Below are 55,168 nucleotides of genomic sequence, written 5' to 3' on the forward strand. Positions count from 1 at the left end.
GATGAAACGGTTCTCGAGCGCATTGCTGGAGGAACTGCATGCGGCTGTCCGGCGAGCTTTGGCGCGCGATGGGGTCGTCAATGTCCCGGCAATCGCGTGGGAGATGAAGGCGCGGTTCCCGGAAGAACGGGCGAGCGTCACAGATCTGGAAGCCGAGGTGATGGCGGCCGGCATGGCGCATAGCGCTGCCATGTTTTTCCACAGGCCGGTCCCGCTCGCCCAGCAGAAACCGCACCACTACACCGGCAGCGGCGCGACGCTGCACTGACATAAGCCGCGAGAACGTTCCGCCTCGTCAGAGCGGGATGTTCTCGTGCTTCTTCCAGGGATTCGACAAGTCCTTATTACGGAGCATGCGCAGCGCGCGCGCGACGCGCCGGCGGGTCGAATGCGGCATGATGACTTCGTCGATATAGCCACGCTCGGCGGCCACGAAGGGCGAGAGGAACCGCTCCTCGTACCTGCGTGTGTGCTCTGCGATCTTCTGCGCGTCCGCTATATCCTTGCGGAAGATGATCTCCACTGCGCCCTTGGCACCCATGACGGCGATCTGTGCCGTCGGCCAGGCGTAGTTGATGTCGCCGCGCAGATGTTTTGAAGCCATCACGTCATAGGCGCCGCCGAACGCCTTGCGCGTGATGACGGTGACCTTCGGCACCGTCGCCTCCGCATAGGCGAAGAGCAGCTTCGCCCCGTGCTTGATGAGCCCGCCATATTCCTGCGCGGTGCCGGGCAGGAAGCCGGGCACGTCGACAAAGGTGACGATCGGGATGTTGAAGCAGTCGCAGAAGCGGACGAAGCGGGCCGCCTTGCGCGAGGCGTCGGAATCCAGCACGCCAGCCAGTACCATCGGCTGGTTGGCGACGAAGCCCACCGTCCTGCCTTCCACACGGCCGAAACCGGTCACGATGTTCTTGGCGAAACCCTCCTGGATCTCGAAGAAATCCCCTTCATCCGCCACCTTCAGGATCAATTCCTTGATGTCGTAGGGCTTGTTGGCATTGCCCGGGATGAGCCGGTCCAATGAATAGTCCGGCTCGGCTGCGCCCTCGTGAAAGTCGATCGCCGGAATTTCCGCCGTGTTGGAGGAGGGGAGGAAATCGATCAGGCGACGCATTTGCAAGAGCGCTTCGATATCGTTGTCGTAGGCGCCGTCGGCGATGGAGGATTTCGTCGTGTGGATGTGGGCGCCGCCGAGTTGTTCTGCGGTGACCGTCTCGTTCGTCACCGTCTTCACCACATCGGGCCCGGTGACGAACATGTAGGAGGTCTCGCGCACCATGAAGATGAAGTCGGTCATGGCTGGCGAGTAGACGTCGCCGCCGGCGCAGGGGCCCATGACGACGGAGATTTGCGGGATGACGCCAGAGGCGAGCACGTTGCGCTGAAAAATCTCCGCATAGCCGCCGAGCGCGGCGACTCCTTCCTGGATGCGCGCGCCGCCGGCATCGTAGAAGCCGATGATCGGCGCCCGGTTCTTCAGCGCCATGTCCTGGATCTTTATCACCTTCTCGGCATGGGCTTCCGACAGCGAGCCGCCGAAGACGGTAAAATCCTTGGCGAAGACGAACACGGTGCGGCCGTTCACCGTGCCCCAGCCGGTGACGACTCCATCGCCGGCGATTTTCGTCTTCTCCATGCCGAAGTCGTGGGACCGGTGCTCGACGAACATGTCGAACTCCTCGAAGGAGCCTTCGTCGAGAAAGACCTCGAGCCGTTCCCGTGCAGTGAGCTTGCCCTTGGCATGCTGCTGCTCGACACGCGCCTTGCCGCCGCCCTCGCGGGCAATGGCGCGGCGTCTTTCAAGCTCGCGCAGGACGTCCTTCATGTCGCCTCCATCTAGGGAACAAGAGAGTAGGGAAATAAGGGAGCAGGGGAGTGAGGGACGAAAGTTAGCCCTGCGCCCACTGCTGCCGCAGCCAATACACTAGCGCGCCAATCCCCTTACTCCCTTTCCCATACTCCCTTATCCTCCTACCAAGCTCCCGTATTCGGCATGGACGCCCATGGCTCGGCCTTCGGCTTTGCCTCGCCCTTCTGCAGGATTTCGATGGAGATGCCGTCGGGAGAGCGCACGAACGCCATCCGTCCGTCGCGCGGCGGGCGATTGATCGTGACGCCGGAATCCATCAGCCGCTGGCAGAGCGCATAGATGTCGTCCACCTCATAGGCAAGGTGGCCGAAATTGCGCCCGCCTTGATAGTCCTCCGGATCCCAGTTGAAGGTGAGCTCGACCATCGGCGCCTTGTTGCGCTCGGCCGTGTCCACGTCTTCTGGAGCAGCAAGGAAGATGAGCGTATAGCGGCCGGCTTCATTCTCGATCCGGCGGACCTCCTTGAGCCCCAGCTTGTTGCAGTAGAAGTCGAGCGATTCTTCCACGTCGCGGATGCGGACCATCGTGTGCAAGTAGCGCATTTCAGCTTCCTTCCTCGAATTGAACCCGCGAGAACATAAAGTGGAGGCACGGTGCCCGGCAACGGCCAAAAGCTCCTCCTGCCGCAGTCGCTGCAGGAATGCTGCAGTATATCCGGGCGCTGTTGAAAATCTCCCATAGGTCTTGCTAAGCCGGGAAGGAGCGATGCTATCTTGTGCGCGGCAGAATCAAATCTTGGGCACTTGGGAAGGCTGGGACGGATGGAGGATAAATCCTCGACCAATCGGGGGCTTCCTGCAAGAGCGCGAGCCCGGGAGGCGGGCAGCCAGGAAGACACGTCCGACGCCATCGAGATTGCCGGCGCGATCAAATGGTTCGACGTGGCCAAGGGGTTCGGCTTTGTCCTTCCCGACGATCCGCAGACCGGGGATGTTCTTCTGCATGTGTCCTGTCTTCGGCGCGACGGGTTCCAGACCGCACTGACCGGTGCCCGGGTGGTCTGCCTTGCAAGGCACGGCGACAAGGGGCTGCAGGCCTTCAAGGTCCTGTCGATGGACACGTCCACGGCCACCCATCCCGCCGAGGACCTGGCGCCGCGAACCCGTACGGTGGTAGCCGCGGAAAGCGGTCTCGAGCGGGCGCTTGTCAAATGGTTCAACCGCACCAAGGGCTTTGGCTTCCTGACCCGTGGGGAAGGGACGGAGGATATTTTCGTCCATATGGAGACGCTTCGTCGCTTCGGGGTCACCGAACTGCGCCCGGGCCAAGTCGTGCTGGTGCGCTTCGGACGTGGCGACAAAGGCCTTATGGCCGCCGAAATTCATCCCGATATGGGGACCTTGCCCATTTCCCATTGATTGCGGCCCGGCGGCCGGTTGGGCACCCGAAGGAAGTGGTTCATGCGTCTTGCGTCTTTGCTTCTGCTCCTGGCCGCATTCGCACTGGGGCTCGGCTCCACCGCGCGCGCGCAGCAGCCGATGCTCCTGCAGGTCCACCCCGAGAGGCTCATCGCGGAAACGGCCACCGGAGAGAAGAGCTTTTCCATCGAGGTGGCGGATGACGCGTCCGAGCGGCAGCGCGGGCTGATGTTCCGCAAATCCATGGACGACGATCGCGGCATGCTCTTCGTCTTCGACAGGAGCATGCCGCTCGGCTTCTGGATGCAGAACACGCCGATGCCGCTCGACCTCATCTTCATCGGCGAGGATGGGAAGGTGAGGGCGATCGAGCAGGGCGTGCCCTTCTCGACCGATTCCATCGCTCCTCCGGTCAACGCGCAGTTCGTGCTCGAACTGAAGGCAGGAACCGCTGCGAAGACAGGCATCAAGTTGGGGGACCGCCTGCGCCATCCGCTCATCGATGCGGTGGCCGGCAGCGGCTGAACTGGGGCGACGGCGCATGCAGTTCTTCAGCCACGACGGGTTTGATATCGCCTTCATCGACGAAGGAAGCGGCGATCCCGTTCTCCTCATCCACGGCTTTGCATCCACGCATTTCGTCAACTGGGTCTCGCCCGGCTGGGTGAAGACGCTGCGGGACGCCGGCTATCGCGTGATAGCGCTGGACAATCGCGGCCATGGCCAGTCCAGCAAGAGCCATGAGCCGCAGGACTACACGCCGGAAAAGATGGCCGGGGATGCCGCGGCGCTGCTCGATCACCTCGGCATCGAGCGCACCCATGTCATGGGCTATTCCATGGGCGCGCGGATTGCCGCCTTCCTCGCCCTGGCTCATCCCGAAAAGGTGGCGACTCTTGTCTTCGGCGGCCTCGGCATCGGCATGGTCGAAGGCGTCGGCGAGTGGGACGTGATCGCCGAGGCGCTGCTCGCGGAGGATCCGGCGGCGATCACGCATCCGCGCGGCCGCATGTTCCGCGCTTTCGCCGATCAGACGAAGAGCGACCACCGGGCGCTTGCGGCGTGCATCGCCACCTCGCGCACGCTGCTGACGCCGGCCGACATCGCCAGGATCGAGCAGCCGACGCTGGTGGCCGTGGGCACCAGGGACGATATCGGCGGCGCGCCGGAGCCGCTTGCCGCGCTCCTGCCGCGCGGGGAGGCTTTCGCCATCGACCGCCGCGACCACATGCTCTCGGTGGGCGACAAGACCTTCAAGGCGCGGGTGCTGGAATTCCTGGCGGCGCATCCGCTTTAGGGTTGCCGGGGTATCGGCGCCGCCGGCAAGTTTCGTTCCGGTTGATGATTGTTCAAAGAATTTGCGATTTAACGGCCGGGCTTTCTGCCCTAAATTATGCCAAGCACCGCCGGATATGGAGATACGCATGACGGCCAGGCACGCGGTCCGCACGAATGCGCCGCAACAGATCGACCCTATCTGGTCCGAGATCAGGGCGGAAGCCCATACGGCGGTCGAAAACGATCCGCTGCTCGCGGCCTTCCTCTATTCGACCATCCTCAATCACAGCACGCTCGAGGAGGCGGTGATCCACCGGGTTTCGGAGCGTCTCGACCATGCCGATCTGGCGGCGGGCCTCATCCGCCAAACCTTTCGCGCCATGTGGGAGGACCAGCCGGACTGGAGCACCACCGTGCGGGTCGACATCCAGGCCTATTATGACCGGGACCCAGCTTGCGACCGCTTCCTGATGCCGGTCCTTTACTTCAAGGGCTTTCATGCGATCCAGACGCATCGGCTGGCACATTGGCTATGGAACCAGGGCCGCAGGGATTTCGCGCTCTACCTTCAGAGCCGTTCGTCGGCCGTTTTCCAGACCGACATCAACCCGGCCGCGAGGATCGGACGCGGGATTTTCCTCGATCACGCCACCGGCCTGGTGGTCGGCGAGACGGCGGTGATCGACGACGACGTTTCCATCCTGCAGGATGTGACGCTCGGGGGCACCGGCAAGGAGACAGGCGACCGTCATCCGAAAATCCGCCGTGGCGTCCTGATCGGCGCGGGCGCGAAGATCCTCGGCAATATCGAGATCGGCCATTGCACCAAGGTGGCGGCAGGCTCCGTCGTGGTGAAGCCGGTGCCGGCCAACAAGACGGTCGCTGGCGTGCCCGCCCGCATCATCGGCGAGGCCGGCTGCAACGAGCCTTCCCGCGCCATGGACCAGCTTCTGGTGGAGGAGTGAGGCGGCCGTTTTTCGCCTCTCATGCTTCACTCAAGGGTTTACATCCGCGCCGCGCTCGTGCCAGAAGCGGCTCATCAGCCCTGCAGCGGAGAAGTTTTTTGAAGCCGGAAGAGATCAGGAAGCTCGACGCCTATTTCAAGCGCCTCTTCCAGAACCCCTCCTTGCAAGTCAAGGCACGACCCCGCAAGGATGATTCCTGCGAGCTCTATATCGGCGACGAGTTCCTCGGCATCATCTTCAAGGATGAAGACGAGGGCGAGCTCTCCTACAATTTCTCGATGGCCATTCTGGACGTCGATCTCGACTGACCCTCAGCCCTCGCCCTGCAGGAAGGCGGTGGTCTTGCCCCAGATCGCCGCATCGAGAGCCTGCCACTCGCTGAGCAGCGCTTCCGGGAAGCGGTAGGAGAGGGTGGTCTCTGCGGAAATGAATATGTCGCGGTCGCAGGAGGCGAGTGCCGTCCGCGCTATCTCGCCGGCAAGGCAGCGCGCCACGAAAGGCGCATTTCCCGGCCGTTCGCCTACTGCCAGAAGCTCGCCGGCATACCCTGAATCCTCGCGGAATCGATAGAGCTTCAGCCCTGCAGGCCCGTCGGCGGGCTCGGCTTGCAGGAGACCGCGATAGATCGGCTCAAGCCTGCCGCTCATGTCGCGCGAGAGCATCCGCGGCTCCAGCGTGAGGAAGATGATGCTCTTCGCGCCGTCCGAATTGTTGAAGGCCTCCTCGGCCTCGGCGGTATAGCCCTCCAGCTCCGGCCAGCGCAGGTAGAGGTCGAGCCGCGGCTGGACGCCGTCGCGCCGCGCTTCCTCGAAACGGATGGCGTTTTCCGGCACTACGAACACGTCGTTGCCGATGACGATTTCCCGCTCGGTCGCCGAGGCGCTGTGGCCGCTGTCGAGGATCATGGCGCCGAGCCAGACCGCCGCCACGGTGATGCCGAGGGAAAGGAGCGCGAAGGCCGTGCAGAGCGCGCCGAGATGGCCGAGCGGCGATACGCGCGTTGCCTGGTAGTTCGCGAAATTCATCGCCTGTGTGCGAGCCTGCACGATACGCCTCGAAATCCGAATCCGTGCACAACACGGAGTGCGACGACCTTGGCGCGCCAGGGTAAATGAAGCGTGAACTTGACCCACTTGCGTGCGTGAACCCCTGCACTTTAACTAGGGGGGCAGTTCGAGGAGGATTCTGATGCCGGTCTTTGCGCTCGATGGAGAGAGCCCCCAATTTGCCGACTCCGAGACGGGATGGGTCGCGCCCGACGCCATGCTCGTCGGCAAGCTGATCATCGGCCGGGACGTAGGGATCTGGTTCGGCGCCGTACTGCGCGGCGACAATGAGCCCATCGCCATCGGCGATGAAAGCAATGTGCAGGAGCATACGGTGATGCACACCGATCCGGGCTTCCCGCTCACGGTCGGGCGCGGCTGCACCATAGGACATCGCGCCATCCTGCATGGCTGCACGATCGGCGACAACACGCTCATCGGCATGGGCGCCACCGTGCTGAATGGGGCTCGCATCGGCAATGGCTGCCTTATCGGCGCAGGAGCGCTGGTGACCGAGGGAAAGAGCTTTCCCGACCGGTCGCTGATCGTCGGCACGCCCGCCAAACTGGTGCGCGAACTTGACGACGAGGCTGTGGCGCGGCTGCGCGCTTCCGCTACGCGCTATGTCGAGAATGCCAGGCGATTCCGCCGCGGCTTGGCGCCGGCCGAGCGCATCTGATCCGACAGTGCAACGGAAAAAAGCGGAGCCGACCCCTGGGGAAGGGGCCGGCTCCTAACCCGGTCGTGGGGACGGGGAGGTGGGGACTCGACCGGGTTTTCGAAGGCTCAGCGGCTCGACGAGACGCTGCCCACAGCCGTGGCGCGGCCGTCGGAGATAGACACCCAGCGGGCGGGATCGCGCGTCGACTGGCGCTTCAGATACTGGTACTGGGTCTCCGACCAGGGCAGGATCAGCGACTCCATGTTGTCGAGGACGAAGTCGCCCATGCTGGTGTTGACGGTCAGTACCGCGTGGCCGTTGCCGTTCGGCTGCCGGACGACGGTGATCAGCAGGTTGCCGGCCGGGACACCGGCCTTTATGAGCAGCCGCCGCTTCTCCAGCACATAGTCTTCGCAATCGCCGTAGATGTCCGGGTAGGACCAGTATTCCTCGATGCCCCAGCGCTCGGCGTCCGTGGTCGGCATCACACTCGTGTTGACCGTGTTGTTGACCTCGACAAGAACCGCCCAGAGTTCGCGCGTAAGGTCGATCGGCGCCCGGGCGGCCTCTTCGTTTCTGCATTCGGCCGGATCGCGCAGACAAAGTTCGTAGTGGCCGATCGGCTGCGAGGTCCGGCTGCCTGTGGGCATGAAATCGCCCGCGGAATGGGCGTTGGCCGTCAAGAAACCGAGCAGTACCGCGATCGCCGCGAAAAGCGGCATCCCCTTGTCGAACCGCATTATTCGTCTCCCCGTTATGAGGAGACTATGACAGGTCCCGATTTATTCCGCGCAAAAAGGCGAAGTAGAAATCAGATCAATATTGAAACTAGTTGGAAACAACTATGTATAAATTTGTTAATGACGAAGTTGTAGTTCGTTAATCATGATTTTCAACCTGCCGCAAACCATGCGTTGCGCCCAGTGCGCCGCGCGGATTGCCGCGGCGAGAGGGAAGTGCCTGTGGGAAGACGCTTTGGGGTCAGTCGAATTCCAGAAGCAGCGCTGCCTGCTCCTGGAGCACGGAAAATTCCAGTGCGAAGCCGTAGTCGAAATGACGCACGACATTGCCGCGCAGGCTGCCGAGGAACACCGTCGTTCCCATCGGCGGCTTGACGGCCGTTTCCACTGCAGCGCCCGACGACGAGAGATCAACGATACGGCAGGGGTGCTCGACCTCGCCCGGCAGGCGTATCGTGCTGACGGGATTGCCCGGCGTGATGCGCTCGTGCCGGCGGTCTTCCGGCAAGCCCAGCTCGTGCCGGTTGGCCAGCCAGGTCAGCTGCGCCGCAAGCCTGTCCCGCTTGCGTTCGGAGGCGGTAAGCGTGAGGGCAAAGCCGTCTTCGAAGATGCGCGCGATGCGTCCCTCGATTCGGCCGATATGGTCGAGATAGGCGACCACCCGCTCCTCCGGCCGGCCGATCCGCTCCGCTTTGAGCGCCACGTTGCCCGGCGACATGTCGATGACGCGGCAGGGATGTTCCGAACGGTCCTGCAGCATATAGCGGCCGGAAAGGTTGACTTTTACGCGCTGAAAGCTCCGCCTTTCGACGCGCAGGGACATCGGGTTCGGCGCCATTGCCATCGTCATAGTCCTTCCGGCAGCCGCCGGGAAATCGGCCGGAACGCTAGGCCTGATCCGTTAAGAACGGGTAATCTACCGCTATTCGCGCCGGCCGCCATCAAAGACGACGAGATGGCGGATACGCCGGCCATTGCCGGCGAGCGCTTCTCCGGGCGCCCCGCCGTCCTCGAAGAGCGGCGGGACGGCGACCTTCGGGCGGCTCCGCAACATCACCGGCTCCCGGTCGGGGTCGATGACCCGGAAGCCCTCCAAATGGTTCTGTAGGATCGGATCGGCGCCGAGCCAATATGGTTTGGCAGCCGGCAGGATCGTGCCAAGGGCGTGCGGGCGTTCTCCGCCCCCGTCGAGTGGCAGGATGACAAGCTCGAAGGGGTTGCTGCGTCCCTCGCGACTGACGCCTTCGAAGTTGACGGCGACGACCGACTGGTCGTCGAGGGCGGATTCAACCAGCCGGCCAAGGACCTTCTGGTCATTCTCCGCCCAAAGCGATGCGAAGGAATGGCCCTTCAGCTCCTTGCCGTAGCTCGAACAAATGCGCGTGCCGGCAAGGCGGAACACCGCTCGACGGCGGGCGTCCTGCTCCAGGATGAAGGTGTCGGCCAGGAGCGCCTTGATCTCGGCAGGCTCGATTTCCATCCGCCGGGGTGCGGCCCGGCTTCCGCGCAGCCTGTTCCAATACAGGAACAATGCCATCGAACCGTCCTGAATCATGCCGCCTGTCTCGTTTTGAAAATCGGTTCCTGTCCCAAAGGCGAACAAGAGCAGCGCTCCCGGTACCTCATTGCAGGACAAGCAGGATGCGTGCCAGCCCCGCCGGCGGTTGTTCACTGGAGGGATTTGTTAGGGTTAACCAAGGGTAAATGCCGGAAATCAGGCATTTTCTGGCTCTGTGAGGCCTGCTGCGGGGCGGAAGGTCGCCCGGGCTGGCACACCCCTTGCTTAGCTTAGGACGGGACCAGGGGGCTCGACCAAAGAAGCCGTTCGGCGGAAACGCTGGGCGGCTTCTGTTTTTCGGCTATCTCTGTTAGGGCATTTTCGACCATCACCATATCTAGCCCATGACAGACAGCGCCACTGAAGAGGATCCGCGATCCGAGGAGGAGCGGCCGCGCCGAGAGCCGGTGTTCAACCTGGCGGGCGTGGTGACCGTTCTGATCGTGCTGTGCACTGCCATCCACCTGATGCGAGGCTACCTGCTCGGCCCGCAGGCAGACGACCGGCTGCTCCTGCATTTCGCCTTCCTCCCGATTCGCTATACCGGCAACTTTCCCTTCGACATCTACGCCCTGATCAGCACGGTCACCTATTCCTTCCTGCATGGCAGCCTGGCGCATTTGGCCGTGAATATGGTCGCGCTGGCGGCGTTCGGGTCGCCGCTTGCGAATCGGATCGGGACGGCGCGCTTTCTCCTCTTCTGGGCCGCAGCCACGCTGGCTTCCGCTTTGCTGCATTTTGCGGTCTATTCGGGCGATGCGATGCCGCTCATCGGCGCGTCGGGTGCCGTATCGGGTATGTGGGGCGCGGCTGCCCGGTTCGACTTCCGGGTCGACCGCCGGGCGGAAAAGCCCGGCTTCGCCGGTCCGGTTCAGCCGCTTCAGGCGGTCTTCAGGTCGCGCATGGCGCTCCTCTTCATCGGCACGTGGTTCGTGGCCAACATCGCCGTCGGCCTCGCATCTGGGAGCGGCGGCGGGCCGCTCATAGCTTGGGTGGCGCATATCGGCGGCTTCGTCTTCGGCCTCTTGGCGATCCCGCTTTTCGACCGGAGGCAGCCCGCTCCTGAAGCTGCAGGCTGACGCCCGCTTGCAAAGCAGGCCGGGTGAGCGCAACATCCCAGCGGGGGAGGTTCGGGGGCTGTTGACGCGAGGAGGATCGCATGACTGTCAAGGCCATTCTCGACACGAAGGGCCGCGAGGTGGTGACAATCGCTGCCGACAAGACGTTGCGGGAGGCCGCCGAGCTTCTCGCCGAGAGGCGGATTGGCGCGGTGGTTGTCATGGACGGGCAGGGGCACACCGGCGGGATTCTTTCCGAACGCGACATTGTCCGCGCCATTGCCGCCGACGGCCCGGCGGCGCTTGAACGTGCCGTCGGGACGGTCATGACCGCGCGCGTGAAGACATGCCGCGAGACCCACACGGTCAACGAAGTGATGCAGATCATGACGCAGGGTCGCTTCCGCCACCTGCCGGTAGAGAAGGACGGGCGCCTTGCCGGCATCATCTCGATCGGCGACGTGGTCAAGCGCCGCATCGAGGAGGTCGAGCGGGAGGCGGATGAAATCCGTACCTATATCGCCACGGCCTGACGGGTGGAGGCCGCCGGCGGACCGGCAGCCTCCTTCAGGTCACCGGTTGTCCAGCTGTGAGCGGACGAGCTGCAAGCCGCGCCGCGTGATGCGGTACGGACCGCCCTTCTCCGACGCAATGGCGTGCTTGCGCTTCACCTTGCGGAACATCGCAAGGTCGAGCCCCGGAAACTGCCAGCCGTCCCGGGTGATGCAGGAAAGTTCGACGATGCGGCCGCGCTCGTCCTTTTCGACGTCGATCCGGCCGCCTTGTGCCAAAATGTGCAAAATGCGCTGTTCGGCGCGCGAGATGTCCATTTCTGATCCTGGAAAACCTGTGGCGCATGCGCGCCAAACCTATGAGCCGCGCTGCCGGGAAGGCGGCGCGGGGTTCAGGTTCAGCCCTGGCCCGTTCGGGGCTCAGGGCTTCAGCAGGTCTCCAGCTGGGTAGACATCAAAACTCCGTCTGCGGGGAGCGCTCATAGCGCAGGATGCGGCCGCTTGGAAGGGGCCTTGTGCTTGCCACACTGGCGCGTTTGTTCTAGCCAAGGCGCAGTTCAATTCCCGCATTTTCGGACGCCAATGACAATCATCGATACGCGCACGCCCGATCCGAAACGGCTCATCCCCGGCGCCACCGGCGACTGGGAGGTGATCATCGGCATGGAGATTCATGCCCAGGTGACCTCGCGCGCGAAGCTCTTTTCCGGCGCCTCGACCGAGTTCGGCGCGGAGCCCAACTCCAATGTGTCGCTCGTCGACGCGGCCATGCCGGGCATGCTCCCCGTCATCAACGAGGAGTGCGTGAAGCAGGCGATCCGCACCGGGCTGGGGTTGAAGGCCAAGATCAATCACCGCTCGGTCTTCGACCGCAAGAACTATTTTTATCCTGACCTGCCGCAGGGCTATCAGATCTCACAATACAAGCAGCCGATCGTGGGCGAAGGCGTGGTGACGGTCTCCGTCGGGCCCGCCAAGGACGGCAGCTTCGAGCAGATCGAGGTCGGCATCGAGCGTCTGCACCTGGAGCAGGACGCGGGAAAATCGCTGCACGATCAGCACCCGACCATGTCCTATGTGGATCTGAACCGGTCGGGCGTCGCGCTGATGGAGATCGTGTCGAAGCCCGACATCCGGTCGGCGGACGAGGCCAAGGCCTTCCTCACGAAGCTGCGCACCATCCTGCGCTATCTCGGCACCTGCGACGGCAATATGGACGAGGGTTCCATGCGCGCCGACGTCAACGTGTCCGTGCGCCGCCCGGGCGAACCCTTCGGTACGCGCTGCGAGATCAAGAACGTCAATTCCATCCGCTTCGTCGGCCAGGCCATCGAATCGGAGGCGCGGCGGCAGATCGCCATTCTCGAGGACGGCGGCAGGATCGAGCAGGAGACGCGGCTCTTCGATCCCGGCAAAGGCGAGACGCGTTCCATGCGGTCAAAGGAAGAGGCGCATGACTATCGCTATTTCCCGGATCCGGATCTCGTGCCGCTCGTCTTCGACCAGGCCTATGTGGATGCACTCGCCGCCGAGCTGCCGGAACTGCCGGACGCCAAGAAGGCCCGGTTCATCGAAAGTTTCGGCCTGTCGGAATACGACGCCTCGGTGCTCGTCGCCGAGAAGGCCACGGCCGACTACTTCGAAAGGCTTGCCGCCGGCCGCGACGGCAAGACGGCGGCGAACTGGGTCATTAACGACCTTCTGGGCGCCTTGAACAGGACCGGCAAGGCGATCGAGGAAACGCCTGTTTCGCCGGATCAACTGGGCGCCATCATCGACCTCATCAAGGATGGGACGATCTCCGGCAAGATCGCCAAGGACCTGTTCGAGATCGTCTGGAACGAGGGAGGCGATCCGAACCGCATCGTTGAGGAGCGCGGCCTGAAGCAGGTGACCGACACCGGCGCCATCGAGAAGGCGGTGGACGAGGTGATCGCCGCCAATCCGGACAAGGTCGAGCAGGCCAGGGCCAAACCCACGCTTGCCGGCTGGTTCGTCGGCCAGGTGATGAAGGCCACCGGGGGCAAGGCCAACCCGCAGGCGGTGAACGCGTTGGTGAAAGCAAAGCTCGGGATCGAATGAGCGCGGGCCCGGATGCCTTCTTCATCCGCAGCGCCATGCGCTCGGACCTCGATGCCGTCCGCAGCCTCCTGGTCGAAACCTGGCACGACACCTATGACGCGCTGATCGGCCGCGAAAAGGTGACGGAGATCACCCATTCCTGGCATTCTGTCCCGGCGCTTGCAGCGCGGCTGGAGCGCGCCCGTTCCGAGTTCATCGTCGCCGATAATGGCGGGCAGATCGCTGGCATGGCCTATGCGGAAGCCAGCAAGGACGGCAGGACCGTACTTTTGCGCCAACTCTATGTCCTTCCTTCGATGCAGCGGCAGGGCATCGGCAGCCAACTCCTGAACGAGATCGCCGATTGCTATCCGGAAGCACGGCGCGTCGTCGTCGAGGTGGAGGAAAAGAACGAGCGGGCGATCGCCTTCTATCGTGCCCACGGTTTCTGGGAGAGCGAGAGGAGGGCCGATCCGCTGGGGCATGAGGTCGTCGTCTATCAGCGCGCCGCAGCGGTATGGAGCGGCTTGTGACGGAAGTAGGCGCGGGAGAGCTTCTGATCCGCGCGGCGCGGCGCGAGGACCTTCCCTTCCTTGTTGCGATGTTTGCGGCCGATGCTCTCGGCGGCCACGGCGATACCATCGACGACGATGCGGCCGGCGACTATCTGCAGGCTTTCGAGCGCATCGAAGGGAGCGCCAATGACAGGCTCTATGTGGCGGAACTGGGAGGCGAGGTGGTGGGGACCTTCCAGACCACCTTGATCACTTCGCTGAGTGCGCGCGGCGCTACCAACATGACCATAGAGGCGGTGCAGACCCGGCCTGACATGCGCGGCCGTGGCATTGGCGCGGCCATGATCCGCTATGCGGTCGAACGGGCGCGCGAGGCCGGCGCGCGGCAGGTGCAGCTTACCTCGAACCTCGCCCGCGTCGATGCGCACCGCTTCTACGAGCGGCTTGGCTTTGCGAAGAGTCACGCAGGTTTCAAGATGAAGCTTCGATGAGCGGCGAAAACGCGCGCGGCCCTTGCGTTCGAGCGGCGGCATCGCCATAACCCGGGCCAACGGCAGAGCCTTGCCGAATGAGGATGCCATGAAAGAATTCCTGACGCAATTCTTCACCTGGTGGAACAGCCAGACCCTCAACACCCGCTTCTACACCTGGCGCAAGGGCCAACGGGTCGGCGAGGACGAGTTCGGCAATGTCTATTATCAAGGCGGCACGGATTCGGAGGGGCGCACGCGCCGCTGGGTGATATTCAGCGGCTATTCGGAAGCGTCCCAGGTGCCGCCCGGTTGGCATGGCTGGCTGCACCACAAGGTGGATACCCCGCCCACCGCCGAGGACTACAAGCCTTTGGAGTGGCAAAAGCCGCATCTTCCCAATCTCACCGGCACGCCCGCCGCCTATCGGCCGCGCGGCTCTGTGCTCACCAAGGAAGCCCGGCCGCGCGTGACCGGCGACTACGACGCCTGGACGCCGGGCGGCTGAGCGCTTCTCGCCACAATTGTGCATTAGGCACCGGGGCATACCATCGACGCAATAAACGGAGCGGGATCGACAGGATGACGGCTCGAAGGCTTTTCAGCCGCGCCACGCTGGCGCTTCTAGGCCTGGGCATCGGCTTTGCGCCGGCGCATGCGGAGCGCGTCAAAAACCCGGTTGCCGAATTCAGCGGCGTCGACAAGATCACCGGCCGCATCACCACCTTCGACGTCTATATGAACGAGACGCGGGAATTCGGCGCGCTGCAGGTGACGCCGCGCGTCTGCTATAGTTCGCCGGAGACGGAGGAGCCCAAGACCGACGCCTTCGTGGAGGTCAAGGAGGTCACGCTGGATCTTGAGATACGGCCCATCTTCTCGGGCTGGATGTTCGCGGAAAGCCCCGGCGTGAACGCCATCGAGCATCCGGTCTTCGACCTGTGGCTGAAAAGCTGCAAGCAGAAATCGGACGTGCCGCCGCCGAAGACCAACTAGCCAGCGGCAGCAGGGCCTTTCAGGTTCAGAACTTCGCCGTCCCCTCGAGGGCATCCGCCAGCAGCTGCTCATAGCGCCGCCGCGGCACGTCGACGGCGCCGAAGCGCTTCAGGTGAGACGTGGTGAACTGCGTGTCGAGTAGAAGGAAGTTCTGCCGCCTCAGCCGTTCCACCAGATGCACAAGGCAGACCTTCGAAGCATTCGGCTCGCGTGAGAACATGCTCTCGCCGAAAAAGGCACGGCCGAGCGCCACGCCGTAGAGCCCGCCCACCAGCCTTTCGTCGCGCCAAGCCTCCACCGTGTGGCAGTAGCCGCGTCGGAAAAGCTCGGTATAGGCCTCGCGGATCGGCTCGTTTATCCACGTGTCCCGACGGTCGGGCCCGGACTCGGCGCAGGCGGCGATCACCCCGGCAAAGTCGGTGTCGTAGCGGATATCGAAGGGCTGCCGGCGCATCAGCTTTTTCAAGCTGTGCGGAACATGGAACTTGTCGAGCGGAATGACGCCGCGGCTCTCCGGACGCACCCAGAAGACCTCTGGATCGTCGGCGTGCTCCGCCATGGGGAACACGCCGGTGGCATAGGCGCGCAGAAGCAGGTCCGGCGGGATGTGGAAGCCAGGCGCAAGAGGGCGCGTCATCGCGGCGTCCGCTGACTATCCGCTCTGCGCCAGATAGTTCTCCAGCCAATGGATATCATAGTCGCCATTCGCCACATCCACATTGCCGACCAGGTCGCGGAACAGCGGCAAGGTGGAATTGATGCCGTCGACGACGAATTCGTCAAGGGCGCGGCGTAAGCGCATCATGCATTCGACCCGGTTGCGGCCATGCACGATGAGCTTGCCGATCAGGCTGTCGTAGTAGGGCGGGATGCGGTAGCCGGAATAGACTGCCGAATCGACGCGCACGCCGAGCCCGCCCGGTGTATGGTAATGGGTGATCGTTCCGGGCGAGGGGACGAAGGTGCGCGGGTCCTCGGCATTGATGCGGCACTCGATGGCGTGACCCTGGAAGCGGACCTCGTCCTGGCACACGGAAAGCCCGCCGCCCGAGGCGACACGGATCTGCTCATGCACCAGGTCGATGCCGGTGATCGCCTCGGTCACCGGATGCTCTACCTGAAGCCGGGTGTTCATCTCGATGAAATAGAACTCGCCGTTCTCGTAGAGGAACTCGACCGTGCCGGCGCCGGAATAGCCGAGATCGGCCATGGCGTTCGCCACCGTCTCGCCGATCTGCATGCGCTGCTCGACATTGAGGGCCGGCGAGTTCGCCTCTTCCCACACCTTCTGGTGACGGCGCTGCAGCGAGCAGTCGCGTTCACCAAGATGGATCGCATTGCCGGCACCGTCGCCCATGACCTGGACCTCGATGTGGCGCGGCTTTTCCAGATATTTCTCGATATAGACGGCATCGTCTCCGAAGGCGGCACCCGCCTCCGAGCGCGCCGTGGAAATCGCAGTGGAAAGGTCCGCTTCCGTCAGCGCCACCTTCATGCCGCGCCCGCCGCCGCCGGCGGAGGCCTTGATCAGCACGGGATAGCCGATCTCCGCGGCAATGCGCTTTGCCTCGCGGTCGTCGCGCACCGCGCCTTCCGAGCCCGGCACGACGGGGATTCCGAGGCGCTTGGCCGTCCGCTTGGCCTCGATCTTGTCGCCCATGATGCGGATATGTTCGGCGGAGGGACCGATAAAGGTGATGTTGTGGGCCGCGAGGATGTCGGCGAACTTCGCGTTCTCCGAGAGGAAGCCGTAGCCCGGATGGATGGCGTCCGCCCCGGTAATCTCGCAGGCGGCAAGGATCTGGTGGATGTTGAGATAGCTGTCTCGCGACGGAGGCGGGCCGATGCAGACGCTTTCGTCGGCAAGGCGGACATGCATCGCGTCGGCGTCGGCGGTGGAATGCACGGCTACGGTCTTGATCCCGAGTTCCTTGCAGGCGCGCAGGACCCGGAGCGCGATTTCGCCGCGATTGGCAATGAGGACTTTCTGAAACATCGTGCCCTGGCCCTATTCGACGACGACCAGAGGCTCGCCATATTCGACCGGTTGGCCATCCTCGAAGAGGATGGCCTTCACCACTCCGGCGCGGGGCGAGGGGATCTGGTTCATCGTCTTCATGGCTTCGATGATGAGGAGTGTCTGCCCCTTCTCAACCGACTGGCCGACCTCGACGAAGGGCGGCGAGCCGGGAGCCGGCGAGCGGTAGGCGGTGCCGACCATAGGAGAGGGGACGGCATTCTTGGAGATGTCCGTGCCTTGGGAGACCTTCTCTTCCTTGGCCGGGGCGGAGCCCGCCGGTTGCGCCGCGACGGGCGCGGAGGGTGTTGCCGGAGCGGCAGCCTGCACGATTGTGGTCTGGCGGGCAACGCGTATGCGCATGCCCCCGTCTTCCACTTCGATCTCGCTCAACTTGGTTTCGTCGAGAATCGTCGCCAGATCGCGGATGAGCTGCTGGTCAACACCGTTTTTCTTCATGGACATGCCTTTTCCCAGTTGCCTCATGGCGAATTACGTCCGTGCCGCCAGCGCCTCGAGCGCCAGCGCATAGCCGATCGGACCAAGACCGCATATCATGCCCGTTGCGGCCGGAGCTATCGTCGAGCGATGCCGAAAAGGCTCTCGCGCGTGGATGTTTGAGAGGTGAACCTCGATCACCGGCAGAGGGCCGACGGCCCGGATTGCATCGTGGAGCGCTATGGAGGTGTGGCCATAGGCGCCGGGGTTCAGAACGACGCCCGATGCGCTCTCCCCGGCTTCCTGGATCCAGTCGACCAGCACGCCCTCGTGATTGCTCTGGCGAAATTCGACCGTCAGCCCGAGGCCCTCCGCACGGTTGCGGCAGTCGGCCTCGATCTCGGCGAGCGACGTGCTGCCATAGATGCCGGGCTCCCGCTTGCCGAGCATGTTCAGATTGGGTCCGTTGAGGACATAGACTGGTTTCGCCATGGTTGATCCCCCGACGGGCATCCGCCGTCGCTGCCCTCTATAGTCGGCTTCCTCGGCGCCGGAAAGAGCGCGCATGCGCTCTTTCCCGCAGGATACAGGGGCAAAGTTCCGGCAGGGCGCCTACTGGCGGGCGGCCGCGATCTTCTCGCTCAGATGATCGTGCCCAAGGGCGCCGGAGATGATCTCGTTGCCCACCACATAGGCGGGCGTGCCGCTAATCTGCAGCCTGTTCGCAAGTTCATAGGTCTCGCCGAACATCTTCTCGATCTCGGGATCCTTCATTTCCTGGCGCAGCGCCGCCTCGTCCGCGCCGAGCTCCAGCGCCAGCTTGATGGCCGTTTCCTCGTTCGCCCGGCCTTCCGTGCCCAGAAGGCGGCGGTGGTATTCCGCGTATTTCTCCGGCACGAGCTTGCGGAACGCTACGGAGACGACATGCGCCTGGTGGGATTCGGGACCCAGGATGGGGAATTCCTTGAGCACGAAGCGCAGATTCTTGTCGCTGGCAATGAGTGCTTCCATGTCGCTGAGTGCGCGCTTGCAGTAGCCGCAATTGTAGTCGAAGAATTCCACGATCGTGACGTCGCCCTGCGGATTGCCGATGACGCCGTCATTCGCGTTGTTGAAGATCTGCTCGGCGGCTTCGGAAATAGCCTGCCGGCTGGCGGCGGCCTGCTCCGTCCGCATCTTTGCTTCCAGCGCCGACTGGACCTCCAGGAGGAGTTCAGGATTGGCCAGCAGATAGTCGCGGACGATCGCCTCTACCTGCGGCTTCGTCAGTCCCGTGGCTCCCGGCTGCTGCTCCTGGGCGTTCAAGCGGTCTGGGAGCGTGGTGGCCGTCAGGCCGCCGATGGCGAGAGCCGAAGCCACAGAGGTCGCGAGGAGCGCTTTTTTCATGGGTTGTCCTTTGTAAGAGCCTTGGCCGGCCGGTGGCGCGGCAGCGTTTTGATCGCGGACGGGCCGCGCATTATCTCCTGCGCGGCTCGCGGAACTCGATAATGTCCTGGGCGCGCACCCATTCGGGCGAGCCGCGCTGCAGCTTCATCTGCGCGCGGGTCGCCAGAATCTTGGCGTCACGATACGCGCCCGCATGGAAATAGCCTTCTGCCGTCGCCAGCTCAGCCGCGCCGATTTCGCCAATCTGGCCATAGGCCTGGGCGAGGTAGCGGTAGCCGTTCACATATTCGGGCTCGCGTGAAAGGCCGCTCTTCAGCTCCGCGGCGGCGCGCCGGACCAGCTCGCGGTCGCCGGTGGCAAGGAGAGCCTGGCCATAGCCCACCTGCATGAGGCCGGAGGGGGAGCGGGACAGTTTTACGGCCCGCGCATAGGCTTCCGCGGCCTCGCGCGGCCGGTTCGCCTTGATCAGGATCTCGCCGCGCAATTCGTGAAAATACGGATTCTGCGGGTGGGCAGCGATCAGCCGGTCCACCTTGGTGAGCGCGCCGCGCGGATTGCCGTAGAGATGGGTCGTGATCGCGTCGGCATAAAGCGCCGGCAGGCCGCCCGGATTGTTGCGGAAAACGCGGGCAGCGGCGTTCTGCCCGGCGGTGTAGGCGGCGATCTTTGCCCGCGCCAGGTCGTGCCGCAGCTGCAGCTCCGGCGGATCGGTTCGGTTGTAGAAACGGCTCCTCTGCACCAGCTCCTGCAGGTTGGCGATGCGTTCGCGCGGCATCGGGTGGCTGAGCTGATAAGGATCGACATTGACGCCGGCGAGCGCCATGTCGCCGGCCATGCGCTGGAAGGTAACGAGCATGCCGCGCCCGGACTGGCCGGTGCGCTCAAGATAGTCGATCGCCGAGCGGTCGGCCGTGGTCTCTTCGGTACGCTGGTAGCCGAGAAGGCTGCGGCGCGCAGCCTCAGAGCCGCCCATGGCAAGTCCCGCGCCGGCGCCGGCAAGGTCGCCCTGGTCCGAAGCGGCAGCCGCCACGCTCGCGCCCATGCCGACGAGGGCGGCCACGATGGCCAGGGTCTGGGCACGCGCGATCTGCTCGCGCAGCCGGTGCTGGTGTCCCCCGGCAAGATGGCCCACTTCGTGGGCGATGACGCCGATGATCTCGTTCGGCGTCTCGGCCGTGAGTAGCGCGCCCGTATGGATGAAGATGCGCCGGCCCGCGACGAAGGCGTTGAAGCGATGATCGTTGACGAGAATGATCTCCGTGCCGGAGCGCGTGAGGCCGGCGGCCTTCAGGATCGGGCCGGCATAGTCGGCCACGAGCGCCTCGATCTCCGCGTCGCGGACGACCGGCACGTTCCGCTGCGCATTGGCAGGCGCGGCAGCCACGAGCGCATGGGCCGCGAGAAGAATCGCGGCAACGGCACGGGCAAGTTTGGCGGCGGGCAGGGCGCGGGTCTTCAGCATTTGCAGCGACCGGTACTTTGACATCGTGGCGATGAAAAGGCGATGAGCACGCCGTCAATACGTTGTGATTTCAAGCCGAAGCGCTCTCCTGAGACCACAGCCAAGCTGGCCCGCGGCCGGCCGGCGGCTCTTCCTTCAACAGGGAAATCAGCCGGGCATCGCTGCGCCGGCTGTCCCGTCATCTAGAAAAAGCTCTTGCGCTGCCACCAGCCGGACTTGCGCGGCGGCGCCTCTCCCTCGCTTCCGGTCGAGGAGACCACCGGTTCCGGCGTCTGCGAGACATTCGCCGCCTGCCGCCGCCCCGGCGAGGGCTGCTCCTCGGCCTCGGGCTCTCGCTCGGCTGGCGCAGGCGATTCGTCCTGCTGGGCTTCCGCAGGCGGAGAGGAGGGGACTTCGGCGAGAGCATCGCCGGTGCCCGCATCCTGTTTGGTCGACCGGCTCCTGCGACGCGGCTTCGCTTTCGGCGCTTCCTCGGCGCCAGCTTCCTGCGGAAGCTCCGGAACGGGTTCCGGCTCGGCGGCCGCGGGAGCTATATCCCCTTCCGCAGGTACGGCAGCCGCCTCAACGGATTCCGCTGGGGTTTCCGCCTCCGCCGCTTCCTCGAGGGATTCTTCGCCGCGGTTGCGCCGGCCGCCACGCTTGCCGCGATGACGCTTCTTGCGAGCCGCGGTTTCATCAGCCGTTTCAGAGACGGGTTCCTCATCGTCCCCGGCCGATTCCTCGCCATGCTGTGTGTCGGAGACGGCAGCTTCAAGGGCCGGCTGCTCGGTCCCGGCGCGGTCGCGTCCGCCCCGGCGGCGGCGCTTGCGCCGCCGCTTGCGCCCGGGGACACCCTGCTCCTCGGCGGCAGGCGCGGGACCTGCTTCCTCCGGTTCGTCGGCAAAGGCCTCTTCGGCTTCGAACTCAGGCTCGATCTCGGGTTCGACGGCTGTGAATGGGATGGCCCTTGGCGCCGGCGTGCGGGTGGACGGCTCGCCCTTCACGATAGCGTAGTGCTGGTTGCCCAGGCTTTCGTCCGTCTCGACGGTGATGTCTACGCCGAAGCGGTTCTCGAGCTCCACTAGCGTCGCGCGCTTGTGGTTGAGCAGGTAAAGCGCCGTCGAGGTCGGAGTGCGCACCGTGATGTCGTGCCGCCCGTCCTTGAGCAGGTATTCCTCGACGGCGCGCACGACCAGAAGCGCAACGGAGGACTCGGAACGCACATGGCCCGTGCCCCCGCAATGGGGGCAGGGCTGCATGGTGCTTTCGAGCACGCTGGCGCGAATGCGCTGGCGCGACATCTCGAGCAGACCGAAATGGGAAATGCGGCCCACCTGGATTCGGGCGCGGTCATTCTTCAGGCAGTCCTTCAGGCGCTTTTCGACCGCGCGGTTGTTCCGCCCCTCCTCCATGTCGATGAAGTCGATGACGATGAGGCCGGCAAGGTCGCGCAGGCGCAATTGCCGGGCGACCTCCTCCGCCGCTTCGAGGTTGGTCTGGAGGGCGGTGTCCTCGATCGAATGCTCCTTGGTGGAGCGGCCGGAGTTGACGTCGATGGCGACCAGCGCCTCGGTCTGGTTGATGATGATGTAGCCGCCGGACTTCAGCGTCACCTGCGGCTGCAGCATCTTGTCGAGCTGCGCCTCGATACCGTTGCGCGCGAAGATCGGCACGCTGTCGCGATAGGGCTGCACGACCTTCGCATGGCTCGGCATAAGCATGCGCATGAAGTCCTTGGCCTCGCGATAGCCCTCCTCGCCGGCCACCAGGATTTCGTCGATGTCCTTGTTGTAGAGGTCACGCACCGAGCGCTTGATAAGGCTGCCTTCCTCATAGACCAGGGCAGGGGCGGTGGACTGCAGCGTCAGGGTGCGCACGCGCTCCCACAGGCGCATCAGATATTCGTAATCGCGCTTGACCTCCGCCTTGGTCCGGTTGGCCCCGGCGGTGCGCAGGATGACGCCCATGCCTTCCGGCACGTCGAGGCTCTTGACGATGTCCTTGAGCCGCTTGCGGTCCTGCAGATTTGTGATCTTGCGCGAGATGCCGCCGCCGCGCCCCGTGTTCGGCATCAGCACGGAGTAACGTCCGGCCAGGGAAAGATAGGTAGTGAGCGCCGCGCCCTTGCTTCCGCGCTCTTCCTTCACGACCTGCACCAGCAGGATCTGCCGGCGCTTGATGACTTCCTGGATCTTGTAGTTGCGGCGGACCGTCCGACGGCGGTTCTGCGCCTCGTCGAGCGCATCTTCCGCGCCCACCGTATCGACCTCGCCGAGTTCGTCGGAACCGTTCGCCTCCTCGCTTCCATTGTCGCCGGGCGCGGGCGCCTCGGAAATGACATCCGCGTGGACGGCCTCGGCTTGCGCCGGCTGCCGGTCTTCAGCCTCGTCCGTTGCGCGGGAGGCTTCGTCCTGGCCCTCCGGCCTGCCGCCGCGCTTGCTGCGCCGGCGCTTGCGGCCGCGGCCGGCCTGCGCTTCGTTCTCGTCCGCCTCGTCGTCGGCCGCCCTCGCTTCCTCCGCCTCCGCCTTCAGGATGGCTTGGCGGTCGGCGACCGGGATCTGGTAATAGTCCGGATGAATTTCGCTGAAAGCGAGAAAACCGTGGCGGTTTCCGCCATATTCGACGAAGGCGGCCTGGAGTGAAGGTTCTACGCGCGTGACCCGCGCCAGATAGATGTTTCCTCGAAGCTGCTTCTTGTCCTGTGATTCGAAGTCGAATTCCTCGATACGATTACCGCGCAGGACAACGACGCGGGTTTCCTCCGGGTGGGAGGCGTCTATCAGCATTTTGTTTGGCATAAATTCTTGTCTCCCCGGCACGATCCGATTGCCGGGCGGGAGCATCGTGCTTCCCTGCCGCGCTGAATAGGATAGCTGCGCCGGATAATTTGGGGCCTGCCGGTCCGGGTCTTGACGCAGAGGAACGCCGGGGGGCCGCAAAACCTCTGCGGATCGTTCCGGGGCAATTCCTCGCTGCGCTCAAAGCCAATAGCATCGCCTGGCAGTACCGTTTCAACCTGGACCCGGAAGGCCGGGCCCGCTTTTGCTCTCAATGAGCCGGCACGGGCTGAGCCCGGCCGTTTTCCTCGCTTTAAGGGTTCCGGCCTTGCCGCAAACACCTTGAAGAATTCCTCTGAGCCACCGTCCTCGCCCGCATCGCGTCGGCTTTAGATCCGTCCCTCATCCCGCCTCGCTGCCTGACGGCTTCTGAAGACGGGCACTACGGTGGTTCAACGCCGCTTTTATGATTTGCCACAGTTGATGGCAACCCCGATTTCATCTCGACTTGCGGGCGGTCCTGCCTTGAAGCGGCCCAAAGCTTCATCTAACCCGCTGAGATCAAGCCGAAGCGAGGGGACAGCTAGGTGCGGGATCGAGCGTCTGAAGGGCCGCAGGCCAGCGGGAATCGAATGCCGACCAGTCTTGCCGAAGCTTTCACCCGCCTCGCCGGCCTGGTTCTGACGGTCCTGCCGCTTCTGATCTGGCCGCCTGATTCGGCGGTGGCCCAGGCCCCGGAGAGGCTGCTCGCTTATGATTATATGGTGGCCGGCGACCAGAACCGCACCCGCGTCCTGCTCAACTTCGACCGCGAGCCGGAGGTGGATTGGTCCCTGCTGCGCGCGCCGCACAGGCTGGTGCTTGACCTGCCGGAGACCGATTTCGGCATCGAGGAAGAGGAGGCCTCACCGCGCGGCCTCGTTTCGCGTGTCCGCTACGGGCGCATGTCGCCGGGCCGCTCGCGCATGATCTTCACAATGCCCGGCCCGTTCGCGCTCGAGGAAATTGCCGTGCTCAAGAACGAGACGTCACCCGGCTACCGGCTGATCATCGATCTGACGTCCTCCTCGGAAACGGCATTCGAGGCGGCGCTGCGCGAGCGCGTCGCCCGACCGCCTGAGAGCGGCGACCAGCAGCAGACTGCCGCGCCGCAGCCCAAGGATGGCCGCTTCACTGTCGCTCTCGATCCCGGCCATGGCGGGATCGACGGCGGCGCGCGCGGTGTCAATGGCACGTTCGAAAAGGCAATCACGCTCACATTCGCGGAAGAGCTCAAGAAGAAGCTCGAGGAGACGGGCAAGTACAATGTCGTGCTGACGCGCAGTGAGGACGTCTTCCTTGCGCTCGACGAACGCGTGCGCATCGCCCGGGCGAACGAGGCTGACCTTCTGGTTTCCATTCACGCCGATGCAATCCGCATGCGTGATTTCAGAGGTGCCACGGTCTACACCCTGTCCGAGCGCGCTTCGGACGCGGAAGCCGCCGCCACGGCGGCGCGCGAGAACCTGTCGGACGAGATCGCCGGGCTCGTGGTGCAGGACCAGAAGGACGACGTCGCCGACATTCTGGTGGACCTCATCCGCCGCGAAACCCATGCCTTCTCGATCCATTTCGCCCGCACGCTGATCGGCGAGCTCGGCGACACGGTGCATCTTGTCGGCAACCCGCTTCGCTCTGCGGGCTTCATCGTCCTGCGGGCGCCGGACGTGCCATCCGTGCTGCTGGAATTGGGCTATCTCTCCAACCCGCAGGACGAGCGGCAGATGCAGGACGCGGTCTGGCGCGCAAAAGCCGCTGCGGCGATAACGGAAGCCATAGCCGCCTTCGCAGCTGCCAAGGCGGGGGGCTGATACCGTTGCAAAGAGACAACGGTGCGAGTCTTTTAGTATCCGATGCAAGAATTAGGACACCCAATTGCCCCATTTTGCTCACATCGGCGGGGCATTGGGTCCAGCAATGATTTTCCGCAAGCACTTTCCGGTGCTACTATGATCGTGCGGGCATGGGGCGTGCCGGGCTGACCGGCTTATACGGAGCGGGCATGTTACGTCTACTTGGGTATTTTTTCGGCATAGGGATTGTCTTCGCGTTGGCTGCCGCCGCCGGCGTCGCCCTCTATGTGGGCGATCTGGCGAAAGACCTGCCCGATTACGAGGTGCTGGCGAAATACGAGCCGCCGGTGACGACGCGTATTCACGCGTCCGACGGCGCCCTGATGGCCGAATTCGCCCATGAGCGCCGCCTCTATCTGCCGATCCAGGCCATTCCGGACCGGGTGAAGGCCGCCTTCCTTTCCGCCGAGGACAAGAATTTCTACTCGCATCCCGGCATCGACGCGGTGGGCCTGATCCGCGCCGTCATCACCAACGCGCAGAATTTCGGCTCCGGGCGGCGTCCGGTGGGCGCCTCGACGATAACGCAGCAGGTGGCCAAGAACTTCCTCCTTACTTCCGACCAGACGATCGCGAGGAAAATCAAGGAGATGATCCTGGCCTTCCGTATCGAGCAGGCCTATTCCAAGGACCGTATCCTGGAACTCTACCTCAACGAGATTTTCTTCGGGCTCGGCGCCTACGGCATCGCCGGTGCAGCGCTCACCTACTACGACAAGGCGGTCGAGGACCTGACGGTTGCCGAGGTGGCCTATCTTGCCGCCCTCCCGAAGGGTCCTTCGAACTATCATCCCTTCCGCAACACCGAACGGGCGATCGAGCGCCGCGACTGGGTGATCGACCAGATGCGCGCCAACGGCTACATCACTGCGCAGGAGGCCGCGGAGGCGAAGGCTTCCGACCTCAACGTCAAGCCGCGTCCGCGCGGCAACTATCTGGCCGCGGCGGAGTATTTTACCGAAGAGGTCCGGCGCGACATCATCGCCCGCTACGGCGAGGACGCGCTCTACGAGGGTGGCCTCTATGTGCGCACGACGCTCGATCCCAAGCTGCAGCTCATTGCCCGCGCCACGCTGCGCAAGGGCCTGATGAGCTATGACAGGTTGCGCGGCTACCGCGGCCCTGTGAAGCAGATCGACCTGGCCGGGGATTGGGGCGAGGCCCTTGGCAATGTCGAGGCGCTGGGCGATGTGCCCGAGTGGCGACTTGCCGTGGTTCTGGAAGCTTCCGGCAATGACGTGCGGGTCGGCTTGCAGCCGCGGCGGGAGGTTTCCGGCGCGTTGTCGGAGGAGCGCGAGACAGGGACGATCGAGACCGACGGCATAGGCTGGGTGCTGCGCCACGTCGTGGACGGCAAGCGCCTCAAGGCGAACGCGCTCGACGACGTGCTGAAGCCGGGCGACGTCATCTATGTTGAGCGCAAGGCAGAGGACAGCGACGTCTGGACCGTGCAGCAGGTGCCCGAGATCGGCGGCGCCCTCGTCGCCATGGACCCCCATACGGGCCGCGTGCTCGCCATGGCCGGCGGCTTTTCCTACGCCGCCTCCGAGTTCAACCGCGCCACGCAGGCCTATCGCCAGCCCGGCTCCTCGTTCAAGCCGATCATCTACGCGGCGGCGCTCGACAACGGCTACACGCCCGCCTCCGTCATCATGGACGGACCGATCACCATCCAGATCGGCAACGAGATATGGCAGCCGAAGAACTATAGCGGCGAGTTTGGCGGTCCCTCGACCTTGAGGACCGGCATCGAGCGCTCGCGCAACCTGATGACGGTGCGTCTTGCCCAGGATATGGGCATGGACCTCGTTGCCGAATATGCCGAGCGCTTCGGTATCTATGACGACATGGCCGAGCACATCGCCATGTCGCTCGGGTCCGGCGAGACCACGGTCATGCGCATGGTCACCGCCTATGCGATCATGGCCAATGGCGGTAAGCATATCCAGCCCTCGCTGGTCGACCGCATCCAGGACCGCTACGGCAAGACGGTGTTCAAGCACGACACGCGCGAATGCACCGGCTGCACGGCCGAGAAGTGGGAGGGCCAGCCCGAAGCCGAGCTGGTCGACAACCGCGAACAGGTGCTCGACCCGATGACCGCATACCAGATCACCTCCATGATGGAAGGGGTGGTGCAGCGCGGCACCGCGACCACCATCGCCGAACTCGGCCGGCCGATCGCCGGCAAGACCGGCACGACCAATGACGAGAAGGACGCCTGGTTCATCGGCTACACGCCCGACCTCGTCGTCGGCGTCTTCATGGGCTACGACCAGCCCCGGCCGATGGGCAAGGGCTCGACCGGCAGCGGGCTCGCCGCGCCGATCTTCAAGGATTTCATGGCCGAGGCGCTGAAGGACATGCGCCCGGTGGAATTCCAGATACCCGAAGGCATGCAGCTCGTCGCCATCGACCGGAAGACCGGCATGCGTGCGCGGGAAGGCGCGCCCGGCGTTATCATGGAGGCCTTTAAACCCGGCACCGGGCCGGCTGACAGCTACTGGGTGATCGGCATGGAAAGCGCCCAGGCAAGCACCGGCGGATCCAATATCTCGCCCGAGGCCAACCGCGCGATCACCACCGGGGCAGGCGGGCTGTTCTAGGGCCGGGGCCGCATTGGGGATAGGCAGCCGCGTTTGAAAGACGCGGCTGTTTGCCTTTACAGGCATGGATGCGATCCATAAGTTCCGCCCGACTCGGGCCGAGCCCGCAAGCAATCTGCAAGGAAGAGACGCTCATGCGTACGGAAACGGCGAATCTGGTCGACGAAATCAGGCAGGCCATAAGCCTGCTGAGGAGGTATCTTTGACTGGGATGAGGCTGTAAAGCGGCTCGATTACCTCAACGCGCGCGCCGAGGAGGGCAATCTCTGGGACGATCCCCAGGAGGCCCAGAAGCTGATGCGCGAGCGCCAGTCGCTCGAAGAGAACATCAACGCCATCAACGGCCTCTCCCGCGCGCTCGACGACAATGTCGAGCTGATCGCGCTCGGGGAGGAGGAGGGCGATCAGTCCATCGTCGAGGAGGCGGAGGCCGCCATCCGCTCGTTGCGCGGCGAGATCGCTGCGCGCCAGATCGAGACGCTCCTGTCCGGCGAGGCCGACGCCAACGACACCTATCTGGAGATCCACGCCGGTGCCGGCGGCACCGAGAGCCAGGACTGGGCGTCGATGCTCCTGCGCATGTATACCCGGTGGGCCGAGCGGCGGAAGATGAAGGTCGAGGTGATGGAGGTTCATGACGGCGAGGAGGCGGGCATCAAATCGGCGACGATCCTGATCCGCGGCCACAACGCCTATGGCTGGCTCAAGACTGAATCCGGCGTGCATCGGCTGGTGCGCATCTCCCCCTTCGACAGCAATGCGCGCCGGCACACATCCTTCGCCAGCGTGTGGGTCTATCCGGTCATCGACGACACGATCGAGATCGACATCCCCGAATCGGAGGTGCGCATCGATACCTACCGCTCCTCCGGAGCCGGCGGACAGCACGTCAACACGACCGATTCGGCCGTGCGCATCACCCATCTGCCGACCGGCATCGCGGTCGCCTGCCAGCAGGAGCGCTCGCAGCACAAGAACCGGGCCAAGGCATGGGAGATGCTGCGCGCGCGGCTATACGAGCTGGAGCTGAAGAAGCGCGAAGAGGCGGCGAACGCGACCGAGGCCAGCAAGAGCGATATCGGCTGGGGCCACCAGATCCGCTCCTATGTGCTGCAGCCCTACCAGATGGTGAAGGATCTTCGCACCGGGGTGGAGAGCCCAAGCCCGCAGGACGTGCTCGACGGCGATCTCGACGAGTTCATGAAGGCGTCTCTTTCGCAGAGAATCAGCGGCGGCGCGGGGGCGGAGGTCGCCGACATTGACTGAGACCGCGCGGTAAGGTTGTGAAAACCCTGAAACCATAATTGTATTTTGCGCCCGGCAGGGCTGCGTTAGCCCTGCCGGGACCGGCATTTCGGTGGGCGCCTTCGAGGGAACAGAACGCATGTGTGGCATCGTTGGCATTGTCGGACAGAACCCCGTTGCGCCGCTGATCGTGGACGCGCTGAAGCGGCTCGAATACCGCGGCTATGACTCGGCGGGCGTTGCCACCATAGACGGCGGAAGGCTTTCCCGCCGGCGCGCCGAGGGAAAGCTGGTCAACCTGGAAAAGCGGCTTCGCGAGGAGCCGCTGGGCGGCGTGATCGGCATCGGCCACACGCGCTGGGCTACCCACGGCGTCCCCAACGAGACCAATGCGCATCCGCATTTTTCCGACGACGTGGCGGTCGTCCACAACGGCATTATCGAGAACTTCGCCGAGCTGCGTGACGAACTCATCGCCGATGGTTTCGTCTTCACCTCTCAGACCGACACGGAGGTCGTGGCGCATCTCGTAGCGCGCGAATTGCGCCGGGGCAAAAGGCCCCAGGACGCGGCCTTCGCCGCCCTGAAGCGGCTGCGCGGCGCCTTTGCCCTCGCCATCATGTTCCGTGGTGACGAGGACTTGATCGTCGGCGCCCGCAACGGCCCCCCGCTCGCGGTCGGCCATGGCGATGGCGAGATGTTCCTCGGCTCGGACGCCATAGCGCTGGCGCCCTTTACCGATTCCATCACCTATCTGGAGGATGGCGACTGGGTTGTCGTGCGCCGCTCCGGAATGCAGATCTTCGACATGGACGGCCGGCCGGTGGAGCGCAAACGCCAGCGCTCCGTCGGCACCAGCTTCATGGTCGACAAGGGCAATCACCGGCATTTCATGGAGAAGGAAATCCATGAGCAGCCGGAGGTGATCTCGCACACGCTGGCGAACTATCTCGATTTCGCTGGCGGCGGCGTGAAGCCTTTCGAAACGCCGTTCGACTTCGCCCGAATAGACCGACTGGCGGTTTCCGCCTGCGGCACTGCCTATCTTGCCGGCCTCGTCGGTAAATACTGGCTCGAGCGCTACGCGCGCCTGCCGGTCGACATCGATATCGCCTCGGAATTCCGCTACCGCGAGATGCCGCTTTCGAAGGCGAGCGCGGCGCTCTTCGTCTCGCAATCCGGCGAGACCGCCGACACGCTGGCATCGCTGCGCTATTGCCGGCGCGAGGGCGTGCCGATCGCATCGATCGTCAATGTTCGCGACTCCACCATGGCGCGCGAAAGCGACGGCATCTTTCCGACCCTCGCCGGGCCGGAGATCGGCGTCGCCTCGACCAAGGCCTTCACCTGCCAGCTGGCCATCTTCGCGGCTCTGGCGGTGCGCGCCGGACTGGAGCGCGGCACACTTTCGCAGGAAGAGGGACGCGAGCTGGTGCGCGCGCTCTCCGAAGCGCCCCGATACGCGGCACAGGCGCTCAAGCTGGAGGAACGCATCGAAACGGTTGCGCGCGAGCTTTCGCGCGTGCGCCACGTGCTCTATCTCGGCCGCGACACGAGCTATCCGCTGGCGCTGGAAGGCGCGCTGAAGCTGAAAGAACTCTCTTATATCCACGCCGAGGGCTATGCCGCCGGCGAACTCAAGCATGGGCCGATCGCCCTCATCGACGAGCACATGCCGGTGATCGTCATCGCCCCGCATGACCGCATTTTCGAAAAGACTGTCTCGAACATGCAGGAGGTCGCCGCCAGGGGCGGCCGCATCATCCTGATCACCGACGAGGAGGGCGCCGCGCGCTCCACCCTCGACAGGTTTGAGACGATCGTGATGCCTGCAATGCCCGAATTCATCGCGCCGATCATCTACGCACTGCCGGTGCAGATGCTGGCCTATCACACGGCGGTGGCGCTGGGCACGGATGTGGACCAGCCGCGCAATCTGGCGAAATCGGTGACAGTGGAGTAGCGCTGGTCCCGCCGCGGCTTGCCCTCGGCGCAAAAGTAGGCTGTCACATACAGTTTCGGCGTGTTACTTCCACGTTTCCAGCCAAAGCTCGAGGTGCCGCCCGGTGATGACCCGCCTGCGCAATTACTTCCTGACGGGATTTATCGTCGCCGCGCCGCTTGCCATCACCGCTTATATCGTCTGGTCCTTCGTCGGCTGGGTGGATTCCTGGGTGAAGCCCTATATTCCGGCGCGTTACAATCCGGACAGCTATCTTCCTTTCGCGGTGCCGGGCTTCGGCCTGATCGTGGCGGTGGTGCTGATCACCCTCGTCGGCTTTCTCACCGCGAATTTCATCGGCCGGAGCATCGTTTCTTTCGGTGAATATCTGCTGGAGCGCATGCCGCTGGTGCGCAGTGTGTATAGGACGCTGAAACAGATCCTCGAGACGGTTCTCTCCGAGCGTTCGGATACCTTCAAGAAGGTCGGCCTCATCGAATATCCGCGCAAGGACCTGTGGGCGATCGTCTTTATCGCCACGGATGCGCGGGGCGAGCTGCAGAACTCCACCGGAAAGGATGGCGATCCGACCGTCGCGGTGTTCCTGCCCACGACGCCCAACCCCACCTCCGGCTTCCTGCTCTATGTGCCGAAAAGCCAGATCATCGAACTTTCCATGTCTGTGGAGGAGGGCGCCAAGCTGATCATCTCCGCCGGGCTCCTGTCTCCTGACTATCATGAGAAAACAAAAGAGTTGGCCGAGGATGCGCTGGCCAGCAAGGAGCTCAAGCGAAGCCGCTCCGGCAATGGAGAGGATTCTCTCAAGGTCCCCGAGGTCACGACCGCCGCTCAGCCGGCCCGCAAGAGGCGCACGGCCTCGTCCTTGCCGAAGAGATAGAGCAGGACGCGCAGAGCCTCACCGCGCTTGCCCGAAAGCTCCGGATCCCGCGAAAGCACGAGCCTCGCATCGTCCCGTGCCGCGGCCAGAAGTTCGGCGTGGAATTCCAGCCGCGCGATCTGGAACCCCGGCGTGCCGGACTGGCGGGTGCCGAGCAGGTCGCCTTCGCCGCGCAGCTTCAGATCCTCCTCGGCTAGGACGAAGCCGTCCTCGGTCTGGCGCAAGACCTCCAGCCGTCGTTTCGCCGTCTCGCCGAGGGGCGGCTTGTAAAGGAGCACGCAGGAGGAGGGGCGGTCGCTCCGTCCCACCCGGCCGCGCAGCTGGTGGAGCTGTGCCAGGCCGAAGCGCTCCGCATGCTCGATGACGATAATCGTGGCGTCTGGCACATCCACCCCCACTTCCACCACCGTCGTGCCGACAAGGATGCGCGTTTGCCCCTCCCGGAAGGCGCGCATCGCCTCGTCCTTTTCGCGCGCCGCCATCCGGCCATGCACGAGGCCGACGGTATCGCCGAACAGCTGCTTCAAGGAGGCGAAGCGATCCTCTGCGGAGGTCAGCTCGATCTCTTCCGATTCCTCGACCAGCGGGCAGATCCAATAGACCTTCTGGCCTTCCGCAATTGCTGTCTGGAGGCGCTCCACCAGTTCGTCCAGCCGGTCCGCGGGCATGGTGACCGTGCGGATGGGCTTGCGGCCGGCAGGCTTTTCCGTGAGGCGCGAGACATCCATGTCGCCGAATGCCGAAAGCACCAGAGTGCGTGGGATGGGCGTGGCCGTCATCACAAGCATGTCCGGCGCATCGCCCTTGGCGCTGATGGCAAGGCGCTGATGCACGCCGAAGCGGTGCTGCTCGTCGATAATGGTCAGAACCAGATCGCGGAACCGCACCGCTTCCTGGAACAGGGCGTGCGTGCCGATGACAAAGGCGGTCTTCCCGGAGGCGATATCGTCGAGGATCGCTTGCCGCTCGCGGCCTTTCTCGCGGCCGGTGAGCAGCGCCGCTCTCAGTCCTGCGGCCTCCGCGAGCGGCGCGATGGTGGAAAAATGTTGCCGGGCGAGCAATTCCGTCGGCGCCATCAGGGCGGATTGGCCGCCGGCCTCCGCCGCACGGGCCATGGCAAGCACTGCCACCACTGTCTTGCCGGCGCCCACATCGCCCTGGAGCAGGCGCAGCATGCGCTCCTCCTTGGCAAGGTCCGCGAAGATGTCCGCCACCGCGCGCTCTTGGGAGGGCGTCAGGGAATAGGGCAGGGCCTTCCTGATGCGGGCGGCAAGCAAGCCGTCGCCCTTGAGCGGCCGGCCGGAGAGCTTTCGCGTGCGGCCGCGCACGAGGGCGAGCGAAAGCTGGCTTGCCAGCAATTCGTCATAGGCGATCCGCCTCCATGACGCGCCTTCGGGCGAGATTTCCTCGATAGATTCGGGGTTGTGCAGGCGCTCCAGCGCGGCACGGAAGGGCGGCAGGCCCAGCCGCGTCTTGAGATCTTCGTCCTGCCATTCCGGCAGATCCGGCAGGCGCGCCAGTGCTTGGCCGATGGCGCGGCGCAGGATCTTCGGCGAGAGCCCCGCCGTCAGCGGATAGACGGGCTCCAGCGGCGGCAGGCTGTCCGCTTCTGACACGGGGACGATATAGTCCGGGTGGACCATGGAAGGCCGGCCGTTGAACCACTCCATTCGGCCGGACACCAGCACCTCGCCGCCCACTGGAAGCTGCTTTTCCAGATAGGCCTGGTGCGCGTGGAAGAAGGTCAGCGCGATCTGTCCCGTCTCGTCGAAGGCGAAGACACGGTAGGGCACGTTCCTCTTGCCGCGCGGCGGCGGCTGATGGCGGTCGACCGTGAGCTTGAGCGTGACGATCGCGCCTTGCGGCGCATGGGCCATTTCCGGCCTGTTGGTGCGGTCGATCAGGGAATGCGGCAGCACGAACAGAAGATCGCCCACACGCGGGGGACGGCTCGTCAGATCCGCCGGCACTACATTGGCGATCAGCCCTGCGATGCGGCTTCCCACGCCCTCAAGGGCGGTCGCCGGCGCGAAAAGAGGATCGAGAAGGGAAGGGCGCATAACGAGAACCTAGCGGCGGCGGGCTGATGATGAAATGCTTTGTAGAGGCTGACTTTCCACAGCCGAGACGCTATATGCCCTCTCTCACCGCGAAAAGGCTCGTCAATGACCGGAACCACGCGCTCAAGCGCCGATCTAGACCCGCGCCGGCGCCGCGTTTTGATGCGCGCCTGGCGGCGCGGCATGCGCGAGATGGACCTCGTGCTCGGCGGCTTCGCGGATGCCCATATCGACGCCCTTTCGGACAGGGAACTGGCCGAGTTCGAAGCGCTGCTCGACGTGCCCGACGCGACGCTTCTGCATTGGGTCACTGGTGAGAAGCCGCCCGCCGAGCCTCACGACACTCTCCTTCTCAAGCGCATCCGCGCCGCCTGCGGGGCGGCCGCCACCTGACAGATACCACAATGACCGACCTCATCCCTCCCATCGGCCTCACCCGCCGAAACGGCGCCGCGATCGTCGACGAAGTCGCCGACGGTTACGTGCCCTTCGTGCTGGCGCAGCTTTCCGCCCAGCTTGCGCCCGACAGCCCGCTGATCTTCGTCGCCCGCGACGGCCAGCGCCTGCCGATGATCGCGGACGCGTTGCAATTCGCCATACCCGGCCTGCCGGTAATGACGCTGCCCGCCTGGGACTGCCTGCCCTATGACCGCGTCTCGCCGGGTGCGGATGCCGCCGCGCGCCGGCTCGACGCGCTTTCCGCCATGGCGGCCCTGCGAAAGAAGCCGCATCGCGCCATCGTGCTCGTGAGCGCCAACGGGCTGCTCCAGCGCATCCCGCCCGCCGAGCATATCGAGGCGCAGAGTTTTCGCGCCAGGCCCGGCAATCAGGTGGACATGGATGCGTTGATCTCGCGCCTGGAGGTGGCCGGCTTCGAGCGCGTGCCGACCGTGCGCGACATGGGCCAGTTCGCCGTGCGTGGCGGCATCCTCGACCTGTTCGCGCCCGGGTGGGAGGAGGCGCTGCGCCTCGACTTCTTCGGCGACACGCTCGACTCCATCCGCGCCTTCGATGTCGCGACCCAGCGCACCACCGGACAGCGCAGCGAAGTGCTGCTGCGGGCGATGAGCGAGGTGACGCTGACGCCAGACACGGTGAGCCGTTTCCGCCGCAACTATATCGAGACGTTCGGCGCGCCCTCGCGCGACGACGCTCTCTATGCGGCGATCTCCGAAGGGCGGCGCTTTTCCGGCATGGAGCACTGGCTGCCGCTCTTCTATGACGGGCTCGAAACCGTGTTCGACTATCTGCCGGACACGCCGCTCGTCTTCGAGCATCTGGCCCAGGAAGCGATCAGCGAGCGCCATGCGCTGATCTCGGATCACTACGAGGCGCGCAAGCGCCAGCTGGCCGAAGGCGCAGGGCTCGGCGATTCGGTTCCCTATAAGCCCATCCAGCCGAAGGAGCTTTACCTCGATCCGCAGGAAGTCTCAGCGGCGATGGAAGCGCGCATCTTCATCCGGCTTACGCCCTTCGCCGCGCCGGAAGAAGGGACCGCCAAGGTCGTCCACGCGGGAGCATCCGCCGGGCGCAGCTTTGCCGAGGAGCGCGCGGACCCGGAGGCGAATGTCTTCGACCATGTCGTCAAGCATGTCGGCGCGCTTCGGGCGCGCGGTAAGCATGTGATGATCGCCGGCTGGAGCGAGGGCTCAGTCGACCGGCTTGGCCAGATCCTTTCCGAGCACGGGCTGGGCGGGGTCGCGCGGGTGGAAAGCCTGGAGGCACTCGGGAAGCTGCCCAAAGGGCAGGCGGGCCTAGGCATTCTGCCGCTGGAGGCGGGGTTCGAGACGGCGCAGCTGGCCGTCGTCGCCGAGCAGGACATCCTCGGCGATCGCCTGGTTCGCCGCGCGAGGCGGCGCAAGAAGGCCGCCGACTTCATCTCGGAGGCGAGCACGCTCGCCGCGGGAGACATCGTGGTCCATGTGGACCACGGCATCGGCCGCTTCGTGGGCCTGCGCACCATCGAGGCTGCAGGCGCCCCGCATGAATGCCTGGAAATCCACTATGCAGGCGACGACCGGCTTTTCCTGCCGGTGGAAAACATCGATCTCCTGTCGCGCTACGGCTCCGATTCGGCTGAAGCCACGCTGGACAGGCTTGGCGGCGGGGCCTGGCAGTCGCGCAAGGCCAAGCTCAAGAAGCGCCTGCTCGAAATGGCGGGCCAGCTCATAAAGCTCGCAGCCGAGCGGCAGATGCGCCCCTCCGCCAAGCTTGTGCCGCCCGAGGGCCTTTATGGAGAGTTCTCCGCCCGCTTCCCCTACGAGGAGACGGACGACCAGCAGACCGCCATCGACGCGGTCCTGGACGATCTGAGCGCCGGACGGCCGATGGACAGGCTTGTCTGCGGCGATGTGGGCTTCGGCAAGACGGAGGTGGCGCTGCGCGCCGCCTTCGTGGCCGCTATGGAGGGGCTCCAGGTGGCCGTCGTGGTGCCGACCACGCTGCTCGCGCGCCAGCATTTCAAGACCTTCCGCGAGCGCTTCGCGGGCCTGCCGGTGCGTGTGCGGCAGGCCTCGCGACTGGTCCCGGCGAAGGAACTGGCGGAAACGAAGAAGGGCCTGGCCGACGGTACGGTCGACATCGTGATCGGCACGCATGCACTGCTTGGAGCGTCGATCAGCTTCAAGAATCTCGGCCTGCTGATCATCGACGAGGAGCAGCATTTCGGCGTCAAGCACAAGGAGCGGCTGAAGGAACTGAAGGCGGATGTGCATGTGCTGACGCTCTCCGCCACGCCCATTCCGCGCACCCTGCAACTGGCGCTCACCGGGGTGCGCGAGCTGTCGCTGATCGCCACGCCGCCGGTGGACCGGATGGCGGTGCGCACCTTCATTTCTCCCTTCGATCCGCTCATCATCCGCGAGACGCTGCTGCGCGAGCGCTACCGCGGCGGGCAGAGCTTCTATGTCGTCCCGCGCATTTCCGATCTGGCCGAGGTGCAGGAGTTCCTGAGCGGCGAAGTGCCGGAACTGAAGGTCGCGACCGCGCACGGGCAGCTTGCTGCCGGCGAGCTCGACGACATCATGAACGCCTTCTATGACGGCAAATATGATGTTCTCTTGTCGACGACGATCGTGGAATCGGGCCTCGACATCCCCACAGCCAACACGCTGATCGTGCACCGGGCGGATATGTTCGGCCTGGCGCAGCTCTACCAGCTGCGCGGGCGTGTTGGCCGCTCGAAGGTGCGCGCCTATGCGCTCCTGACGCTGCCCGCAAACCGGACGCTCACGCCCACCGCCGAGCGGCGGCTCAAGGTGCTGCAGTCGCTCGACACGCTGGGCGCCGGCTTTCAGCTCGCCAGCCACGATCTCGACATCCGCGGCGCCGGCAACCTTCTCGGTGAGGAGCAGTCCGGCCACATCAAGGAAGTCGGCTATGAGCTCTACCAGCAGATGCTGGAAGAGGCGGTGGCCGAGCTGCGCGGCGGCATCGAGGTGGCCGATACCGGCTGGTCGCCGCAGATCACCGTCGGCACGGCCGTGATGATCCCCGAGCACTATGTCCCCGACCTGCAGCTTCGGCTCGGCCTTTATCGCCGGCTCGGCGAACTGGAGACGCCGGGCGAGATCGACGCCTTCGGCGCCGAGCTCATCGACCGCTTCGGGCCCATGCCCGAGGAGGTGCAGCATCTCCTCAAGATCGTTTATATCAAGGCGCTTTGCCGGCGGGCCAATGTGGAGAAGCTGGATGCCGGGCCGAAGGGCGTGGTGCTCCACTTCCGCAACAAGGAGTTCCCGGAGCCGGCGGGGCTCGTGCGCTTCATCGGCGAACAGGGGCAGCTGGCAAAGATCAGGCCGGATCAAAGCGTGGTCTTCATCCGGGATTGGCCGACGCCGGAGAAACGGCTTACGGGCGCCGCCACGATCATGACGCAGCTCGTACGTCTCGTCGAAAAGCAGGCCGCCTAGGCGCCACTGCGGTTTTTGCATGCGCTTTCGTTCCCGCGCTCCATCCGGAGCCGGGGCATGAAAAAAGGGGAAGACGGGCGGCCATGCTGCTCATCTTCGGTATTTCAGCGACCTTGCGGCCGCCCGTCCGGCGGTTTTCCAACCTCCGCCCCTTTCCTTCGCTTCGACCGGGTTGCGCCTTGGCCTTCATCAGGCTGTCTCGGGCGCTTTCGCCAGGCGGTCTGCGACCCCGCATGGCACCCCGGCTTCCGCTCGCACATCATCGGATATGCCCCGGTGGACCGGCACCGGGAGGAAACCTGGACGGAGTCCCCGACGATCGCGGTCAGCGATTGCCGGAAACGCCGATCCTTCCCCGCGAGGGCGCTGTCGCGACCTGCGTCCCGCGAGAAGGACGGGGGAAGAATAGCGCCAGTGCTGAACTGTGGGATGAAAACCGAGCAGAAAAAAAAGAACATCGAGCATTTACAGGTGCTTGGCCGAAACCGGGTGGCGAATCTATCCCCACCCAGGAGCGCTATTCGCCTGCAGCGTCGAGCTGACCCCGCTCCTTCGCCTCCGAGACCTTGGAGAGCGCGTCGGCCAGCTCTGCCGGCGGCTGGGCGCCCATCAGGGCATAGCGGCCTTCGAGCAGGAAGCAGGGCACGCCGGTGATGCCCATGCGGCGCGCCGTCTCCACCTCCTCCTCGACCTCGCTGCGGTCGGCGGACGAGGGAAGGAGGCTGCGGACCAGGGCGGCGTCCATGCCTGCATCCCCGGCGGCCTCGACCAGAACGGTATGATCGCCGATATTCTTTCCTTCCTCGAAATAGAGTCGGAAGAGGCGCTCCACGACCCGGTCCTGTACACCCTCTCCGGATGCAGCCGCCCACCGGATCACGCGATGCGCGTCGAGCGTATTGGGCGCCACCTTGATGGCAGCGAAATCGTAGGAGATGCCGGCGGCAGCACCCATCTCCCGCAGCCGGTCATGCGCCGCCTCGATGCGCTCCAGGCTGCCGAATTTCTGGATCATATAGGCTTTTCGGTCGAGGCCCTCCGGCGGGACCGTGGGATCGAGTTGGTAGGGCCGCCAGCGGACCGTTACGTCGATGTCCTTGAGGCCGCCCAGCGCGAGCTGCAGGTTGCGCATGCCCAGAAAGCACCAGGGACAGACGACGTCCGAAACGACGTCGATATCGAGCGCTGGCTTGTCGGTCATCGAAGATCCTATTCCGGCTTGCGCCACCAGGCCGAGAGATCAAAGCCGTTGAGCGGTGCCGTCTCCGGGTGCTGCAGATAATTCCAGTAGGCGATCCATACTTGGTTGTTGTGCTGCGTCGGCACCATATAGGCCCCTGATATGAGCAGCCGGTCGAGCGCCCGCACCGCGGCCACATAGGTCTCCTTGTCGCGCGCATTGAGCATGGCTTCGATCATGGCGTCCACGGCGGGATCGGCGACACCGGCGAGATTGAAGGAGCCTTCCGCCTTTGCGGCCTCCGAACCCCAACGATTGATCTGCTCAATCCCGGGCGAGAGCGTGCCGAAAAAGCCAACCGAGGCGATCAGCACGTCGAAGTCGAAGGTCTGCTTGCGCTGTTGGATTTGCGCGTCGTCGAGCATGCGGAGCGTGACGTTGATGCCGAGGCGGGTGAGGCTGCGCTGGAACACCGCCGCAAGCCGCTCCTGCTCGGCGGAAACGAGGAGGATTTCGAAGGCGAAGGGGTTGCCCTGCGGGTCCCTCATCACGCCGCCGTCCAGCCTGTAGCCTGCTTCCTGCAGAAGCCGGAGTGCCTCGCGCATCTGGTCGCGGCCGATCTCGCCGCCCTTGCCGTCCTCCGCCCCATAGGTGCCCTCCATAACGGAGGGCAGAACCTTGTCCTGATGGGGAGCGAGCAGCTCCTTCTCCTTTTGATTTGCCGGGGTGCCGAGGGCGGAAAGCTCCGACCCCTGCCAATAGCTCAGCGTGCGCTCATACTGGCCATTATAGACGTTCTTGTTGACCCAGCCGAAGTCATAGAGCATCCCGAGCGCCCGGCGCACTCGGGGATCGGCGAATTTTTCCCGGCGCGTGTTGAAGACGAACCCGCTGACCGCGGGCGGGATCTTCATTTCGAAGGATTCCACGACCACGTCGCCGTTCTTCGCTGCCGGGAAGTCGAAGTCGCGCGCGATGGTGTTGGGATCAAGCCCGGTATAGTCGGCGCCCGCATAGACGGAGCACAGGCCCTTCTTGAACGCCTCGAACTGCGCGTTGCCGTTGAGGAAATATTCGATGGTGACGCGGTCGTAGTTCTGGAAACCCCGCATCGAGGGCACGTCCTTGCCCCAGTATTCGGGGTTGCGCTTGAAGGAGACGCGCCGCCCCGGCACCACCTGGTCGATGACATAGGGCCCGCTGCCGATGACCGGCTTCAGCGTCGTCTGGTCGAAAGTCTCCCGGTCGAAGGCATGGGCGGGGATCACCGGCGTCAGCGCCACAACCAGCGGGAATTCGCGGTCCGACTGGTCGTTGAAGGTGAAGCGCACGCTATGCTCGCCCGTCCTCTCGATCTTCTCGATCCTCGCCATGCGGCTCGAATAGGGCGGGCGCCCTTTTTTGGCGAAGGTCTCATAGGTGAAGATGACGTCCTCCGGCGTCACCGGCTTCCCATCGGACCATTTGGCTTTCGGGTTGAGGTGGAACTCCGCGTAGGTGCGGTCCGCATCCATCTCGACCGATTCGGCCAGCAGCCCGTAGAGTGAGAACGGCTCGGCACCGTTGCGCCGCATCAGCGGTTCGAAGACGAAATTGCCGAAGATCGTGTCGATCACCCCCCGCGCGGTGCTGCGCATGCTCTTCAGGATGAACGGGTTGAGGTTGTCGAAGCTCCCGACTACGCAATAGGTGATCTCTCCGCCTTTTGGCGCGTCCGGATCGGCATAGGGAAAATTCGAGAAATTGTCGGGCAGGGCCGGCTCGCCATTCATGGCGATTCCATGCCTGGGCGCCTCCTGTGCCATTGCCGCGCCCGCTGCCAGAAGGGCGAGGAGTGCCGGGATGGCAAAAAAACGGAAGATCATGGAGAAAACCTCGTCAGCCTCAACTCGACTCGCTCTGCCTCAATCCTTGGGCCCGGAAAGGGCACTTGTCTATTCAGCGCCGGGCCGCGCGACAGTGGCACCTGGGCGTGGCAGCAATATGGGAAAGTGGGGTTTCGCCACTGGATTCGCCGGCGCGGCCGTTGTAACACGCGCGCAGCCTTGCTGTCGCCGCATTCGGCCAACAGTAGGGGCCCCAACGGCAACCGACCGGGTTGGGATTCGAGAGGAACGGGAAATGATGGGCCTGAGAGCGAGAGCATACGGGCTGGCTGCATTGGCCGCCCTGCTGGGTGGAGCCGGCTACGCCAACACCGCATTTGCGCAGCAGCAGCAACAGCAGCAGGAGCCGCCGCAGGGCTGGTTCAAGGCCTGCACCAAGCAGGAAGACGTGGATGTCTGCAATGTGCAGTTTCTCCTGCGCGCCAATAGCGGCCAGTTGCTCACGAGCGTCAATCTGATCGAGGTCAAGGGCAAGATCAACCGGCGCGTGCTGCAGGTGGCGGTGCCGACGGGGCGCCTCATCCCGCCCGGCGTGGGCCTGCAGATCGACGGCGGCCAGACCCGCAAGATCGAATACGCGATCTGCGTGCCGGACCGCTGCGTCGCCGAAGCGCCGCTCACCGACGAGGTCGTGGCTTCGCTCAAGCGCGGCTCGGAGCTGACGCTCACTTCCGTCAATTTCCAGAACCAGCCCAATCCGATGAAGGTCACGCTGCAGGGTTTCACGGGCGCGTTCGATGGCGAGCCGCTGCAGCAGGCCGACCTCGACGAGCGGCAGAAGAAGCTTGAGGAATTCGTGAGCAAGAACAATCAGGAATTCGCCGAGAAGCTGAAGCAGGCCCAGGAACAGGCCAAGCAGTCACAGTAACGGCGACCTGGTTCGAGAAAAAACAGGGCCCCTCGCGGGCCCTGTTTCGCTTTAGCGGCGCCGGCTCCCGCTCAGTGATGGTTCCAAAGGCGCGGCGTATATCTCCCGTCGGCGGTCTGCACGAAGAAGTCAGCAAGCTGAGGATGATGCACCGGCTCGCCGGTATCGTCCTCCATCAAATTCTGCTCCGAGACATAGGCCACGTATTCCGTTTCCTCGTTCTCGGCCAGAAGGTGGTAGAAGGGCTGGTCCTTGGACGGCCGGATCTCGGCTGGGATGGACTGATACCACTCCTCCGTGTTGTCGAATTCCGGATCCACGTCGAAGATGACCCCACGGAAGGGGAAAAGCCGGTGGCGCACCACCTGGCCTATGGAGAATTTCGCGGTTCTGATCTTATTCATTGCCCAAAGCCTTTCCCTATATGTGGCGCGGCTTTGACAGCAATTCAATGCTGCGCGCGACGGCGGGCCATCCGCCAGGTGGCAAATCGGGGAAGCTGGAGCGTCGCAAGCACGAGCTGGCCTCCATGGTCACGGACGGCGCGGAAATCTCGGCAGGAGAGACGCGAGGCCGCTGCCCGGCCGCATCCCCTCGCGCATGAAGAAGCCGCGCAACAGGGGGATCCCGCCGAGAAGGCTCAACCCGGTGCTCCGGGCGAGCTGCGTCGGAAGAAGGTTCGACAGCAACGATTGGTTCACCAGATTGACCGCGCCGCTGCGCGCCAGGATGTCGGGTCTGCGGCGCGTGTCATAATGGACGAGGGCTGCGGTCGAGCCGGGATCGGCATGGGTGCGCACCACTTCGGCAAGATCGGCCACGTCTCTCAAACCGAGATTGAGCCCCTGCGCAGTGATCGGCGGGAAGACATGGGCCGCCTCGCCGACAAGCGCGATGCGCCGCGCGGCAAAGCGCAGGGGCAGGACGGAGACGAGCGGGAACACCTGGCGTCCGGGCTCCACGGTCACCTTGCCCAGGAAGGATTGCTGACGCTCCTCCAGCCGTTCCGAAAGCGCCGCGTCGTCGAGAGACGAAAGCTCCTCGGCCTGCCAGGGGCGCATGACCCAGACGAGGCTGGAGCGGAAGCCGCCGGGAAGCGGCACCTGCGTGCAGGGACCATGCTCCGTATGGAACTCGGTCGAGGCAAAGCCGTGATGCCGCTTGTGCGCGAAGTTCAGCACCAGCGCATGCTGGTGCAGGTCGCGGCTCTGGGTCGCAATCCCCGCCGCTGTTCGGGCCGGCGAATTCCGTCCGTCGGCGGCCACCGCAAGGCCCGCCCGCACGGTCGTGCCGTCTTCAAGCTCGGCCTCCACCAGATCGCCACCCGGGCGCCAGGACCGCACCAGGGATTGGTGCCATACGATATTGGCGCGCCGGCGCGCGGCTTCCGCAAGCGCCGCGCTGAGCCCCGCATTGGGGAGGTTGAGCCCGAAGGAATCCTCGCCGATCTCGGCGGCCCGGAAGGTTACGACCGGGCTGCGGATCAGCCGGCTGGTCGCATCGATGATGCGCATCGTGACGAGCGGCGCGCCTATTTCGCGCAAGGTCTCGCCAAGGCCGAGGCGCTCCAGGAATTCGATGGCCGGGCGCATCAGCGCTGTCGTGCGGCGGTCCTCGGAGGAGGGGGGCGGGCCGGCGAGGACCACGTCGCGCCCGAGTTCGGCCAGCGCAAGCGCCGCCGCAAGGCCGGCCGGACCCGTGCCGGCTACCATGATCGTGTCCTTGCCCATGCCGTTCACGCCGCCGCTCCCTTCCATCTTCGCAGGAGATATAGCAGGCGCGTCAGCGGTTCAACGAGGCGCGGCAAACGGCTCTGATAAGGTCGGTTGCCGCGGCTATTTTCGGCATAACCTGCCGGATTATGCTGCGCGTTCCTGTGCCGCATGTTATGGGCGGCAAGCCCATAGGCGCCGGAGGGACTTTGATGAAGCAGGGCAAGGCAGCCTCGGGAAGCATTTCCGCCGTGTGCAGCCGGCTTACCTCTCCCGGCTACCGAAGGCAGGTTGGTGTTTGGGGAGCGGATTGAAGGTTCCGATGCAGAAGAAGAAGGTCACCGCACCCCAGGCGAAGGCTTTTTCCGTTCACCTCTTGACCGCGTCCGGCTCGTTTCTCGCCTTCCTGTCGCTGGTGGCGGCCAGCGAGGAGCGCTGGACGGCCATGTTCTGGTGGCTCGGACTGGCGCTGCTCGTCGACGGCATTGACGGGCCGATCGCCAGAAGGCTTCAGGTGAAGGAGGTGCTGCCCACCTGGTCGGGCGACACGCTGGACAACATCATCGACTATGTCACTTATGTCCTGATCCCCGCCTTCGCGCTTTACCAGAGCGGGTTCATGGGCGAGGGCCTCTCCTTCCTGTCCGCGGCCATCATCGTCGTGTCGAGCGCCATCTACTATGCTGACACGGGCATGAAGACCAAGGAGAACTTCTTCAAGGGCTTTCCTGTCGTCTGGAACATGATCGTCTTCACGCTCTTCGTGATCGGCCCAGGCGAGTATCTTTCCTTCGCGGTGGTGGTGATTGCGGCCATCCTCACCTTCGCGCCCATCCATTTCCTCCATCCGGTGCGCGTGGAGCGGCTGCGGCCTTTCAACCTCGCCGTATTCCTGGCCTGGTGCGGCTTCGGCGCTGCCGCGCTCCTGCAGGACATGCAGGCGCAGTCCTGGGTGCGGGCCGGAATCGGCGTGACCGGCGTCTATCTCTTCTGCATCGGCGCGCTGATGCAGGCGATGCCGCAGCTTGGAAGAAAGGGAGCTTGACCTTGGCGAAAGCAATCCGTCTGAACGAGACCGGCGGTCCTGAGGTTATGCGGCTCGAAGAGTTCGAGCCGGGAAAGCCGGGCCGTGGCGAGGTGCTGGTCGAACACAGGGCGATCGGCCTCAACTTCATTGATATCTACCAGCGTACGGGACTTTACTCGACGCCGAAGCCCTTCACGCCGGGGGGCGAGGCGGCGGGCATCGTCCTGGAAACAGGCGAGGGCGTGGAGGGGCTGAGGCCCGGTGACCGCGTCGCCTATTGCGTCAATGGCGGCGGCGCCTATGCCGAGCAGCGACTGATCGCTGCGGATCGGCTGGTGCGCGTGCCGGACGCCATCGCCGACGACCTTGCCGGCAGCATGATGCTGAAGGGCCTGACGGCCTGGTATCTCCTGCGCCGCACCTTTGCGGTCAAACCCGGCGATACGGTGCTCTGTCACGCTGCGGCGGGCGGGGTCGGCCTGATCCTCGGCCAGTGGGCGAAGCATCTCGGCGCCACGGTGATCGGCACGGCCGGCTCGCCGGAAAAGGCAGCGCTTGCCCGCGCCCATGGTTTCGACCACGTGATCGACTATGCCCGGGAGGATTTCGTCGCAGCCGTGCGCGAGCTGACCCAAGGGCGCATGTGCGACGTGGTCTACGATTCAGTCGGCAAGGATACCTTTCCGGGCTCGCTCGATTGTCTGAGGCCGCTCGGCATGTTCGTGAGCTTCGGCCAGTCCTCGGGCGTGGTCCCGCCTTTCAGCATCAACCTTCTGGCGCAGAAGGGCTCGCTCTTCGCCACCAGGCCATCGCTCTTCGCCTATATCGCGGCGCGGGAGGATCTGGAGGCGGGAGCGCAGGAATTGTTCTCGGTGGTCGGATCCGGCGTCGTGAAGATCCTCGTCAATCAGCGGTATCGGCTCGCCGATGTCGGCAAGGCGCATGAGGATCTGGAGGCGCGCCGCACCACAGGCGCCACGGTGCTCATCCCCTGAGCCCCTAAAAACATGAAGCTGTTTCAACCGATCGAAACCTATTGCATCGCAAAAAAGCGGGCCTACCATGCAGACGGGGAACATTAAGAACAAGCATGGGAGGTGTTGTGCAGACAACACTTGAAGACCCGGCGGGGCCGCTGTTGGAGGTGCGCGGCCTGACCAAAGTCTTTGGCACGCTGAAGGCTTGCGAGGCGATAGACCTCACCATCAGCCGCGGCGAGATTCATGCGCTTCTCGGCGAGAACGGCGCTGGAAAATCGACCTTCGTCAAGATGCTGTTCGGTGCACTGGAGCCCACCGCGGGCAGCATTCTTTGGAAGGGCAGGGACGTAGCGATCACCAGCCCGAGCGAGGCGCGGCGCCGCGGCATCGGCATGGTCTTCCAGCACTTTTCGCTTTTCGATGCGCTGACGGCGGCTGAAAACATCATGCTGTCGCTGGACGACCCGGCGCCCGCGAGCGCCGTCGCCGCCCGCGCCCGCGATCTCTCCAGGACCTATGGCCTTCCCCTCGATCCCAATGCCCATGTGGGCGATCTTTCCGTGGGCGAGCGCCAGCGCATCGAGATCATCCGCTGCCTTTTGCAGAATCCTGAGCTCATCATCCTGGACGAGCCGACTTCGGTCCTGACGCCGCAGGAGGCGGACAGGCTTTTTGAGACGCTGGAGCGGCTGCGCTCGGAAGGCCGCTCCATCCTCTACATCTCCCACCGGCTGGAGGAGGTGAAACGCATCTGCGACCGCGCCACGGTCCTGCGCCATGGCAGGGTGGTGGCCGAGTGCGACCCGCGCCGCGAGACCGCCGCTTCGCTTGCCCGCATGATGGTGGGGGATGAGGTGCAGCCGGTAATCCGCGACAAACCGGCCGCCGCGCGCGAGGTGCTTCTGGAGATCCGCGACCTCGACCGCAGGGCGAGCCACCCATTCGCGGTCCCGCTCGCCGGCATCAATCTTGCCGTCCATGCGGGCGAGATCCTTGGCGTCGCCGGCGTTGCCGGCAACGGACAGGGCGAGTTCTTCGAGGCCGTTTCCGGGGAGGCGCTGCAGGAACGGCCCGACGCTGTGCGGATCGGCGGCAAGGATGCCGGACGCCTGGACATCACCGGGCGCCGGCTGATGGGCGCCGCCTTTGTGCCGGAGGAGCGCCTCGGCCACGCCGCCGCGCCCTTCATGACGCTTTCGCAGAATCTCCTGCTTTCGCGCCACCGCACCGACGCGCGGGCGTTCCTTGCTCGCCTCGGCATCATCCGCGGCACCATCGTCGCCCGGGCTGCAGAGCGGATCTCCGCCGCCATGGACGTGCGCAAGGCGGGCGATGACCCGGAGGCAGCGGCGCTCTCGGGCGGCAATCTGCAGAAATTCGTCATCGGCCGCGAGCTCGACCGGCAGCCGCGCGTCATGGTCGTGAACCAGCCTACCTGGGGTGTGGACGCCGGCGCGGCGGCGCGCATCCGTCAGGCCTTGATCGATCTGGCAAAGAGCGGCTCGGCAGTGCTCGTCATCAGCCAGGACCTCGACGAACTGTTCGAAATCTGTGACGCGATCGCGGTGATGCATGGCGGCAGGCTTTCCGCGCCCATTCCCGTCGCCGAGGCGACCTATGAGAAGATCGGCCTTCTCATGGGCGGCGCGGAGCCGGGCCATGCCGCGGCTCCGATGGCGGAGGCCGTCTGATGCGCATCGAGCTCGTCAAAAGGCCGCAGCACTCCGCCATGTTCAGCGCGCTCTCGCCCTTCATCGCGCTGGCGCTCACACTGGGGGCCGGCGCGATCATGTTCGCGCTGATGGGCAAGGATCCTCTCGAGGCGCTCTACTATTTCTTCATCGATCCCCTGCGGGAGACCTGGTCGCTGCATGAACTTGCCGTGAAGGCGGCGCCATTGATCCTGATCGCCGTCGGGCTTGCGGTCTGTTACCTCTCGAACAACTGGAATATCGGCGCGGAGGGGCAGTTCATCATCGGGGCCATCCTTGGCTCGATGCTGCCAGTGATGTTCCCCGAACTCCAGTCCTGGATCGTGCTGCCTCTCATGCTGCTGATGGGCATTCTTGGCGGCGCCGCCTATGCAGCCATACCCGCCCTGCTCAAGACGCGCTTCAACACGAACGAGATCCTGACCAGCCTGATGCTGGTCTATGTGGCGCAGCTTTTCCTCGATTGGATCGTGCGCGGGCCCTGGCGCAATCCGGAGGGCTTCAATTTTCCGGAAACGCGCAATTTCCATTCCTATGCCATCCTGCCGGAGATCTGGCCGGCGTCCGGCCGCGCCCATTGGGGCTTCGTCTTTGCCATCCTTGCCGCCCTCGCCCTCTGGTTCGTTCTCTCGCGTACCCTGAAGGGCTTTGAGGTGAAAGTTATCGGCCAGAGTCCGCGCGCAGGGCGCTTCGCCGGTTTCTCACGGGCCCGCATGGTGATCTTCGCTTTCCTCGTCTCCGGCGCGCTGGCCGGCCTTGCCGGCATCAGCGAGGTCTCGGGCGCCATCGGCCAACTGCGTCCGAGCATTTCCCCGGGCTACGGCTTTGCCGCCATCATCGTCGCCTTTCTCGGGCGGCTCAATCCGCTTGGCATTATCGCGGCGGGGCTTGTGCTTGCGCTTTCTTATCTCGGCGGCGAGGCGGCGCAGATTTCGATCGGCGTCACCGACAAGGTGGCGCGCTCCTTCCAGGGCATGCTGCTCTTCTTCGTGCTCGCCTGCGACATGCTGATCCATTACCGCATCCGCATCTCCCGCCCTGTGCGGGCAATTGGCGGGGAGGCGCGCGCCCATGTTTGAATCGGTTCTGATCACCATCGCGACCGCGGCGACGCCCCTCCTGATCGCCGCCATCGGTGAACTCGTGGTGGAGCGGTCCGGCGTCCTCAATCTCGGCGTCGAAGGCATGATGATCATGGGCGCGGTGACCGGCTTTGCGGTTGCCATGCTGACCGGCTCGGCATGGCTCGGCGTCTTTGCCGCGATCCTTGTGGGCGCGGCTTTCGCACTGCTCTTCGGCTTCCTGGCGCTCACCCTCGTCACCAACCAGGTGGCGACCGGCTTGGCGCTAACGCTGTTCGGGCTCGGATTGTCCGGCATGCTGGGCGAAAGCTTTGTCGGGCTGCCGGGGGTTCGGCTCGGCGCCGTCGACATCCCCGTGCTCTCCGACCTTCCTGTGGTCGGGCGGCTCCTTTTCGGCCAGGATCCGCTCTTCTATGTCTCCATTCTGCTGACGGCGGGTGTCGCCTACTTCCTGTTCTCGACGCGGGCCGGCCTGATGCTGCGGGCCGTCGGCGACAACCACACCTCCGCCCACGCGCAGGGCATCAACGTCATCGGCATACGTTATCTGGCCCTGCTCTTCGGAGGCGCCTGCGCCGGCCTTGCCGGGGCATATCTGTCCATCGTCTATACGCCGCAGTGGGTGGAGAACATGACCGCCGGGCGCGGCTGGATTGCGCTCGCGCTCGTGGTCTTCGCCTCGTGGCGGCCCTGGCGCGTCGTGGTCGGCGCCTATCTCTTCGGCGGCGTGACGATCGGCCAGCTCCATGCCCAGGCGCTTGGGGTGGGAATCCCGTCACAACTTCTCTCTTCGCTTCCCTATCTGGCCACTGTTGTCGTACTTGTATTGATCTCCAGAAACCGCCGATTGACCATGATGAACACGCCGGCTTCTCTGGGAAGGGCTTTCGTGCCGGACCGCTGAGACGCCGCAGGAGACTTGAATTGCAGAGACAAGGCGCAGAAGGCGCCAGCAGCAACCACCAGAGAGGACGAACGGAATGAAAGATCTATTGAAGGCACTCGCCGCCGCCACGATGCTCGGCCTGGCAGCCGCCGGCACCGCGCAGGCGCAGGATCCCACCAAAGCCTGCTTCATCTATGTGGGGCCGATCGGCGATTTCGGCTGGACCTATCAGCACCACCAGGGACTCCTCCAGCTGGAGAAGGAAATGGGCGACGCGGTCGAGACCGCGTATCTGGAAAGCGTGCCGGAGGGAGCCGACGCCGAGCGCGCGATCGAGCGGTTCGCCCGCTCGGGCTGCGACATCATCTTCACCACGTCCTTCGGCTATATGGACGCTACGAACAAGGTGGCCGGCCGTTTCGCGGATGTGAAGTTCGAGCATGCGACAGGCTACAAGCGCGAGCATCCGAACGTCTCCACCTACAACTCAAAATTCCACGAGGGTCGGTACATCCAGGGCGTGATTGCCGCCAAGATGTCGAAAGCGGGCGTGGCCGGCTATATCGCCTCCTTCCCCATTCCCGAGGTGGTGATGGGCATCAACGCCTTCGTGCTCGGCGCGCAGTCGGTCAATCCCGACTTCAAGGTGAAGGTGGTGTGGGCCAACACCTGGTTCGATCCCGGCAAGGAGGCTGACGCCGCCAAGGCGCTGATCGACCAGGGCGTCGACATCATCACCCAGCACACCGATTCCACCGCGCCCATGCAGGTCGCGGCCGAGCGAGGCATCAAAGCCTTCGGCCAGGCTTCCGACATGATCAAGTTCGGGCCACAGACTCAGCTGACGGCGATCGTTGACGAATGGGCGCCGTACTATGTGGAGCGGGTGAAGGCAGTGCGCGACGGCACCTGGCAGCAGCAGGATGTCTGGGCCGGCCTCAAGGAGGGGCATGTCGTGATGGCGCCCTACACCAACATGCCCGACGACGTGAAAGCACTGGCCGAGGAGACCGAGGAGAAGATTCGCTCAGGCGCCTTCAACCCCTTCACCGGCCCCATCAACAAGCAGGACGGCACGGCGTGGCTGGCGGAAGGCGAAGTGGCGGACGACAAGACGCTGCTCGGCATGAACTTCTATGTCGAAGGGGTCGACGATCAGCTGCCGAAGTGAGCGGACGCTGCCGAAAGACACATTGAGGGCGGCCTCTGGCCGCCCTTTCGACAGGGAAGCTCCTGACAGTCTGCTGTCAGGAGCGGCCTGGTAGGGTGCTCCGGCCGCAAGAAGGAGAAGAACAATGCTGAAGTTCTACCACGCGCCCTGGTCCCGCTCCTCTGCCATCTTTTGGCTGCTGGAGGAGCTCGGGGTCGACTACCAGATGGAGCTGGTCGATATCCGAGGTGACGGCGGCGCGCCGGAGGAATACCGCAGAATCCAGCCCAACAAGAAAGTGCCGGCGATCGAGCATGACGGAGTGGTGATCACGGAGCGGGCGGCGATCTCCATCTATCTCGGCGACGCCTTCCCCGAAGCCGGCCTGGCGCCGGCGATAGGCGATCCCGCGCGCGGACCCTATCTCTCCATGCTCGTATATCACGATGCGGTGTTCGACCCGGTGATTTCGGCGCGCGTGAAGGGGCTCAGCTATGTCAGCAATGACTTTTCGTTCGGCCTGTTCGACGACATGGTCGCCAATCTGGAGCGCCGGCTGTCGCAACAGCCCTATGCGGCCGGCGATCGGTTCACGCTCGCCGACGTGATCTATGGGTCCGGCATCAATTTCACCATGAACATGCTGAAGGGTCTGCCCGAGCGTCCGGTCTTTCAGGACTATGTCGCGCGGGTGACGGATCGCCCCGCCTATAAGCGCGTCTCCGAAAAGGATATGGCGATGGCCGCGAAAATCCCCGCCTTCCAGTCGATGTTTTCCAGCGGCAGCTAGCGCCGCCACTTCCCGGCGAATGCCCCAATGCCCGGCGTTTGAGGGCAGGTGCTCAGGCCTTCTTCCGTTTGGCTCGCGCGAGCTTCTTCGGCGGCTCTCCGCCGCCTTTCTCCCGCTCCTCGGCCTCCTTGGCCAGTCGCATGGCCTTAAGCCGCGCGGTCTTGCGCTCACGCTGCGCTACTTCCGCGCTGGTGATCGCGCGTGAGACCTCGTCGGTCGTCCTGCTCTTGGTTTCAGTCCGCGAAAGCGTCGGCTTGAACAGATTGTCCCTCGTGACCTTTGCCATCTCGTCCTCCGCTGCCGCGCCGGCACGGCCGCCGACGTCCGGCATGGAAAGATTCCTGCTGCCATAGGGAATGACCGGCACGGGTCCGAACCGCCGCAGATCAGCGTTTGTTCCGGGATGAACTGCCGGTCGCTTCAACTTTCTTGGCAGAAACTCGCGCTAAAGAGCTGAATTGCCGGGCATGTCCTTACGGACCCCAAGCGCGCCGGTGGCCAGCCGCCCCGGCACCATGCCTCCCTGCAACCATCCTCTGTCTGTTGCGGAGCGGCAACACTTTCCTAGGAGTCAATGCGCTAAAAGGTGGCGGCGGCGATATGCCAATATCCCGCCATAAAACAGGCGCACCGAGGGCTCTCCGGTAGCGCGGAGTTGGTCACGCGTGGAAAGGCCGCACCGGCGGCAATGGTGAAGATGGACGTTCGAGCGATCTCCAAGGCAAAGCTGCCAAGCCGCCACGTGACCGTGGGTCCGGCGAGGGCGCCGCACAGGTCCTATCTGTATGCGATGGGCTTGTCGGCGCAGGAGATCGCGCAGCCGCTCGTTGGCGTCGCTACCTGCTGGAACGAGGCGGCTCCCTGCAATATCTCGCTTCAGCGCCAGGCGCAGGTGGTGAAGAAGGGCGTGGCGGCCGCCAATGGCACCCCGCGCGAGTTCACCACCATCACGGTGACGGATGGCATCGCCATGGGTCACCAGGGCATGAAGGCCTCGCTCGTCTCCCGCGACGTGATCGCGGATTCGGTCGAGCTCACCATGCGCGGGCACTGCTATGACGCGCTGGTGGGGCTGGCAGGCTGCGACAAGTCGCTGCCCGGCATGATGATGGCGATGGTGCGCCTCAACGTCCCCTCCGTTTTCATCTATGGCGGCTCGATCCTCCCCGGCTCCTATCGCGGTCGCCAGATCACGGTTCAGGACGTCTTCGAGGCCGTGGGCCAGCACTCCGTGGGCACGATCACGGACGAGGAACTGACGGAAATCGAGCAGGCGGCCTGTCCCTCGGCCGGCTCCTGCGGGGCCCAGTTCACCGCCAACACCATGGCGACGGTGGCCGAGGCGATAGGCCTGGCGCTGCCCTATTCCTGCGGGGCGCCGGCGCCTTACGAGATGCGCGATCGGTTCAATTATGCCGCCGGCGAGAAGGTGATGGAACTGGTGGCGAAGCAGATCCGCCCGCGCGACATCGTCACGCTGAAGGCGCTGGAGAATGCCGCTGCCGTTGTCGCCGCCTCGGGCGGCTCGACCAATGCCGCGCTCCACCTGCCGGCCATCGCGCATGAGGCGGGGATAAAATTCGATCTCTTCGACGTGGCCGAGATCTTCAGGAAGACGCCATACATTGCCGATTTGAAGCCTGGCGGCAGATATGTGGCGAAGGACCTGTTCGAGGCCGGCGGCATTCCGCTGCTCATGAAGACCCTGCTCGACCACGGCTATTTGCATGGCGACTGCATGACGGTTACCGGCCGCACCGTCGCGGAGAACATGGAGTGCGTTCAATGGAATGACGCGCAGGACGTGGTGCGCCCGGCTGACAGGCCGATCACTGTGACCGGCGGCGTTGTGGGCCTCAAGGGCAATCTTGCCCCCGAAGGCGCCATCGTGAAGGTGGCGGGCATGAAGAATCTGCGCTTCTCCGGCCCGGCGCGCTGCTTCGACTCGGAAGAGGACTGCTTCGCGGCCGTCGCCGAGCACCGCTACAACGAGGGCGAGGTGCTGGTGATCCGCTACGAAGGGCCGAAGGGCGGCCCTGGCATGCGCGAGATGCTTGCCACCACCGCAGCCCTTTACGGGCAGGGCATGGGCGACAAGGTGGCCCTGATCACCGATGGACGCTTCTCCGGCGCGACGCGCGGCTTCTGCATAGGCCATGTGGGGCCGGAAGCGGCGGTCGGCGGGCCGATCGGGCTCCTTCGCGACGGCGACATCATCACCATCGATGCGGTGGCGGGCACGATCGAGGTCGCGCTCAGCGAAGCCGAGCTTGCCGAGCGCAGGAAGACCTGGACCCCGCGCGAGACGGACTACCAGTCCGGCGCGATCTGGAAATATGCGCAGACCGTCGGGTCTGCCCGTTACGGCGCGCTCACCCATCCGGGCGCCGAGAAAGAAACGCACTGCTATGCCGACCTCTGAGCGCCTCATGGTCCGGCTGGTTGCGGGCGCGCTGGTTCTGTTCGGGACGATTGCTCCCGCGGCGGCGCTCGACGAGAAGGCGGTGATTCAGCAGCAGCCGCGCAATCCGCTTGCAGTGTTCCGCTTCGGCTTCTCCGCCTACAAGCGCGGCGAAAAGCAGGAGGCCATCGAGGCCTATCGTTATGCCGCTGAGAACGGGCAGGTCGGCGCGCGGTGGAAGCTGGCGCGCATGTATGCCGAAGGCGACGGCGTTGCGCGCGACGATTACGAGGCCTTCAAGTTCTTCTCCGAAGTCGCCAAGCAGGATGTGCAGCCGGGCAGCCGCGACGAGAGCTATGTGGCGGACGCGCTGGTGGCGATCGGCCACTATCTGCGCCGCGGCATTCCCGGCAGCCCGGTAGCGGCAAACCCGGCAGTAGCGCAGGAATATTATCTGCGCGCGGCGGCGAATTACCGCAACGCGAACGCGCAGTTCGAGCTCGGCCGCATGCTTCTCTCGGGCGAGGGTGGCGCCAAGAGCGTGCAGCAGGCGGCGCGCTGGCTGCAGCTTGCCGCCGAGAAGGGCCATGCAGGTGCGCAGGCGACGCTCGGCAATCTCCTGTTCCAGAGCGGCAAGGTGGTGAAGGGGCTGGCCTTGATGACCATGGCCCTGGAGCACGCAGCTCCCGCCGATATCGGCTGGATCCGCACCATGCAGGAGGAAGCTTTTGCCCTGGCCGGCGAGGCGGACCGCCGCACGGCGATCGCCAAGGCGGAGGACTATCTCGCCAACGGCATCGACTAGGGTCTTTGCTTCAGCACCTCCGGCGAGGATGGCCGAGGTTCCAATCTCAGGCGGCGGCGAGCGCCAGTTCAGCCAGAACCGGCACATGGTCGGACGGCTTTTCCCAGGCGCGCGTGTGCTTTTGCACCGAGGCCGAGGCCAGCTTGTCGGCGGCCTCGGGCGACAGCATCAGATGGTCGATGCGGATGCCGTTGTTCTTCTGCCAGGCGCCTGCCTGGTAATCCCAGAACGTATAGGTGCCGGGTGCATCGGTCACCGAGCGCAGCGCGTCGGTGAGGCCAAGATTGGAGAGGCGACGGAATGCCTGCCGGCTTTCCGGCTGGAAGAGCGCATCGTTGACCCAGTTCTCCGGGTCTTTCGCGTCGATCGGCTCGGGAATGACATTGTAGTCGCCGGCGAGCACCAGCGGTTCCTCCAGCATCAGCCTGGCCTTCGTCCAGCGCTCCAGCCGCTCCATCCAGCCGAGCTTATAGACGAATTTCTCGCTGGCGACCGGGTTGCCGTTGGGAAGATAGAGCGAAACCACGCGCAGCGCGCCGGCAGTGGTTGAAAACACCCCTTCAATGAAGCGTGCCTGCTCGTCCCCGTCATTGCCTGGAAGGCCGCGGCTCACCTCGTCGAAGCGCAGCTTCGACAGGATGGCAACGCCGTTGAACCCTTTCTGGCCGTTCGTCTCCACATGGTATCCGAGCGCTTCGATCGGCTCGCGCGGGAACTGCTCATCCACCGACTTGATCTCCTGCAGGCAGACGATATCGGGGTCAGCCTCCTGCAGCCAATGCACGAGGTTGTCGATGCGCGCCTTGACGCCGTTGATGTTCCAGGTGGCGATTTTCATGGGATCCGAGAAGGGTTGACCGCGCACAGACTAGAGCATTCAGCTTGTCCATCCAAGCCTCCCGAGCCACAGGTGAAACTTTATTGCCGCCAAGGTCTTGTATTCAAGCCTGAGCGAGGCGCTGAAATTTTCGCGCTCCGAAATAAT

At 64.5% G+C, this 55,168-nt stretch carries 52 protein-coding genes; 31 read left to right on the plus strand and 21 right to left on the minus strand.

Annotation, left to right across the window (positions count from 1 at the left end; all coding sequences use genetic code 11):
- The first annotated feature begins 1 nt into the window (after nucleotide 1).
- Entirely contained in the window at nucleotides 2–268 is a 267-nt protein-coding gene (locus RIN79_RS09970) for a hypothetical protein (RefSeq protein WP_309084504.1), read from the plus strand.
- A gap of 27 nt (nucleotides 269–295) precedes the next feature.
- On the opposite strand, the gene RIN79_RS09975 is transcribed toward RIN79_RS09970, so the two are convergent.
- Entirely contained in the window at nucleotides 296–1,828 is a 1,533-nt protein-coding gene (locus RIN79_RS09975; protein WP_309084505.1) for an acyl-CoA carboxylase subunit beta, read from the minus strand.
- 146 nt (nucleotides 1,829–1,974) lie between these two features.
- On the minus strand, nucleotides 1,975–2,415 hold the full coding sequence (locus RIN79_RS09980; protein ID WP_309084506.1) for a VOC family protein: 441 nt from the start codon (nucleotides 2,413–2,415) through the stop codon (nucleotides 1,975–1,977).
- Nucleotides 2,416–2,634: 219 nt separating this feature from the next.
- Between RIN79_RS09980 and RIN79_RS09985 the strand changes: the two genes are divergently transcribed.
- The 5 genes from RIN79_RS09985 to RIN79_RS10005 all read left to right on the plus strand — a co-directional run bounded on the left by RIN79_RS09985 (nucleotide 2,635) and on the right by RIN79_RS10005 (nucleotide 5,782).
- Nucleotides 2,635–3,231, plus strand: coding sequence for a cold-shock protein (locus RIN79_RS09985; protein WP_309084507.1), 597 nt, complete (start codon nucleotides 2,635–2,637; stop codon nucleotides 3,229–3,231).
- A 42-nt stretch (nucleotides 3,232–3,273) separates the two neighbouring features.
- Nucleotides 3,274–3,756, plus strand: a complete 483-nt coding sequence (locus RIN79_RS09990; protein ID WP_309084508.1) for a DUF192 domain-containing protein — start codon at nucleotides 3,274–3,276, stop codon at nucleotides 3,754–3,756.
- A gap of 16 nt (nucleotides 3,757–3,772) precedes the next feature.
- Complete coding sequence (locus tag RIN79_RS09995) at nucleotides 3,773–4,528, plus strand: alpha/beta hydrolase (RefSeq protein WP_309084509.1); 756 nt, start codon at nucleotides 3,773–3,775, stop codon at nucleotides 4,526–4,528.
- 127 nt (nucleotides 4,529–4,655) lie between these two features.
- Nucleotides 4,656–5,474, plus strand: coding sequence for a serine O-acetyltransferase (gene cysE / locus RIN79_RS10000; RefSeq protein WP_309084510.1), 819 nt, complete (start codon nucleotides 4,656–4,658; stop codon nucleotides 5,472–5,474).
- 98 nt (nucleotides 5,475–5,572) lie between these two features.
- On the plus strand, nucleotides 5,573–5,782 hold the full coding sequence (locus tag RIN79_RS10005; protein WP_309084511.1) for a DUF3126 family protein: 210 nt from the start codon (nucleotides 5,573–5,575) through the stop codon (nucleotides 5,780–5,782).
- A 3-nt stretch (nucleotides 5,783–5,785) separates the two neighbouring features.
- Here RIN79_RS10005 and RIN79_RS10010 read toward each other — a convergent pair whose 3' ends face one another.
- Complete coding sequence (locus RIN79_RS10010; RefSeq protein ID WP_309084512.1) at nucleotides 5,786–6,520, minus strand: hypothetical protein; 735 nt, start codon at nucleotides 6,518–6,520, stop codon at nucleotides 5,786–5,788.
- A gap of 142 nt (nucleotides 6,521–6,662) precedes the next feature.
- Here RIN79_RS10010 and RIN79_RS10015 point away from each other — a divergent pair, with 142 nt between their 5' ends.
- Nucleotides 6,663–7,199, plus strand: a complete 537-nt coding sequence (locus tag RIN79_RS10015) for a gamma carbonic anhydrase family protein (protein ID WP_309084513.1) — start codon at nucleotides 6,663–6,665, stop codon at nucleotides 7,197–7,199.
- A 107-nt stretch (nucleotides 7,200–7,306) separates the two neighbouring features.
- Here RIN79_RS10015 and RIN79_RS10020 read toward each other — a convergent pair whose 3' ends face one another.
- The 3 genes from RIN79_RS10020 to RIN79_RS10030 form a co-directional block, all read right to left on the minus strand.
- The gene (locus tag RIN79_RS10020) at nucleotides 7,307–7,921 is read right to left on the minus strand and encodes a transglutaminase-like cysteine peptidase (protein ID WP_309084514.1); all 615 of its coding nucleotides are present in this window, start codon (nucleotides 7,919–7,921) and stop codon (nucleotides 7,307–7,309) included.
- 241 nt (nucleotides 7,922–8,162) lie between these two features.
- Complete coding sequence (locus RIN79_RS10025) at nucleotides 8,163–8,765, minus strand: PilZ domain-containing protein (RefSeq protein ID WP_309084575.1); 603 nt, start codon at nucleotides 8,763–8,765, stop codon at nucleotides 8,163–8,165.
- 78 nt (nucleotides 8,766–8,843) lie between these two features.
- Nucleotides 8,844–9,476: a PAS domain-containing protein gene (locus RIN79_RS10030; RefSeq protein ID WP_309084515.1), complete on the minus strand. Its 633-nt coding sequence runs from the start codon at nucleotides 9,474–9,476 to the stop codon at nucleotides 8,844–8,846.
- A 347-nt stretch (nucleotides 9,477–9,823) separates the two neighbouring features.
- Here RIN79_RS10030 and RIN79_RS10035 point away from each other — a divergent pair, with 347 nt between their 5' ends.
- Both RIN79_RS10035 and RIN79_RS10040 read left to right on the plus strand, forming a co-directional pair.
- Entirely contained in the window at nucleotides 9,824–10,558 is a 735-nt protein-coding gene (locus tag RIN79_RS10035) for a rhomboid family intramembrane serine protease (protein ID WP_309084516.1), read from the plus strand.
- Between the two features lie 80 nt (nucleotides 10,559–10,638).
- Nucleotides 10,639–11,070 carry a CBS domain-containing protein gene (locus tag RIN79_RS10040; RefSeq protein WP_309084517.1) on the plus strand — a complete coding sequence of 144 codons (432 nt, stop codon included), beginning with the start codon at nucleotides 10,639–10,641 and terminating at the stop codon, nucleotides 11,068–11,070.
- Between the two features lie 39 nt (nucleotides 11,071–11,109).
- Here RIN79_RS10040 and RIN79_RS10045 read toward each other — a convergent pair whose 3' ends face one another.
- Nucleotides 11,110–11,367 carry a YjhX family toxin gene (locus RIN79_RS10045; RefSeq protein WP_309084518.1) on the minus strand — a complete coding sequence of 86 codons (258 nt, stop codon included), beginning with the start codon at nucleotides 11,365–11,367 and terminating at the stop codon, nucleotides 11,110–11,112.
- A gap of 264 nt (nucleotides 11,368–11,631) precedes the next feature.
- Here RIN79_RS10045 and gatB point away from each other — a divergent pair, with 264 nt between their 5' ends.
- From gatB to RIN79_RS10070, 5 genes are all read left to right on the plus strand, one after another.
- Nucleotides 11,632–13,131, plus strand: a complete 1,500-nt coding sequence (gene gatB / locus RIN79_RS10050) for an Asp-tRNA(Asn)/Glu-tRNA(Gln) amidotransferase subunit GatB (RefSeq protein WP_309084519.1) — start codon at nucleotides 11,632–11,634, stop codon at nucleotides 13,129–13,131.
- The gene (locus RIN79_RS10055) at nucleotides 13,128–13,643 is read left to right on the plus strand and encodes a GNAT family N-acetyltransferase (protein ID WP_309084520.1); all 516 of its coding nucleotides are present in this window, start codon (nucleotides 13,128–13,130) and stop codon (nucleotides 13,641–13,643) included. The genes gatB and RIN79_RS10055 overlap by 4 nt, the downstream gene beginning before the upstream one ends.
- The gene (locus RIN79_RS10060; RefSeq protein ID WP_309084521.1) at nucleotides 13,628–14,116 is read left to right on the plus strand and encodes a GNAT family N-acetyltransferase; all 489 of its coding nucleotides are present in this window, start codon (nucleotides 13,628–13,630) and stop codon (nucleotides 14,114–14,116) included. The genes RIN79_RS10055 and RIN79_RS10060 overlap by 16 nt, the downstream gene beginning before the upstream one ends.
- Before the next feature lie 88 nt (nucleotides 14,117–14,204).
- On the plus strand, nucleotides 14,205–14,603 hold the full coding sequence (locus tag RIN79_RS10065) for an NADH:ubiquinone oxidoreductase subunit NDUFA12 (RefSeq protein ID WP_309084522.1): 399 nt from the start codon (nucleotides 14,205–14,207) through the stop codon (nucleotides 14,601–14,603).
- Nucleotides 14,604–14,677: 74 nt separating this feature from the next.
- Nucleotides 14,678–15,091 (plus strand): DUF2155 domain-containing protein, encoded by a 414-nt coding sequence (locus RIN79_RS10070; protein WP_309084523.1) that lies wholly within the window; start codon nucleotides 14,678–14,680, stop codon nucleotides 15,089–15,091.
- A gap of 25 nt (nucleotides 15,092–15,116) precedes the next feature.
- Here the strand turns inward: RIN79_RS10070 and aat are convergent, their stop codons facing one another.
- The 7 genes from aat to RIN79_RS10105 all read right to left on the minus strand — a co-directional run bounded on the left by aat (nucleotide 15,117) and on the right by RIN79_RS10105 (nucleotide 23,171).
- On the minus strand, nucleotides 15,117–15,728 hold the full coding sequence (gene aat / locus RIN79_RS10075) for a leucyl/phenylalanyl-tRNA--protein transferase (RefSeq protein ID WP_309084524.1): 612 nt from the start codon (nucleotides 15,726–15,728) through the stop codon (nucleotides 15,117–15,119).
- A gap of 15 nt (nucleotides 15,729–15,743) precedes the next feature.
- Nucleotides 15,744–17,087 (minus strand): acetyl-CoA carboxylase biotin carboxylase subunit, encoded by a 1,344-nt coding sequence (gene accC, locus RIN79_RS10080; RefSeq protein WP_309084525.1) that lies wholly within the window; start codon nucleotides 17,085–17,087, stop codon nucleotides 15,744–15,746.
- A 12-nt stretch (nucleotides 17,088–17,099) separates the two neighbouring features.
- A complete protein-coding gene (gene accB / locus RIN79_RS10085) occupies nucleotides 17,100–17,573 on the minus strand; it encodes an acetyl-CoA carboxylase biotin carboxyl carrier protein (RefSeq protein ID WP_309084526.1) in 474 nt (157 codons plus the stop codon).
- 27 nt (nucleotides 17,574–17,600) lie between these two features.
- Nucleotides 17,601–18,038: a type II 3-dehydroquinate dehydratase gene (gene aroQ / locus RIN79_RS10090; RefSeq protein ID WP_309084576.1), complete on the minus strand. Its 438-nt coding sequence runs from the start codon at nucleotides 18,036–18,038 to the stop codon at nucleotides 17,601–17,603.
- 120 nt (nucleotides 18,039–18,158) lie between these two features.
- Entirely contained in the window at nucleotides 18,159–18,932 is a 774-nt protein-coding gene (locus RIN79_RS10095; protein ID WP_309084527.1) for a DsbA family protein, read from the minus strand.
- Between the two features lie 70 nt (nucleotides 18,933–19,002).
- Nucleotides 19,003–20,394 carry a M48 family metalloprotease gene (locus tag RIN79_RS10100; protein WP_309084528.1) on the minus strand — a complete coding sequence of 464 codons (1,392 nt, stop codon included), beginning with the start codon at nucleotides 20,392–20,394 and terminating at the stop codon, nucleotides 19,003–19,005.
- Nucleotides 20,395–20,576: 182 nt separating this feature from the next.
- Complete coding sequence (locus tag RIN79_RS10105; RefSeq protein ID WP_309084529.1) at nucleotides 20,577–23,171, minus strand: Rne/Rng family ribonuclease; 2,595 nt, start codon at nucleotides 23,169–23,171, stop codon at nucleotides 20,577–20,579.
- Nucleotides 23,172–23,782: 611 nt separating this feature from the next.
- On the opposite strand from RIN79_RS10105, the gene RIN79_RS10110 reads away from it, so the two are divergent.
- The 5 genes from RIN79_RS10110 (at nucleotide 23,783) to RIN79_RS10130 (ending at nucleotide 31,733) form a co-directional block, all read left to right on the plus strand.
- A complete protein-coding gene (locus tag RIN79_RS10110) occupies nucleotides 23,783–25,000 on the plus strand; it encodes an N-acetylmuramoyl-L-alanine amidase (protein WP_309084530.1) in 1,218 nt (405 codons plus the stop codon).
- Between the two features lie 191 nt (nucleotides 25,001–25,191).
- Nucleotides 25,192–27,648 (plus strand): penicillin-binding protein 1A, encoded by a 2,457-nt coding sequence (locus RIN79_RS10115; RefSeq protein ID WP_309084531.1) that lies wholly within the window; start codon nucleotides 25,192–25,194, stop codon nucleotides 27,646–27,648.
- 134 nt (nucleotides 27,649–27,782) lie between these two features.
- Nucleotides 27,783–28,914 (plus strand): peptide chain release factor 2 gene (gene prfB / locus RIN79_RS10120; RefSeq protein WP_309084532.1). Its coding sequence is split into 2 segments (ribosomal slippage): nucleotides 27,783–27,848 and nucleotides 27,850–28,914, totalling 1,131 coding nucleotides; the frame shifts between segments, so codons are not numbered across the junction.
- 118 nt (nucleotides 28,915–29,032) lie between these two features.
- Nucleotides 29,033–30,856: a glutamine--fructose-6-phosphate transaminase (isomerizing) gene (gene glmS / locus RIN79_RS10125; protein WP_309084533.1), complete on the plus strand. Its 1,824-nt coding sequence runs from the start codon at nucleotides 29,033–29,035 to the stop codon at nucleotides 30,854–30,856.
- Between the two features lie 106 nt (nucleotides 30,857–30,962).
- Complete coding sequence (locus RIN79_RS10130) at nucleotides 30,963–31,733, plus strand: DUF502 domain-containing protein (protein WP_309084577.1); 771 nt, start codon at nucleotides 30,963–30,965, stop codon at nucleotides 31,731–31,733.
- On the opposite strand, the gene recG is transcribed toward RIN79_RS10130, so the two are convergent.
- Nucleotides 31,685–33,793: an ATP-dependent DNA helicase RecG gene (gene recG / locus RIN79_RS10135; protein WP_309084534.1), complete on the minus strand. Its 2,109-nt coding sequence runs from the start codon at nucleotides 33,791–33,793 to the stop codon at nucleotides 31,685–31,687. The genes RIN79_RS10130 and recG overlap by 49 nt on opposite strands.
- 105 nt (nucleotides 33,794–33,898) lie before the next feature.
- Here recG and RIN79_RS10140 point away from each other — a divergent pair, with 105 nt between their 5' ends.
- Together RIN79_RS10140 and mfd are read left to right on the plus strand one after the other, a co-directional pair.
- Nucleotides 33,899–34,186, plus strand: coding sequence for a succinate dehydrogenase assembly factor 2 (locus RIN79_RS10140; protein ID WP_309084535.1), 288 nt, complete (start codon nucleotides 33,899–33,901; stop codon nucleotides 34,184–34,186).
- An 11-nt stretch (nucleotides 34,187–34,197) separates the two neighbouring features.
- Nucleotides 34,198–37,704 (plus strand): transcription-repair coupling factor, encoded by a 3,507-nt coding sequence (gene mfd, locus RIN79_RS10145; protein ID WP_309084536.1) that lies wholly within the window; start codon nucleotides 34,198–34,200, stop codon nucleotides 37,702–37,704.
- A 517-nt stretch (nucleotides 37,705–38,221) separates the two neighbouring features.
- Here the strand turns inward: mfd and RIN79_RS10150 are convergent.
- Nucleotides 38,222–38,905, minus strand: coding sequence for a DsbA family oxidoreductase (locus RIN79_RS10150; RefSeq protein WP_309084537.1), 684 nt, complete (start codon nucleotides 38,903–38,905; stop codon nucleotides 38,222–38,224).
- A gap of 8 nt (nucleotides 38,906–38,913) precedes the next feature.
- On the minus strand, nucleotides 38,914–40,749 hold the full coding sequence (locus RIN79_RS10155) for an extracellular solute-binding protein (RefSeq protein ID WP_375165907.1): 1,836 nt from the start codon (nucleotides 40,747–40,749) through the stop codon (nucleotides 38,914–38,916).
- Nucleotides 40,750–41,005: 256 nt separating this feature from the next.
- Here RIN79_RS10155 and RIN79_RS10160 point away from each other — a divergent pair, with 256 nt between their 5' ends.
- Nucleotides 41,006–41,638, plus strand: a complete 633-nt coding sequence (locus RIN79_RS10160; protein ID WP_309084538.1) for an invasion associated locus B family protein — start codon at nucleotides 41,006–41,008, stop codon at nucleotides 41,636–41,638.
- 71 nt (nucleotides 41,639–41,709) lie between these two features.
- Here RIN79_RS10160 and hspQ read toward each other — a convergent pair whose 3' ends face one another.
- Together hspQ and RIN79_RS10170 are read right to left on the minus strand one after the other, a co-directional pair.
- On the minus strand, nucleotides 41,710–42,042 hold the full coding sequence (gene hspQ / locus RIN79_RS10165; protein ID WP_309084539.1) for a heat shock protein HspQ: 333 nt from the start codon (nucleotides 42,040–42,042) through the stop codon (nucleotides 41,710–41,712).
- 129 nt (nucleotides 42,043–42,171) lie between these two features.
- The gene (locus tag RIN79_RS10170) at nucleotides 42,172–43,368 is read right to left on the minus strand and encodes a UbiH/UbiF family hydroxylase (RefSeq protein ID WP_309084579.1); all 1,197 of its coding nucleotides are present in this window, start codon (nucleotides 43,366–43,368) and stop codon (nucleotides 42,172–42,174) included.
- 304 nt (nucleotides 43,369–43,672) lie between these two features.
- On the opposite strand from RIN79_RS10170, the gene pcsA reads away from it, so the two are divergent.
- The 7 genes from pcsA (at nucleotide 43,673) to RIN79_RS10205 (ending at nucleotide 50,977) form a co-directional block, all read left to right on the plus strand.
- Nucleotides 43,673–44,395, plus strand: coding sequence for a phosphatidylcholine synthase (gene pcsA / locus RIN79_RS10175; RefSeq protein WP_309084540.1), 723 nt, complete (start codon nucleotides 43,673–43,675; stop codon nucleotides 44,393–44,395).
- Between the two features lie 2 nt (nucleotides 44,396–44,397).
- Nucleotides 44,398–45,372, plus strand: coding sequence for a quinone oxidoreductase (locus RIN79_RS10180; RefSeq protein WP_309084541.1), 975 nt, complete (start codon nucleotides 44,398–44,400; stop codon nucleotides 45,370–45,372).
- Nucleotides 45,373–45,467: 95 nt separating this feature from the next.
- Nucleotides 45,468–47,048 (plus strand): ABC transporter ATP-binding protein, encoded by a 1,581-nt coding sequence (locus RIN79_RS10185; RefSeq protein WP_309084542.1) that lies wholly within the window; start codon nucleotides 45,468–45,470, stop codon nucleotides 47,046–47,048.
- Nucleotides 47,048–48,148: an ABC transporter permease gene (locus RIN79_RS10190; protein ID WP_309084543.1), complete on the plus strand. Its 1,101-nt coding sequence runs from the start codon at nucleotides 47,048–47,050 to the stop codon at nucleotides 48,146–48,148. The genes RIN79_RS10185 and RIN79_RS10190 overlap by 1 nt, the downstream gene beginning before the upstream one ends.
- Nucleotides 48,141–49,055 (plus strand): ABC transporter permease, encoded by a 915-nt coding sequence (locus tag RIN79_RS10195; RefSeq protein WP_309084544.1) that lies wholly within the window; start codon nucleotides 48,141–48,143, stop codon nucleotides 49,053–49,055. Before RIN79_RS10190 ends, RIN79_RS10195 begins: the two co-directional genes overlap by 8 nt.
- Before the next feature lie 76 nt (nucleotides 49,056–49,131).
- On the plus strand, nucleotides 49,132–50,208 hold the full coding sequence (locus tag RIN79_RS10200; RefSeq protein WP_309084545.1) for a BMP family ABC transporter substrate-binding protein: 1,077 nt from the start codon (nucleotides 49,132–49,134) through the stop codon (nucleotides 50,206–50,208).
- 124 nt (nucleotides 50,209–50,332) lie between these two features.
- A complete protein-coding gene (locus RIN79_RS10205; protein ID WP_309084546.1) occupies nucleotides 50,333–50,977 on the plus strand; it encodes a glutathione S-transferase family protein in 645 nt (214 codons plus the stop codon).
- Between the two features lie 52 nt (nucleotides 50,978–51,029).
- Here RIN79_RS10205 and RIN79_RS10210 read toward each other — a convergent pair whose 3' ends face one another.
- The gene (locus RIN79_RS10210; protein ID WP_309084547.1) at nucleotides 51,030–51,308 is read right to left on the minus strand and encodes a hypothetical protein; all 279 of its coding nucleotides are present in this window, start codon (nucleotides 51,306–51,308) and stop codon (nucleotides 51,030–51,032) included.
- 366 nt (nucleotides 51,309–51,674) lie between these two features.
- Here RIN79_RS10210 and ilvD point away from each other — a divergent pair, with 366 nt between their 5' ends.
- Both ilvD and RIN79_RS10220 read left to right on the plus strand, forming a co-directional pair.
- Nucleotides 51,675–53,399: a dihydroxy-acid dehydratase gene (gene ilvD / locus RIN79_RS10215; protein ID WP_309084548.1), complete on the plus strand. Its 1,725-nt coding sequence runs from the start codon at nucleotides 51,675–51,677 to the stop codon at nucleotides 53,397–53,399.
- A complete protein-coding gene (locus RIN79_RS10220) occupies nucleotides 53,386–54,183 on the plus strand; it encodes a tetratricopeptide repeat protein (protein ID WP_309084549.1) in 798 nt (265 codons plus the stop codon). Before ilvD ends, RIN79_RS10220 begins: the two co-directional genes overlap by 14 nt.
- Nucleotides 54,184–54,229: 46 nt before the next feature.
- Here the strand turns inward: RIN79_RS10220 and xth are convergent, their stop codons facing one another.
- A complete protein-coding gene (gene xth, locus RIN79_RS10225; RefSeq protein ID WP_309084550.1) occupies nucleotides 54,230–55,021 on the minus strand; it encodes an exodeoxyribonuclease III in 792 nt (263 codons plus the stop codon).
- Nucleotides 55,022–55,168 lie beyond the last annotated feature (147 nt).

Source organism: Chelativorans sp. (genome assembly GCF_031180965.1).
Taxonomy (GTDB): domain Bacteria; phylum Pseudomonadota; class Alphaproteobacteria; order Rhizobiales; family Rhizobiaceae; genus Chelativorans.

What these genes read in the sequence shown, in the direction of transcription:
- aroQ (WP_309084576.1), bottom strand. Translation starts at nt 18,038, where the DNA reads ATGGCGAAACCAGTCTATGTCCTCAACGGACCCAATCTGAACATGCTC.
- RIN79_RS10095 (WP_309084527.1), bottom strand. Translation starts at nt 18,932, where the DNA reads ATGAAAAAAGCGCTCCTCGCGACCTCTGTGGCTTCGGCTCTCGCCATC.
- RIN79_RS10045 (WP_309084518.1), bottom strand. Translation starts at nt 11,367, where the DNA reads ATGGACATCTCGCGCGCCGAACAGCGCATTTTGCACATTTTGGCACAA.
- RIN79_RS10195 (WP_309084544.1), top strand. Translation starts at nt 48,141, where the DNA reads ATGTTTGAATCGGTTCTGATCACCATCGCGACCGCGGCGACGCCCCTC.
- RIN79_RS10150 (WP_309084537.1), bottom strand. Translation starts at nt 38,905, where the DNA reads ATGACCGACAAGCCAGCGCTCGATATCGACGTCGTTTCGGACGTCGTC.
- RIN79_RS09985 (WP_309084507.1), top strand. Translation starts at nt 2,635, where the DNA reads ATGGAGGATAAATCCTCGACCAATCGGGGGCTTCCTGCAAGAGCGCGA.
- RIN79_RS09995 (WP_309084509.1), top strand. Translation starts at nt 3,773, where the DNA reads ATGCAGTTCTTCAGCCACGACGGGTTTGATATCGCCTTCATCGACGAA.
- recG (WP_309084534.1), bottom strand. Translation starts at nt 33,793, where the DNA reads ATGCGCCCTTCCCTTCTCGATCCTCTTTTCGCGCCGGCGACCGCCCTT.
- RIN79_RS10185 (WP_309084542.1), top strand. Translation starts at nt 45,468, where the DNA reads ATGGGAGGTGTTGTGCAGACAACACTTGAAGACCCGGCGGGGCCGCTG.
- pcsA (WP_309084540.1), top strand. Translation starts at nt 43,673, where the DNA reads ATGCAGAAGAAGAAGGTCACCGCACCCCAGGCGAAGGCTTTTTCCGTT.
- RIN79_RS09975 (WP_309084505.1), bottom strand. Translation starts at nt 1,828, where the DNA reads ATGAAGGACGTCCTGCGCGAGCTTGAAAGACGCCGCGCCATTGCCCGC.
- RIN79_RS09980 (WP_309084506.1), bottom strand. Translation starts at nt 2,415, where the DNA reads ATGCGCTACTTGCACACGATGGTCCGCATCCGCGACGTGGAAGAATCG.
- accC (WP_309084525.1), bottom strand. Translation starts at nt 17,087, where the DNA reads ATGTTTCAGAAAGTCCTCATTGCCAATCGCGGCGAAATCGCGCTCCGG.
- RIN79_RS10170 (WP_309084579.1), bottom strand. Translation starts at nt 43,368, where the DNA reads ATGGGCAAGGACACGATCATGGTAGCCGGCACGGGTCCGGCCGGCCTT.
- RIN79_RS10025 (WP_309084575.1), bottom strand. Translation starts at nt 8,765, where the DNA reads ATGGCAATGGCGCCGAACCCGATGTCCCTGCGCGTCGAAAGGCGGAGC.
- RIN79_RS10205 (WP_309084546.1), top strand. Translation starts at nt 50,333, where the DNA reads ATGCTGAAGTTCTACCACGCGCCCTGGTCCCGCTCCTCTGCCATCTTT.
- RIN79_RS10015 (WP_309084513.1), top strand. Translation starts at nt 6,663, where the DNA reads ATGCCGGTCTTTGCGCTCGATGGAGAGAGCCCCCAATTTGCCGACTCC.
- glmS (WP_309084533.1), top strand. Translation starts at nt 29,033, where the DNA reads ATGTGTGGCATCGTTGGCATTGTCGGACAGAACCCCGTTGCGCCGCTG.
- RIN79_RS10155 (WP_375165907.1), bottom strand. Translation starts at nt 40,749, where the DNA reads ATGATCTTCCGTTTTTTTGCCATCCCGGCACTCCTCGCCCTTCTGGCA.
- RIN79_RS10130 (WP_309084577.1), top strand. Translation starts at nt 30,963, where the DNA reads ATGACCCGCCTGCGCAATTACTTCCTGACGGGATTTATCGTCGCCGCG.
- ilvD (WP_309084548.1), top strand. Translation starts at nt 51,675, where the DNA reads ATGGACGTTCGAGCGATCTCCAAGGCAAAGCTGCCAAGCCGCCACGTG.
- RIN79_RS10065 (WP_309084522.1), top strand. Translation starts at nt 14,205, where the DNA reads ATGAAAGAATTCCTGACGCAATTCTTCACCTGGTGGAACAGCCAGACC.
- RIN79_RS10210 (WP_309084547.1), bottom strand. Translation starts at nt 51,308, where the DNA reads ATGCCGGACGTCGGCGGCCGTGCCGGCGCGGCAGCGGAGGACGAGATG.
- RIN79_RS10200 (WP_309084545.1), top strand. Translation starts at nt 49,132, where the DNA reads ATGAAAGATCTATTGAAGGCACTCGCCGCCGCCACGATGCTCGGCCTG.
- RIN79_RS10060 (WP_309084521.1), top strand. Translation starts at nt 13,628, where the DNA reads ATGGAGCGGCTTGTGACGGAAGTAGGCGCGGGAGAGCTTCTGATCCGC.
- RIN79_RS10100 (WP_309084528.1), bottom strand. Translation starts at nt 20,394, where the DNA reads ATGCTGAAGACCCGCGCCCTGCCCGCCGCCAAACTTGCCCGTGCCGTT.
- RIN79_RS10115 (WP_309084531.1), top strand. Translation starts at nt 25,192, where the DNA reads ATGTTACGTCTACTTGGGTATTTTTTCGGCATAGGGATTGTCTTCGCG.
- RIN79_RS10070 (WP_309084523.1), top strand. Translation starts at nt 14,678, where the DNA reads ATGACGGCTCGAAGGCTTTTCAGCCGCGCCACGCTGGCGCTTCTAGGC.
- RIN79_RS10220 (WP_309084549.1), top strand. Translation starts at nt 53,386, where the DNA reads ATGCCGACCTCTGAGCGCCTCATGGTCCGGCTGGTTGCGGGCGCGCTG.
- RIN79_RS10040 (WP_309084517.1), top strand. Translation starts at nt 10,639, where the DNA reads ATGACTGTCAAGGCCATTCTCGACACGAAGGGCCGCGAGGTGGTGACA.
- RIN79_RS09970 (WP_309084504.1), top strand. Translation starts at nt 2, where the DNA reads ATGAAACGGTTCTCGAGCGCATTGCTGGAGGAACTGCATGCGGCTGTC.
- RIN79_RS10110 (WP_309084530.1), top strand. Translation starts at nt 23,783, where the DNA reads ATGCCGACCAGTCTTGCCGAAGCTTTCACCCGCCTCGCCGGCCTGGTT.
- hspQ (WP_309084539.1), bottom strand. Translation starts at nt 42,042, where the DNA reads ATGAATAAGATCAGAACCGCGAAATTCTCCATAGGCCAGGTGGTGCGC.
- accB (WP_309084526.1), bottom strand. Translation starts at nt 17,573, where the DNA reads ATGTCCATGAAGAAAAACGGTGTTGACCAGCAGCTCATCCGCGATCTG.
- gatB (WP_309084519.1), top strand. Translation starts at nt 11,632, where the DNA reads ATGACAATCATCGATACGCGCACGCCCGATCCGAAACGGCTCATCCCC.
- RIN79_RS10160 (WP_309084538.1), top strand. Translation starts at nt 41,006, where the DNA reads ATGATGGGCCTGAGAGCGAGAGCATACGGGCTGGCTGCATTGGCCGCC.
- RIN79_RS10030 (WP_309084515.1), bottom strand. Translation starts at nt 9,476, where the DNA reads ATGATTCAGGACGGTTCGATGGCATTGTTCCTGTATTGGAACAGGCTG.
- RIN79_RS10140 (WP_309084535.1), top strand. Translation starts at nt 33,899, where the DNA reads ATGACCGGAACCACGCGCTCAAGCGCCGATCTAGACCCGCGCCGGCGC.
- RIN79_RS10035 (WP_309084516.1), top strand. Translation starts at nt 9,824, where the DNA reads ATGACAGACAGCGCCACTGAAGAGGATCCGCGATCCGAGGAGGAGCGG.
- RIN79_RS09990 (WP_309084508.1), top strand. Translation starts at nt 3,274, where the DNA reads ATGCGTCTTGCGTCTTTGCTTCTGCTCCTGGCCGCATTCGCACTGGGG.
- RIN79_RS10105 (WP_309084529.1), bottom strand. Translation starts at nt 23,171, where the DNA reads ATGCCAAACAAAATGCTGATAGACGCCTCCCACCCGGAGGAAACCCGC.
- xth (WP_309084550.1), bottom strand. Translation starts at nt 55,021, where the DNA reads ATGAAAATCGCCACCTGGAACATCAACGGCGTCAAGGCGCGCATCGAC.
- RIN79_RS10190 (WP_309084543.1), top strand. Translation starts at nt 47,048, where the DNA reads ATGCGCATCGAGCTCGTCAAAAGGCCGCAGCACTCCGCCATGTTCAGC.
- cysE (WP_309084510.1), top strand. Translation starts at nt 4,656, where the DNA reads ATGACGGCCAGGCACGCGGTCCGCACGAATGCGCCGCAACAGATCGAC.
- aat (WP_309084524.1), bottom strand. Translation starts at nt 15,728, where the DNA reads ATGACGCGCCCTCTTGCGCCTGGCTTCCACATCCCGCCGGACCTGCTT.
- RIN79_RS10020 (WP_309084514.1), bottom strand. Translation starts at nt 7,921, where the DNA reads ATGCGGTTCGACAAGGGGATGCCGCTTTTCGCGGCGATCGCGGTACTG.
- RIN79_RS10055 (WP_309084520.1), top strand. Translation starts at nt 13,128, where the DNA reads ATGAGCGCGGGCCCGGATGCCTTCTTCATCCGCAGCGCCATGCGCTCG.
- mfd (WP_309084536.1), top strand. Translation starts at nt 34,198, where the DNA reads ATGACCGACCTCATCCCTCCCATCGGCCTCACCCGCCGAAACGGCGCC.